This is a genomic window from Gluconobacter sp. Dm-73 (assembly GCF_018256215.1).
GTDB classification, from domain to species: Bacteria; Pseudomonadota; Alphaproteobacteria; order Acetobacterales; family Acetobacteraceae; genus Gluconobacter; species Gluconobacter cadivus.
Genome location: NZ_JAERLW010000010.1, coordinates 57,672 through 114,255, shown reverse-complemented (window position 1 = coordinate 114,255; position 56,584 = coordinate 57,672). Strand labels below are relative to the sequence as shown.

Below are 56,584 nucleotides of genomic sequence, written 5' to 3'. Positions count from 1 at the left end.
AGATCAGGCAGCCTGCGAGAATGGCCGTGATGAAGATCGAGCCGGTTGCAGGTTCCTCAATCAAGAGGATGCCGCCAAGGATGTAGAGGCCGCCGATCAGTCCGGACAGCCACTGGTTCGGGACGGGAAGGCCGCGATGGGCGAAACTCTGCATGACCTGTGCGACGCCGCCCACGATCATCAGGACGCCGAGGACCACCATGCTGGCGAGGGTGGTGGCGATGGTGTCGAGGGCGGCCAGAATCCCGAGGACGATCAGCATAGCGCCGAAGCCGATGAACCAGCCGGGTTTAAGGCCCTGAGGGTTGGGAAAGCGAAGGGTGTTGAAGCTGTCGGACATGGTTTTCTCCGGTTGGGAGCTGGGTTTGTTCTGGCTGGTCTCTATCGGGAGGCCTGCCGGTTTCGTGACACAACGCATGATATCGCGGTTCGTATCAGGCAGGATGACATGTTTTGTAAGGTGGATAGGAGAGATAAGGCAGGGTAGTTGATGGTTGGGCTGGCATAATCAATGTCCTGACGCTAAAACGCGCCCAGAGAATGTGGCCCTTCGCCGGGCTTTACCCCTACTCCGTCCTTTGTTCTGAAGGCGGCCAGAAAGTAATGAGACGACATGAGCTGGATGACCGACTACGTCCGACCCAAGCTGCGTGGCCTGCTTCAGCGGGATGTGCCGGACAATCTGTGGACTAACTGTGAATCCTGCGGGCAGATGATGCTCACCAAGGAACTGGAGCGGTCCGAGAAGGTCTGTCCGCATTGCGGCCATCATATGCGTGCGACGGCGAAGGAGCGTCTGGGCTGGACGTTTGATGGTGGGGAATACACCACTATCGAGTTGCCGAAGATGCCGGTCGATCCGCTGGGGTTCAAGGATTCCAAGCGTTATACGGATCGTCTGAAGGATGCGCGGAACAAGTCCCATCTTGATGAGGCACTTGTGGTTGCGCATGGTCTGATCAAGGGACAGAAGGCTGTGGTTGCGGTCATGGCGCCTGAGTTCCTGCTTGGGACTATGGGAGCTGCGCTGGGTGAGGCATTCGTGGCGGCCTGTCGTCTGGCCGTTCTGCAGAAAGCGCCGCTGGTGGTCTATACGGCTTCGGGTGGGGCGCGGATGCAGGAAGGCGCTGTCAGCCTGATGCAGATGCCACGGACGACGATCGGTGTGCAGATGCTGCAGGAAGCGGGTCTGCCCTATGTTGTTGTCTTTACGAATCCGACGACGGGTGGTGTCTCGGCCTCCTTCGCGATGCTGGGGGATGTGCATATTGCCGAGCCTAATGCGCTGATCGCGTTTGCGGGGCCGCGCGTCATTCAGGATACTGTTCGTGAGAAGCTGCCGGAAGGCTTCCAGCGGTCGGAGTATCTGCGTGAGCATGGGATGGTCGATATCGTAGCCAAACGCTCGGAGCTGCCGGAACTGCTGGGGCGGATTCTGGGCATTATGACGCGTCAGAAAACCGTTTCTGACTCGGCGATCTGATGACTGCGGAGCGTGGGGCGCCTGTTCGGCTGTCCGGCGAATATCAGGGGCGGCCGGGGGCCGTACTTGCGCGGCTTCAGGAGCTTTATCCGGCGCTAATCGATCTTTCGCTGGGGCGACTTGAGGTGCTGCTGGCAAAGCTGGGCCATCCTGAGCGTCATCTGCCGCCTGTGATTCATGTGGCGGGGACGAACGGTAAGGGCAGCACATGCGCCAATCTGCGGGCGATTGCTGAAGCGGCCGGGCTGCGGGTGCATGTCATGAGCAGCCCGCATCTGGTGAGCGTGACCGAGCGGTTCCGGCTGGCGGGGCGGTTGGTGGATGAGGATGTGCTGGTTGCTGCGCTTGAGACGGTCGAACGCGTTAATGCCGGTGCTCCGATCACGGTTTTCGAGGTTCTGACGGCTGCGGGGTTCTTGCTGTTTTCGCAGATTCCAGCAGATTTGGTGGTGCTGGAAGTCGGGCTTGGGGGACGGCTGGATGCGACCAATGTGGTGCCGAAGCCTGCTGTTTGTGTGATTACGCCGGTCAGTCTGGATCACGAAGCGTTTCTGGGGGGCACTGTTGCGGCGATTGCCGGGGAAAAGGCTGGGATCATTAAGGCTGGAGTTCCAGTTGTTTCGGCGGTCCAGGCACCGGACGCTTTGAATGTCATTCGGCGCCGGGCTGCGGAACTGGGTGCGCCACTTCGGGTGGTTGGACAGGATATCTTCGTCACTGAACAGGTGAATGGTCTGAATTACCGGGATGCGGACGGTGTTCTTCCCCTGCCGTTGCCTGCATTGAAAGGCCAGCATCAGGCCGGCAATGCAGTGCTGGCCGTGGCGGCTTTGCGTGTGTCAGGGCTAAAGTTGCCTCTTGCGGCCTATCAGGGGATTGCCCGGACATTCTGGCCTGCACGTTTGCAGAGGCTGAACGGCACGTTGGCTGGGATGCTGCCTGAGGGGTGGGAACTGTATCTTGATGGCGGACACAATCCCGATGCCGGACAGGTTCTTGGGGCGGTGCTGGAAGGCTGGAAAGACCGGCCTGTCCACGTGATTGCGGGTGTGAAGCAGACCAAGGATGCCTCCGGGTTCCTGAAGCCGATTATCGAACGTGCCGCTTCCGTTCAGGCGGTGTCTGAGCCTGGGCAGCATCTGGCGATGCCGGTTGAGGAAATCATTGCCGCTTCTGGTGGGCGGGCGATCGCCGGTCCGACGGTCAGAGCGGCGTTGGAGCGTCTGGTTTCCGAAGGGGGCGCCCCGGCCCGGGTATTAATTTGTGGCAGTCTTTATCTGGCGGGTGTGGTTCTGGCAGAGGATGGCTGGATCGCCAGTTAATCCGTTTCTGGGGACGGAGTGGGATGTTAGAAGGGCGCGTGAACATGATCGAATCGCATTCCTCTCCGTCCGCTTCTGATGCTTCCTCAAACGATGGAGATCTGGGTCTCCTGCTGAGGCGCAGTCCTCCGTCCAGTGTTGCTGCCGAACAGGCACTGCTGGGCGCCATCCTCACGAACAATAAAGCGTATGAGCGGGTTTCGGATTTTCTGGAGCCTGCTCATTTTTCCGATCCGCTGAATGGTCGGATCTATGAAGCGATTGCCCGGCGGATTGAGCGGGGGCAGTTGGCTGATCCTGTGACTATGCGGGCCGAGTTCGAGCATACCGGTGTTCTGGATGCGGCGGGTGGGCCTGCCTATCTGGCCAAGCTGCTGACGGCGATGGTCGGAATCGTCAATGCGGGTGATTACGGGCGGGTGATCCATGATGCCTGGGTGCGGCGCCAGCTGATCGATATTGGTGAGACGGTCGTTAATAACGCTTTTGGAGCGCGGCCTGATCTGGACGGATCGGATCAGATCGCGGCGTCCGAAGAGGCGCTGTTCAAGCTGGCGACGGAGCGAGGTCAGGAAGGCGGTTTCGTTTCTTTCACCAATGCTCTGACGGAAGCAGTTAAGGTTGCGACCAAAGCCTATCAGCGGACAGGCGACGTAGTGGGGCTCACGTCAGGTCTGCGGGACTTCGACAAGCGGACCGGCGGTCTGCATCCTTCCGATCTGATTATCCTTGCCGGTCGCCCTGCAATGGGCAAGACGGCGCTTGCGACCAAAATTGCGTTTTCGGCGGCGCGCTCGATTCTGCGGGATGCTGAGGATAGTGGGGAAAAGCCCAAGGGGTCGGTCGCTATTTTCTCGTTGGAAATGTCATCTGAGCAGTTAGCGACCCGTATTCTGTCGGGTGAAGCTGAGGTTTCGGGCGAAAAGATCCGACGTGGTGATATCGGGCAGAAGGAATTCGACCGGTTTGTCCGTGTGGCACGGGAGCTTCAAAGGCTGCCGCTCTATATTGACGATACGCCAGCGATTTCTCTCTCCGCCATGCGAACGCGCTGCCGGCGGTTGGCTCGGACGCAGGGCTTGAGCCTTGTTGTTGTGGATTATCTCCAGTTGATGCGGCCTGCGATCGGGACCAAGCCTGACAGTCGTGTTCTGGAAATTTCAATGATTACGCAGGGACTTAAGGCGATTGCGAAAGAGCTTTCTGTGCCGGTAATTGCGCTGTCCCAGTTGTCGCGTCAGGTCGAATCGCGCGAAGACAAACGACCCATGTTGTCGGATCTGCGCGAATCGGGCTCGATCGAGCAGGATGCGGATGCGGTCATGTTCGTATATCGCGACGAGTATTATCTGCAGCAGCGTCAGCCTAAAGACAGCGCTTATGACAGCAATGACAAATTCCAGGTTGCGACAGAAGAGTGGCAGCGCAAGATGGCGTTGGTGCACAACAAGGCCGAGCTGATTCTTGAGAAGCAGCGGCATGGCCCTACCGGAATGATCCAGTTGTATTTCGAAGGGGAATATACCCGTTTTGGGGATCTGGATGTTATTCATGAGTAACTCTCCGGAGGAGGGGAGTACTTTGAATGGCGTTGTATCTTGATAAGGGGCACCGTTAAAAGTACGCGATATTTGCTCGAAAAAATCGTTATGCTTTTTTCGGGAATGTCTTGGCTAGAGAGCGGACATAGAACGTCGTAATTGGTTAATTAATACAAAATCAGTACGAATTTCATCAGGATTCTACGCCTGAAAAAAGCTGAAATATGAAACTCTTCCCGGCGGTTTCGCAAAAGGGAGGAGTGCATCTTTTTTCTGGATTATGGCTGCAATGCAGAAAAAGAGCGGCAGCTAAAACCTGTCATAATGGCTCAAAGCCACATTTGTTTCTTGACCCAGTGGCACAGTGCCATTAATTTATCGTTAATCGGTGGTTGCCATGGGGGCGATTGACGGGGAAGGAAAGGAGCCGGTCATGAGTTCAGACTGTCTGATGGCCGGGGATATTTCCGATTTGTTCATTCCATCGATGAAGCGAATTTATCGTGTTGTATCGAATGGGGGGCACCTGAATGCGTATGGAAACCAGTGAAACGGTCACTAATGGATCTCCTCATCTGGTCTCTTGGGCGGATCAGGTGTGTCGGAAGGCGTGTTTCTGTCCGTGTTCTGAGCCATGTCTTGCCGCTGGAGCACCAGTTCTGGGTGCAGAGCAGCCAGTCGCAGGGCCAGTTCTTCGTCGGTACGACCGTTCAGGACGCCTTTTAGAAGAAAATCGGTCGATACGCGCAGCCGGTTCGAGAGCGCCGCGATGAGAAAGACGCTGGGCGCGCGGTCGCCGCGTTCAATCTTGTTCAGCGTGGAAGCGTCCACGCCCAGCAGGCGGGCGCATTCGCTCTGGTTGGGCATGACGAGCTCACGGGCCCAGGAAATGCGAGTTCCTATGGCTCGTTGGAGTGTGGTCAGAGAGTCTGGGCGCTTGTGTTTGGCCATGAGGCCTTTTTAGCAATGGCTTTATGCCAAATCCAGAAGAAGTTTTTTTTATCATACTCTATGGCATTTTGCCAAAAATTAGTGGCAGTTCCATACTGAGGAAGGATGTTGAGATGAGGCAGGTCAAATCAGGTTCCGTACCGCGTCGTGTATCCGCAAGCGCCCTTGCTGCCATGCTTGCGTCTGATGGTTGGCTACCGGAGCGTGGGAGCGTGCGCAAGGGGCGTCGTCGTTCCGCACAGAAAACATCCGGGAAGTCTACGCCGCGGGCTCGCGTGGTAATAGATCGGGAGACGGCCGAGGCTCTTCCTGCCGGGCATCCTGTCAGTTGGAATGCGTTGTGGGGCGCGGATCTGGTCCCGGTTTTTCCGGGATTACAGCCAATGGGCAGTCGTGATGCCGTTATGGAGATCAACTGATGTTTGGAATGGTGCAGGAGGTGTCTTTGTCAGGCGCGCATGCGGGATCTGACGTCATGGTGAAGCCGACTGCGGAGCGGTATCAGCATTCCGAGATCCGTGAAGAGAATAAGGCGTTCCGGGTCGTGAATGCGTTGCAGTCCATGTATGATGCAGGCGATATCGGAGACGACGAACTGGCTGCTGCGGATCGGTGGTATCGCGAATATGTTTTCGCGTCTCTTGGAGTGATGGAAACTCCGCAGTCTGATGGTCGTGTGAGGGAGCGTGGTGACATCCATACATGGATGATTGGACGGGGACAGTGTTCTGCGCGGATGAGCCAGATTCGTGAGATGCTTGGTCTTTGTGCGCATGTGCGTCTTGAGATGCTTCTGGCACGTGAGATGTCGTTTTCGGCGATGGCGCGACATCTCTATCCAGCGCTGTCGGAAGGGCGTGCGCGAATGAAGGTTTCGGCGCAGTGTGCGTTGCTTCTGGAGCAACTGGCGCATGTTTATGAGGTGATTTCTAGAAAGAAACATAAGAAAAAATCTGTTAACGATAAATTATCTATTGATATGTGAGCGCGGTTTTGATATAAGAAATGCATACTGAAGAATTATACATAAATATCCAAAGCCGACCTTCTGAAAAGGAGGTCGGCTTTTATTTTGGAAGTTTCCTGACAAATGGAAAAGTGTGAGATTTCTTCTGGTAGTGTTGTGTTGTCTGGTCGTCAGACTTTTATTGTCCTTCAAAATACATCCGATTCACTTGTGGGATGCCCACTTGTGTATGAAGGGGAGCCAGTTCATCGGGCTGATGTTGCTTTGGAGTGGCACGAACTGGTGGATGCGGGTCTTTCACGCCTGGATGTGAGATGCAGGTCCATTCCCTGTCAGCGTTCGGTTTTGTCGGTTCGAGTGATCGGGCGGGTTGCGCCGGAAACCTTGGCACGTGTGGCTGTGCGGGCTGAGCGGGAGCAGGTGCAGCGTAATGTGGAGGTTCAGGCACGGAAAAGAACGTGTCAGAGCGGCTTGCGTCTGCGGCAGAAGCCGGTTCGGGCTGTCTGGCTGGAGGGGGGCATGATGATGAGCCGCAGGGAGGCTGCGCTGAGAGCGGGCTGATGGTCGGTTCTCAGGTCGATCTGGGGAAGAAGGTTAAAGCAGATGGGTGAAGAAATATCCGGCAAATGTTCCTTGCGGCGGGAACAGTCAGAAGAACGGAAAAAAAGGTTTCTCGAGCATCTGTCTGTGAGTGGAAATATTTCGGAAGCCGGACGTGTTGCAGAGGTTCGGCGGAGTACGCTGTATCTCTGGAAAGAGACGGATAAGGATTTTTCGTCCCGCTGGGAGGATGCTCTGGAGGAAGCCGCGGATGCTCTGGAAGCGGAAGCACGGCGGAGGGCGGTAGAGGGATATGATGAACCCATTACGTATGCGGGACGGGTTGTCTGCGATCCGGATACGGGAAATCCTGTTGTCCGCAAGCGGTACAGTGATGGTTTGATGGCATTTCTGCTTCGGGCGCATCGTCCATCCCGTTTCAGGACTGGTATGGAGGCTGAGGGGCGCTCGGGAGTAATCTCGATCAATATCAGCAGTGATGACAGCGCCCTTTAGACTTAATGACTCGCAGCGTGAGGCGGTGCGGCTGCTCGGTGGGCCGGCAAGGCATATTCTTCTGAGAGGTGGGTCGCGGTCGGGGAAGACCTTTGTTCTGGTTCGGGCCGTTGTGATACGGGCGTTGAAGGCTCCGGAAAGTCGCCATGGTATTTTTCGTCATCGGTTGACGGCGCTGAAGGCGTCCATTCTGCGGGATACGTTTCCGAAGGTTATGCGGATGTGTTTTCCGCAGGTTGGATGGAAGTTGGACCGGCAGGACTGTGTTGTGACGTTTCCGAATGGATCGACGATCTTTTTCGGAGGGCTGGATGACGAGCAGCGGACCGAGAAGATTCTGGGTCTGGAATTTGCGACGGTTTATCTGAACGAGGCCAGTCAGATCAGTTATGGCGCCCGGAACATGCTTCTGACGCGTCTGGCACAGAAAACGGGTCTTGTGGTCAAGGAATATATCGATGCCAACCCGCCGGCGATGGGGCATTGGCTTTATGCGCTTTTCGAAAGCGGGATTGAGCCTAAATCGGGGGAGCCGATGGGGGATCGGTCGCTTTATGCGACGATGATCCTGAATCCGCAGGCGAACCGGGACAATCTGAGCGAGGATTATCTTGCCAGCCTGGAAGCGCTTCCCGAGCGGGAAAAACGGCGGTTTCTGTATGGTGAATATCAATCGGTTGTCGAAGGTGCGTTGTGGCGGCTGGAGATGTTCCGGCGTGAGGCGGCGATTACGGCGCAGAGCCGGGCGGATGTTGCGGCTCGGATGCGGCGTATTCTGGTGTCTGTTGATCCTTCTGGGGCGGCGGGACCGGAAGACTACAGGTCCGACGAGATCGGAATTGTGGTCTGTGGCGTTGATGCGGCTGGTGTGGGGCATGTTCTGGAAGATCTGTCTGCCCGGGATAGTCCGGCGGGCTGGGCTGCCCGGGCCTTGCGGGCATTTGATGACTGGGGTGCTGAACGCATTGTTGCGGAGCGGAACTTCGGGGGGGCTCTGGTAGAGGGCACGATCCGGAGTGTGCGGGCGCATGCTTCCGTCAAGCTGGTGACAGCGGCGCGGGGCAAAGCGGCGCGTGCTGAACCGGTTGCGGCGCTCTACGAGGTTGGCAGGGTTGTGCATCATGGCCGGTTTACGGCTCTGGAGGATCAGCTCTGTCATTTCTCGGTCAGTGGATATCGCGGGCCACGGTCTCCGGACCGGGCGGATGCGATGGTCTGGGGGCTGAGTGAACTGATGCTTGCTGGAAACGGTGGCATGACGGGCTGGAGCTCGTCTGGATTTTCGCTGGCGCGCTGAGCCGACCGTTTCAGGTCGGCGAGTGGCCTGAAACAATGGAGAACACATGGACTGGTTGTCCCTGCAACAGCGTTATGCTGTTCCTGCGGGTGCGTCTGCGCGGACGGCGCGGCTGCTGGCGCTCAAGCGTGTTCTGGATGGGACGCAGTATGATGCGCTGCCGCACCCGTTCTCGATGGAGAAGTCGGGAGCGGGCGAATATATCCCGTTATCCAGCCGCCGTCCTTCGGTCCGGACCAATCTGTGCCGGACGGTTGTGGATGAGGCGGTTTCGCTTCTTTTTGGTGACACGCACTGGCCTGGTCTGGTGACGGACGATGCGCGGGTGGCGCATGCCATGAGCACGTTTGCTTCGCAGACCAGACTGGCGTCGCTTCTGATGGAAGCGGCGCGATTGGGGTCTGTCGGGTCGGTTGCGATCCTGTTTGAAGTGTCCGCAGGGGTTCCGAAGCTGTCTGTTCTGGAAACGGCTTATCTGACGCCGTTCTGGGATGATGCGACGGGCGAACTGTTGCGGGTCGAAGAAAGGTTCCTGGTCCGGGGGCGAGATCTGGCGGCGCAGGGTTATCCGATTGCGGGTGAGCTTCTGGGCGCGCAGTTCTGGTGGCAGCGGGTCTGGACGCCGGTCGACTGTGCGGTGTCCGTGCCGTGGCTGGTGGGAATGGATGGTGGGGTTCGGGACGAGAGCCGTTCCGTTCGTCATGGGCTGGGGTTTGTGCCGATTGTGTGGACGCGCAATCTGGGTGGACCCTGTGGGCGCGATCCGGAAGGCGAGTGCACGTTCGAGCGGGCCATCGATACGGTGATCGAAGCGGATTATCTGCTGTCTCAAGCAGGGCGGGGGCTGAAATATGGCTCCGATCCGACGCTGGTCCTGAAAACGGGTGGCTTTTCCGATGGGGTGGCGCATCAGGGTGGTGCGGCTTCGGCGCTGACGCTTCCGCCTGAGGGAGATGCGAAGCTTCTGGAGATCAACGGCAATGCTGCAGGTGCGGTGCTCGATCATTATCGGGAACTGCGTCTGGTGGTGTTGGAGCAGCTTCATGGGAACCGCGCGCATGGTGACAGGGTTGGCGGCGCGCAGTCCGGTAAGGCCATGGAGATGATGTGTCAGCCGTTGATCTGGTTGGTGGACCGTCTGCGGCATTCCTACGGGGAAGGTGCGCTACTGTCGATTTACCGGATGGCGTGTCGCTTCTCCTGTGTTCTGGAAAACGGGCTGCGGCTTGGGGGCGAGCTGGTTAAGGACCTGCCATATTGCCGCATGAGTTTGCGGTGGCCGGCGTGGTTTCCGTCCACGGACCCGGAATTGCTGTCGCTGGTGCAGGGGCTGGTAGTGGCGGTTTCCAATGGAATTCTGAGCCGCGAGACCGCGGTTCGGATGTTTGCAATGGCATCGGGAAATTCTGATCCGAATACGGAATGGAAAATGCTGGAGCAGTGGTGTGCTTCTGAACAAGCATGAGTGTTGACGGGGGAATGATGTCCGGAACTGATGACACCATTGAGGATGTGGATGCTCTGCGTCAGGCGCTGAATGACGCGCGGAGCGAGGTTGAGGCGGTCCGTCAGGAAATGACGGATGTTGTGACGCGTCAGGAGACGCTTCAGCGCAGTCATGAAGAAGCGCTGGCCCGGATGCGGGAGGACAGTAACCGGGAGGTTATTGTGGCGGCGCTCAGGGCGGAAGCGATCCGCAATGGTGCACATAATCCTGATGATGTTGTGCGGCTGATCGATCTTAACGGGATTGAGCGGGGCGAAGACGGCTCGGTGGTTGGTGTTTCCGAGGCTTTGCAGCAGGCCCGTCAGGAGCGGGCCTATCTGTTTGGTGAGGTGCTGCGGCCTGGATATTCGAGCGGAACGACGGTCGGGCAGGCAGCGCCTCGTCCGGGCGGGGTTGAACCGTTCAATGCGCGGGCCGTCAGCGAGGCGGATTACGAAACGCGCAAATGGCAGTTTCTGGCTCAGAAGTGAGCTTTGGAGCGATATTTGACCGGGTCTGATGGCAGGCCGGGTTCAGACAACACATTTATGGAAAAAATACATGAGCATTGATAATTTTCCTGTTCAGCTTCAGGCCGCCATTCAACAGGGGTTTCTAGCCCGCGAATTCGAGAATGGTCTGAAATCCCGTCTGGGTTTCCGCCAGGTTGCCGATCGCGAAGTGTTTCCGAACGCCATTGGTGAGACGCTGACAAAAACACGCAAGAGCCTCAAGGCGCCTGTGACGACGCCGCTTAATCCGACGGGGAATACCAATTTCGATAATGGTCTGAGCCCTTCTGGTTGGGCCGTTGAGCAGTACACGCTGTCGATCAACCAGTATGGCGATACGATCGATTTGAACATGGTGACCAGTGGTGTAGGGATTGCGTCGCAGTTTTTGGCCAACGCCAACACCAACGGTGTGCAGGCGATGCAGTCTCTCGACCGGCTGGCGCGCAATACGCTGTTCGGTGGTGCGCAGAATGGTGTGGGCGGCTATCTTGGCGGTAATACGCGCGTGACGGCGACACTGGGAAGCGCTGGGAATACCATTTCGGTTGATGACATCCGGGGTTTCCAGTCCGTGATCGTCAATGGTCAGGTCACGTCGCTCAGTGCGACACATGGCATGACTGTGACGGTGGGCAGTGATGTTTATACGCTTGTCAGCGTGGCGGCTGATGGGACGAATGTGTCTACAGCGCCGGGTGGTGTTTCTGGGCAGATGACGTTCTCGGCTTCAGTTTCTGTTGCGGATGGGACGGAAGGTCAGGCCGTTGTAGCCTCCACGGCGCCGATGGTGATCCGTCCGAATGGTCGTCTGACGACGGCGGCGTTACAGACGGCGAGTGCGAGTGGTTTGGCGGATACGCTGGGCATTCAGCAGGTTCTGGCCGGTGTGGCGACACTGCGGCGTAACAACGTGCCGATGATCAATGGTGCGTATCACTGTTATCTGGATGATCTGCAGCTTCTGTCGCTCTTCCGTGATCCGGATTTCAAGCATCTGTATCGTGGCGCTTATGGTTCGGAAGAGTATCGTTCCGGGCAGGTGATTGAGCTTCTGGGTGTGCGGTTTATTCCGACGACGGAAGCGCCGCAGCAGGCGTCGCTTGGGGCGGGTTCCATTCATCGTGCGCTTCTTCTCGGTCAGGGTGCGCTGATCGAAGGTGACTGTGCGCTGACGGGTCATTCCGACATTCCGGATGCCGAGCGGGCGCTGATCGAGATGGTGGACAGCGTGGCGATGGTGACGCGTGAGCCGCTGGATCGACTGCGGCAGATCATTGCGCAGTCCTGGTACTGGATTGGTGGTTTTGCTCTGCCGACCGACGTGACGGCGGACATGACGGTCATTCCGACGGCGACGAACAGCTACCTCAAGCGGGGTGTTGTGATCGAGAGCCTTGGTACGGATGCTCTTGGTCTGACGTTCTGACCTATTTTCGGCCCCCGTCTTTGAGGCGGGGGCCTCTCTTGCAGGGGGAATGATATGTCCGGGACGGTTGGTTTATCGACGGATATTCTCTCGGAAGGAGAGAAAATGGATATCCGGCGGTTCTGTGGGTATCCCGCGATCGGATCGCGGGAAGGAAACCAGGAATCATGGCGTTTCTTCCAGGTGGAAGGTGCGCTGGAATGGCGGATGAATTATCTGTCTGCGGCAGAGTTGCAGCAGATCCGGCTTTATCTGTCGCAGCTTTATCCGCTCGAAACCGCAATCACGGCGTCGTCGGACAATCTGGATACGGCACGGGCGGCCAGTTGGTATCATAATGGTCGCGAAGTGCAGGACCGGATAATGCTGTTTACGCTGTGGCGTCGTCGTTTGTGTGCGTTTCTGGGTGTGACGGGTGGACTGGAACTGCAGGACGGCCGGGCGATCGTGGTTTGAGGAGGGCATTGTGCAGCAGGCAATGATCGCAGCCCGACTTTCCAGAGGATATGCCAAGGCGGCGCAGGTTCTGGGGGCTTCTGGCGAGCAGTATCGTCCTTCAAGCGGTCTGTCGCCGATGAGTGTGCTTTATGCTCAGCCGATGTTGGCTTTCGACGTAGATGCCGGGTTTTCGTTTGAGCGTCCGATCGGATGGGGGATTCCGACGGAATATGTTCTGACAGATCGCCGGGATGATACGCAGGTGGGCGATATTCTTGCTGCGAGTGGCCGGACGTATTTCGTAGCGTCCGTGGAGCCTCTGCGGCCGCCATTATGTGTGGTGTGTAGCCGGACCGTGTCGGTGAGCGGCGTTACGGGAGTGGTGCAGACGCTCGTTTCGGATTGTCCGGCGGCTATTATCATGCGGGCGAAGGGGGAATCTTCGGGAAGTGGGGTTCCGGGGGCGACACGGCCGGGCCAGTCCGTGATGTATCTTCCGCTTCTGCCGGGAGTTGTGTTGACGCCATATATGACGGTTACGACCGATCTTGGGACGACTTATACGGTCAATGCAGTGGAAATATCCGGGTTCGGTATCCGGTGCACCATGTCGTTTCAGCAGGTCTGAGGGGGGAGAAGAATGACGGATGCCTCCAAAGTCGGGCTGGCGCTGGCTTATAACTGTGCGCAGGTGCTTTATCCGGATGGGTTATCGGGCGTTTCGGTGACGGGGCGACAGGTGGTGTTGCGGCGGGGATGGCTTTTGCCGAGCGATCTTTTCGCCGCCCAGAATATTCGCAACAATATCGATTTCGTGACCGTTACGATGGCGCCGCGGAAAATGCCGGAATGGGCGGAACCACTGGGGCGACCCTGGCGGGTCCAGCAGAAGGTTGAGCCTACGGTTGGGGTTGTTGTGACGGATGGGGCGGTTGAGATCGTTTTTTCCGGAATGGCGACGCCGGCAGGAGTTGTGGCGGTCTGGCTGGATGATATGCCGCGAGGAGGGGAACCTTCTGCGGCTTATGCGGTGATGGCGCAGGACACGCCTGAGACGGTTGCTGCAGCTTTGGCGGCGGCGTTGACTGGTGGTGTGGCGAATGGTGCGGTTGTCAGTGTGCCGGGGCGGGTTCTGACTGGTCATGCCGGTGGCTATGGCCAGTCGGTGCGGGTGACGCGTCGGCAGGCGCAGCTCTATCGGGTTTCGATCTGGACGGCGGATGCGACGGCGCGCGAGACGCTCGCATCTGTTCTGGATACCGCGCTGGCGGAGCAGAGTTGGATCAGTACTCTGGACGGGCGGGAGGCTCAGCTTCGGTTTCAGAGCGTGGAAGATGTCGACACAATGCAAAACGAAGCATTGTATCGGCGGGATTATTTCTATGAGCTGGTATTCGATACCCTGCAGGTGCAGTGGGCGTCCGAAATGCTGTGCGGGATCGGCAGCCTGTCCGCGGGGGAGGGGCTTTCGGCATCTTTCGGCGTTTTGGCACCCGGGGCGGCGAATCAGACGGTGACGGCGGCTCTGGAGGCCATGCAGGCTGTGGTTGCGGCGCAGGCGGTGGCTTCGGCTTATCCGGGTTTGAGTGTTGACCGGTTTGGAACGGTGGTTGCGCTCGGCGGCTAACGCAGAAGCTGGGTGATAAAAGCTGAAATTTCATCAGGAAAGCGGGTGGCCTTCATGGAGGCGCCCGCTTTCTGCATTTTGGAGAGCGATCCGGGGATGTCTCTGGTCTATCAGGCGGGAACGCTGAACACCACGGCACTGACCGTGCCAAATCTTTATGTGCAGATTGCCCAGCCGCAGACGCTGGCCCTCTCGGGCGTATCGTCTTCGGTGTTAGGGATTGTGGGAACCGCTGGCTGGGGGCCGGTGGGGATGCCGCTGCCGATCGGGGGCATGAGTGATTATGTCGCGGCGTTTGGCGCCAAGCAGAACAAGACGACGGATGCAGGCCTGGCAGTCAATATCGCTGTGATGCAGGGAGCATCGACATTCGTGGTTGTCCGTGTGACGGACGGGACGGATGTGGCTGCTTCCGGCGCGCTTGACGGGGTGACGGTTCAGGCGGTCTGCACTGGAAGTGCGGGTAATGGCATTGTTGCCGCAGTGACGGCTACGGGGTCCGGCTATGCGCTTGCGGTGACGCATGCCGAGCTGGGTTCAAGGACTTACGCCGGTGCGGACTGGTCCGGGATTGCCGCTGCTGTGGCGCAGGATCTGAGTGCGCTCGTGAAAGTCGTGTTGCCGGAAACGGTTCCGGCTGTGGCGGCTGCGAGTGTGACGCTTTCAGGCGGCACGGATGGTGGCGTTCCCACCACGGCGCAGTTCCTGGGGCAGGACAGCACGGTCCGGACGGGCATGTATGCGCTGCGTGGACAGGGATGTGCCGTCGGGTTGCTGCATGGTGTGTCGGACAGTACGTCCTATACGGCGCAGGCGGCTTTTGGGGCGTCCGAGGGGGTCTATATGATCGCCGTGGGCCCAGCTGCGGATACGGTGATGAATGCGATTGCGGTTAAGGCATCGAGTGGTCTGGATGCGGCGTCGGTCAAGCTCATGTTCGGGGACTGGCTGTGGTGGGATGATGACAGCAACGGTGTGATTCTCGTGAGTCCGCAGGCATTTGCGGGTGGCAGACTGGCCGCGCTTTCACCTGAACAGTCCAGTCTGAACAAGGCGCTGTCAGGGGTTGTGGGAAGCCAGAAGGCTGGTCTGACGGGAAGCAGTGCGACATATTCCACGGCGGAATTGTCCGTGCTGTTTACGGCTGGAATTGACGTGATCTGCAATCCGGCGCCGGGCGGAAGTTACTGGGCGGTGCGGTGTGGGCATAATTCGTCCAGCAAGAGTACCATGAATGGCGACAATTACACGCGTCTGACGAACTATATTGCGTCTTCGCTTGCGGGCGGCATGGGCGGTTATGTCGGCGAGGTCATTAACGACACGCTGTTCAGTGATATTCGCTCGACGCTTCTGGGGTTTCTGTCGTCTCTGCTGTCTCAGGGTATTCTGGGCGTTCAGAATAGTGAACTGCCCTATAGCGTGGTCTGTGATTCGAGCAATAATCCGCAGTCCCGTACGGCACTGGGCTATGTGCAGGCGGATGTGGCTGTTCGATATCAGGGCATCAACGAGAAATTCATTGTCAATCTGCAGGGTGGCGCGTCTGTCACTGTGTCGTCTGCGTCGGGGAGTATCGGCTAAATGGCAAATCCATACAGTATTGGCCGGGATTGCCGGATTACGGTTCTGTGGAATGGCCAGCGGGTTGATCTGAGGGATGTGACTTCTTTCAGTGCGGCTCAGGAAACGCATGCTCTGCGTGCCAACCCGCTGAATGGTGTTCCTCTGGAATTCAATGTTCCGAACGGTTGGCGGGGAGCATTTCAGATCGCCCGGGCTAATGCGGCGCTGGACAATCTGGTGGCGGCTGTAGAAGCTGCCTACTGGAATGCGGGAACGGTCGGAAGCGGGACGATTTACCAGTACGTTACGGAACCGGATGGTTCGACGAGCACATGGGAGTTCAGCAATGTTTCTATGCAGCTGAAAAGTGATCCCTGGCAGGCGGATCATATGATCCATCAGACGGTTCAGTTCTTTGCTTCTACGAGGACGAAGATTTCGTGAGTGATTTTCCGCAGGAAATTGTTCTGTCAGATAAGCGCCGTCTGACGTTGCGCGAGATTGATCCGGCGGACATGCTGGATCTGATTGAAGCGGCGGGAAGTGCGATCAATGGGGCTTCGGCGTCTGCGTGGTTGGGCTATGCGGAAATGATCTGTTCCGTGACGGCGATTGATGGTGTGCCGGTTCAGATGCCGCAGAGCAAGGACGAGATCCGTGATCTTGCGCGGCGTGTCGGAAAATCCGGGATTGCTGCGCTGACACCGTTGTTTGAGCGTGATGCGGATGATGATATCCGGGACATCGCAAAAAACTGAGTCGGCACTCCGGGTTTCAGGAGATGCTTTATCTGCTGGATCACGGGGTGCCGTGGGATGTTTTGCGAGGGTGGTCAGGGGCGCGGCGTTTGGCCGCGTGTGTCATTACCGGTGAGCGGGAAGGACACTGTTTTGACTGGGAAATGATGCGGTATCAGGGAGAGATATGATGCGGGAGAACATCTGGCGGAATATTCTCTCGGTCAGGACATTTTTCGGTCAGTCTGCCAGAGGGATGCTGCGAAGGGAGACGCCGGTTTCGGCCGTGCCTCGTTTGCGGAAATCGGGCTGGGCGAAGACGGTTCATGCCAGAAATCATCCGGGGATTGCGGTCAGGATGGCGTATTCCGGAACGCGGGAAACATCCAGTACTCGGAGCGTGCCCGGCGCAGGGAAGCCGACTGGGTTGCGAAATGAGGCGCACTTTTCAAGGCGAAAAGGGGATGAGGTATCGATGCTGCCCTCTTTTTCTGTCAGATCGGTTGTTGCTCTTGCCGGGAACAAGGGGCGGATTAAAAGGGTATCTACCTTTCCGAATTCTCCGCGGCAGATGTCTCAGCTGCGTGTCAAACAAGATAAAATAGTTTCTAATAAAAAACGTATTAACTTTGTTTTCCGAAGAACTGTCTCTCCGGAAAGACAATTGGGGTTGCTCGAAAGAATATTCCCTTCAAAGTCTGCGAGGCGTGTTGGGAGTGCTGCATCGTCCGTTGTTCTTGAGACGATGCGGCGGTCTGGAAACTCCTTGTTTGTGCCGCAAGCTCGGCCTCTCCTTGCGGGGGAGGGGATGTACGGAACGACCGGGCGGGAACAAAAGTCGCAGCATGTTTTTTCAGAGGCTCGACCATATTACGATACTGAAATTGTGAATGATCGTCTGGAGCATGAGGTGAGGAGCGGGGATTTTCTGCTGGGTCATCGTGATGCCCGTCTGGCGGCGCGTCGTTCTGGCGGCGGTGTGGATGAGATCATGCAGCCTCAGTATCCCGGTCGCAGTATCGGATTTTTCTGACAGAGGAGATGTTCTCTGATGGGTATTGGCCTTTCTGACATAGAAAATGCCATTGGCGCTGTGGGGCGTTTGGGGGCGTCGTCGCCTGTCATACTGGGAAGTCTGGTTCTGACGGGAATTGAGGTTCCGGACACGCTGCAGGTTGGCGGTCGTCAGATGCTGGTTGTGCATCGTTTGCCAGGTGGTGGGCGGGTTGTGGACGCGCTGGGCAATGATCCGGGGCGGCTGGAACTGCGGGGGCGTTTTCTCGGTCCTGACGCGCAGATGCGCGCGCAGGCAGTCGAGCGCATGCGCATGGCGGGACAGCAGGTTGCGTTCTCGGCGGCGGGTCTATCCGTACAGGTATGGATTGCGCAGTTTACTTACGTCTATCAGGCGAAGGGGGCTGTCTGTTCCTATAAGCTGGTGCTTGAGAGACCTCAGGAAACGACGTCCGTTCAGAGTCTGTCGACCCTGTCCGGTTTGTTGGGAGATGACGTCGGGAGTGCTCTCGACAGTTTTTCCGGGGTTGTTTCGGATGTCGCCGAAGGCGTCTTTACGGCAGCGGGGCAGGTGTCTTCGGTTGTCGGACAGGTGATGCCGCTGGCCAGTCTGGTTGGTGCAGGTGGTTTTGCTTCGAAAGTTACGGATGCACTGGGGACGGTCAATGGCATGGCGCAGAGTGGGATGAATCTCGCAACCGTTCCCTCCGCGCTGGCGTCTGTTGCGGGAGGGTTGCAAAATGCGGGAAGTGGTTTGCAGTCCATTATCGTCGGGACGGGACAGAATGTTGAGGCCATCCAGCCGGTCAACAGTGTTTCGCTGAATACTCTGGGTCAGAATGCAGCGCTTCTGAGTGCGGCGGCTGATGCGGGAGGGTTGGTCAACCGGTCTGCGGCGAATATTGCGGTGGCTCAGGGGCAGGAGACGGCTTTGCCGTCCGTTTTCGCATGAGGGAATGATGCAGGATATTATTGTCAGTGCTGCGGATATTTCCTTGTTTCATGTGGCGGCGCGTGAACTCGGAGATGCGTCCCAATGGTGGAGAATTGCGCAGGTTAATGGAATGGTTGACCCGGATCTGGGCAGGATTTCTGAGACGGTTGTTCTGAAGGTTCCGTCGGTTGAGCCTGATCTGGTGTCAGGTCTGCCTGATGGAGCATTGGAATGAGTGTCAGAAACCTGGAGGTTCAGGTTCTTTTTGACGGGCAGGTCGATCCTGTTCTGGCGCTTGTGCAGTTTGAAATCGACGCCAGCCGGTATGAGGCGTGCGATATTGCTACGCTTCGTCTGGCTGTCAGAAAGCAGGGAGCGGCGACGCCATGGTTTGAGGCGGAGCAGCCTGCGCGGAAGTGGGTGACACTTCAGATGCGGGATACCCAGAATATTGCGGCGGCCTGGACGACGCTGTTTCAGGGGCGTCTTGATCACATCGATTATGTGGCTGAGCATGCCATTCTGGAAATGGAATGTCGTGATGCGCTGGCAGCGTTGATGGATCTGCGTGTTCAGGATGCGTGGCTCAACCATACCCAGCAGGAACTTCTGGAAATTATGGCGCAGGCGGCGGGGCTTGAGGCACGGATTACGTTGCCTTCGGATCAGGCGGCGCTGATGGCGGGTCAGTTTTGGCAGATCGAGCATAAACGGGGTGCTCTTATGGGACAGCACCGTTTTCAGACTGCGGCGGATCTGGCGTTTACGGTCGCAAGGGATGCGTTCTGTGATCTTTATGCCGACGGAACCTCTTTGGTCTGTCAACCACTGGGGTCTGCTTCGGAGGCTGGTGCGCAGGTGACGGATATGCGTCAGGCGGTTCTTGAGACTGGAATTGCGCGCGATTTGCAGTTGCTGGCGGGTGTGGTCGTTCATATGGCGTCGTGGGATTCTCGGCAGAGAAGTACGACTCACGTCTATTACGATGGTGTTTCTTTTTCTCAGGACGCGCCTTCGGGAAATTCTACCATCCATACATTCCGTGTTCCCGGGCGTCGGCTGGAAGACTTGCAGAGGCTGGCGCGAGGAAAACACGCTCGCATTGCTGCTCATGCATTATCTGTCCGAATTAAAATTCCTGGAATTATCGGAGTTTCGCCACGGAATTTCATGACCGTGGCGGTGGGAAATGGTGAGAAAACCTTGGGGATCGATCAGGTTCTCTCACGCTTTTCCGTGGAGCAGGGATTTGTGCAGCATGTCGTTCTAAGAGCTCGGGGGGGTGAGGCATGAATGATGCCCGTTTTGATGCGGCCGCTTTGCAAGGTCGGACGGCGCATACGATGTTTGGGATCGTGTCTGCCGTTGATCCGGTCAATCATGCCGTCAAAGTTCGCATTCAGCCTGAAAACATAGAAACAGGCTGGATCCCGGATGCGTGCGGTGTGCATGCGGGGGATCTTCGGATTGCACGTCCGTCTTCTCCGGGAACGCATGTTGTGTTGCAACCGGTCGAGGGAGATGGAGAGCATCTGGTCGTGACGGGTAGTGTGTATGACACGGTGGTCATGGCGCCTGTGTCTCCGCTGACCGGTAAGGTTGCACAACCTGGCGAATTTCTTGTCAAAGGCGGGTGCGGTCTTCCGCCGTTGTCTGCTTCCGGAAGTGTTGGGACATCGTCTTCCGGTGCGGGGTGGTTACATATTGGTCCGGATGGTGTGGCGGCGGGTGCGGGAAATGCGTCTCTCCTTATCAAGAACGGGGCGATAAGTCTTTCTGTTGGTGGAACGGATATGACGCTGACATCTGCCGGACTGACTCTTTCCGGAGGGGATATTCGCACCGACCAGCATTCTCTGAATGAGCATATTCATCTGGCAGGAAGCCAGAAAACGGGAGGGCCGCTTGGATGATCGCTCTTTCGCATATTTTCGGGAATGATCTGGTTCTGTCCGCCGGAGGGCTTCAAACAGTTTCGGGATCGGAGCTTACGAGGCAGGGATTGCTGAGGCGTCTGCTGACGGTTGCGGGAAATTATGTCTGGCAGTCCGATTATGGGGTGGGGCTTCCGCTTATGGTGGGGCAGGTTATTGCTCCGGAAGCCATGGAATCCGTCATTCGGGCGCAGGTTCAGGAAGATGCCAATGTGGACTCTTCAGAGGCCGTGACTGTCACCGTGACGGATGAGGGGTTGGGCATTTGCAGATGTGATGTCTCCTATGTGGATGCCGGGTCCGGCCAGCAGCAGAGCCTGTCTTTTTCCTACTGAAATAATGAGAGCGGCACAGTATTGAACCGCTCCAAGAGGATGCGATGTCTCTCTCTTTACGTTCCTTTTCCACGACCGTTTCCACTGCGGTGACAACGGCGCAGGCATCCTGTTCGCAGTTGCTGGACGTTTCTATCGGTTCTCCCGTTCGGGCTCTGATGGAAAGTGTTGGCGGTGTTGGTTTGTGGTTGCAGTATCTGGTGTTGCAATCACTGTTACGCACCCGCCTGTCAACGTCAACGGGATCAGACTGTGACAGTTTCGTCTATGATTTTGGCATGAGTCGATTGCCCGGCACGGCAGCGACAGGTGTTGTGACGTTTACTTCTTTTCTGGCCAGCGAGCAGTCAGCAGTTGTTCCCCCAGGAGTGATCGTGCGGACAGTCGGGGGGATCTCCTTTGCGGTGACGCAGGATCAGACTTTGCCGACATGGTCTGCCTCTGCGGGAGGATATGTGCGGGCAGCGGGCGTTGCGACGTTGTCGGTTCCTGTCGCGTGTCAGGCGGTGGGAGCGACCGGAAATGTTTCGGTTGGTGCGATCTGTCTGATGGGAACGGCCGTAGCGGGGCTGGATACGGTGACGAATGGTGCACCCTTCCTTAATGGTTCCGATCAAGAAACGGATAGCCAGTTAAGGGCACGCTTTCCGCTCTGGCTGGCCGCAAAAGCCTCGGCCAGCAGGGCTGCGGTGGGTAATGCCATTGCCAATGTCCAGACGGATTTGAGTTATTCGCTGCGGGATGGTCTGGATACGGCAGGGAATGCGCGAAGCGGCTATTTTACGGCTGTAGTGAATGATGGAAGCGGTGTTCCGTCGGACCAGCTTTTATCGAATGTCTATGGCGCCATTGATTCTGTGCGGGCTCTTGGGGTCGGTTTTGCTGTGCAAGCGCCTCAGGATCTGACGGTGAATGTATCCATGGATGTCATTGTGCCTTCGTCTGTTCCGATTCAGCAGGCCGTGAGCGCCATCCAGTCGGCCGTGTCCAAGGATATTGCGTCCACGACAGTGGGTGATGGTTATCCGTACAGCCGCCTGTCCTATCTGGCTTATGCTGGTGCGGGCGTTACCGTGACGTCAGTTCTGAATGTCCGACTGAATGGCGGGCAGATCGATATTCCTGCAAATGGCAACCAGGCACTCATGGTTGGGAATATTCAGATCAATGTCACTCAGGGTTGAGGGGGTGAATTCTGAATTCTTGGGACGGATGAGGACTTTTTATGGCTGTATTTAATACATATCCCAAACTCGACTCCCTGACGGGAGAAGAGGTTGTCGTACTGGCAGATTCCAGCGGTACACGAACCGTTACGGCGACGGTCTCCCAGATTATCGAGGCACCCGTCAGTGTTGCGGCAAGTGGTCAGTTCTACTCGGATAAGGGCGCTCAGATAAAACGGTTTGCGGACCGGCTTCTGGTGGGTGTTGCAGCCGACAATCCTACACTGAGTGACAGGGCAAGTTCATCGCAGGATGACTGGCTTTCGGAAACCATGGGGGCAACATCCATCGGGCCCTGGGCGTTGCAGGATGCTCAGTGTGCGTCGCTTGCACAGTTTGGCAACAGTGCGTTTGTTGCGGGGTCGCGCACATCCGATGCCGTGACCGGTAAGGCGTTGCTGGGTTTTCAGCCGAGTTCCATCGGGGTGGCGTCCTGGGGAATTTCCGATGATACGTCCAGTCCGACAACCACAACCGCTTATGCCTATTATGGCGAAGCGTGGCGTCTGGCCGGAGTGAATTATCAGCCAACTTTCGGAATGGAGCTTGAGGCTGTCAATTTTGGGGGCCTTGCAGTGGGACAGTCGACGCCTTATGCGCCAAATGTTGGCGGGGGCGTCTATGGGATCCAGCTTGGCGCAGGTGGCGGCCAGACATCGGGGACTTCCGATGCGGCGGCGGGTATGGTGTTCGTTTCCAATCCGAATTCATGGCAAACGGGCATTGTGTTTGGGGCCCAGTCCCTGACTGGGACGGATGGCAAGGATTCCGGATATGCCTCCGCTGTTTCCCTTGCGCGCAACCAGGCTGTGGAGTGGCACACTCCTGAGACCGTTTCGGGTGTAGCCGGGTCCAATGTTGGTGCATTTGTCCGTTCTACCGTGACGGAACGCACCAACGGCATGCGGCAGGAATTTACGGATAACGGGATCCTCTTTGGTAATATCGAAGGTGAGACGCTGTTTTCTGTTGCGAGCATGCCAAGCCCGACCAACGCGCTTCAGGTTCAGGCCGGCGCCGGGACACAGGCAGCCGGTCTGTATGTGCAGGAAGGAACGGGAGGGTCCGGAAATCTGGGGCTTTTTCCGGCAAGTGGCGGGGAGTTACAGATTACGTCTCCGGTGACGGGAACGGGGGGGACAATGCCCACTGTTGCCAATGGGGGTTTTCTGCATATCAACGTCAACGGTGCAGATTATCGTATTCCGCTGATGGCTCCAGACCAGGTCGGAGGGTGAGGGGATGGCGGTTCTTTACGATGAAGGCAAAGATATCCTCCGGGCTTCTGATGGCAGCGTTCTGCTGGATACGGGGCCTGCGCCTGGCTCGATAGAGGATTTTGCAGGGCGGTTCCGGCGTCTTTTACCAACGGGGTGGTTTCCGCCTGCTCCTCAAGGGCTAGAAGCAGAATCCGCACCGGTACTTGCCGCAATTCTACGTGGTTTTGGTGCGGTTCTGGCTGGAATCTGGCAATTAATTCAGGAATGTTCCCTGCAGATGCGTCTTGCCACAATGAGTGGCGCTTTTCTGGATATGGCTGCCGAAGATTATTTCGGGGATGGGGGACTGGTTCGTCAGGCATCCGAGCCGGATGTCGTGTATCGCAAACGCATCCGTGCGGCACTGTTTGCCGAACGCAACACCCGTCAAGCTGTAACGAATGCGCTTGTTGCGGTGACGGGTGTGCAGCCGGTGATTATCGAAACCCTCAATGCGTCCGACTGTCATGCGCTTGCCTGTGAATCGGTTCCTGCCATGGGCGGGGGGTACGGTTATGGTGCGCAGGCCCTGCGTTACGGCAGCCTTCAAGGTGGTCAGTTTTTTGTGGAAACACAGTTGGGAAAAGCCGCAGATCTGGCGACAGTCTGCCGTGTTGTCGATCAGACAGCAGCCATGGGCGTTACCGGCTGGATCAAGGTGAAAAATTAATGGATCGGGCCATCGTTTATGCGGGATCAATCCCGCTCGATACGGATCTGCTGCGGGCAGGGCGCTATACCAAGTCGGCATTCGGTAATTTGGCGTCCATGCTTTACGGACCGAATGTCATGGCGGCCTCGGGACTGGGATGTTCGACGGCTTATAACAGCCTGAACCTGACGATTGAGGCAGGGTCGATTGTTGCTCCCGGCGTTATGGATGCTTCCGCCATTGGTGGCAATGGTGGTGGTCTGGCAGCGGACACGACCGCTCTCACATGCCAGTATATTAGCTCGGCCTCGCAGACCATTACTCTGCCAGGCTCCGGCAATACCTATACGATTTATGCTCTCTGCTCCGAACAGGATGCTGATCCGACGGTGCTTCCGTTCTTCAATGCCAGCAATCCGTCCCAGACACAGGCTGGTATTCAGAACAATGGCAGCGCGCTTCCTGTGCGTCGGACGGGCACTATGACCTTTGTCGCCGCGACCAACCCTCCCGTTTCTCCGGCAGGCGGGTGTGTCGTGGCGCTTTATACGATTACGGTGCCACAGGGGGCGTCTACTTTAGCGGGAGTAACGGCTCAACCAGGACAGGTGTTCTGGCCGACCATTCCTGAGCTGGCGACGCAGGCTCTGCTGAAAGCGTCGACCGAACCCATGACACTCGTGACCGGAAATGGTTCGGTTTCCATCCCGGCCTGGGCCTCCAGAGTGGAGTTGCGTGTTATCGGTGCCGGTGGAGGCGGCGCGGCCTCGCAGGCCACGACGACTGCCAGTTCGTTTTCTGGTGCCGGCGGCGGCGGCGGCGGGGATGCCTGGGGCATTTATACCGTCAGTCCGACGCAGGGCAGCGGACTGGCAATTACGGTCGGGAATGGTGGCGGGTCCGAACAGACGGGTGGTACGTCTCTTGTCAGCTATCTCGGGCAGACACTCCTGCAGGCCGAAGGCGGACAGGGCGGCACGTTCTATTCCACGACGGGGTCTGCAGGCGGTGTCGGTGGAAATGCCTCTGGCGGTACCGTCTGGAACCAGAGCGGAACGTCCGGTGGTGACGGGCAGTGTAACGCCTACACGTTCTCAGGCTATGGAGGCGATGGCCCGTGGGGTGGTGCAGGGCGTTGCGGCAATCAGGGCGGCCGGAACGCCACGCGATATGGCGCGGGCGGTGGTGGCTCCTATTCAGCGACGACCGACGGCGCATCGTCCAGTGGGGGCACAGGATATCAGGGCTGTGTCCTGTACCGTTTCCTGCCCTGACAGGTTCAGTTCAGCGCAGGTGTGTCATCCGCCATATCGGAGGGCGGCATGCTTTTGCTGAACTGTTTCACGTCTTCTGCCGAAACAGGGGAGGCGTTGTTGCCCCACGCATGGCGGATGAACGTCACGACATCGGCAATCTGCTGATCGGTCAGTTTATGGTTGAACGCAGGCATCGTGAAGGAGGATGGCGCGGCGGTCATGGCAGGAAGGGTCGCGCCGACCTGAACGATATGAACGAGCGACACCGGGTCGGTCTGCATCACGATGGGATTGGCCGCCAGCGGCGGAAAGACGGCAGGATATCCCTTGCCGTCCGTACGATGGCAGGCGGCGCAACGATCAATATAGACGCGCGCGCCCCGCGATGAGAGATCCGCTTTGTGAAGCTGGTCCGTAATGGTAGGGTCGTATGTCCAGGGTTCCTGGGACTGGTCGGCAGCCTGAAGGCTTTTGAGGTAATGCGCAATCGCCCGCAAATCCTCATCCGTCAGTTTCTGTGTGCCATGCAGAACGGCAGACGTCATGGAACCGAAGACGCTTCCGGTCTCGGCGCGGCCAGTCTTGAGGAACGCTACGATATCCTCTTCGCGCCAGCGGCCCAAACCGGTCCGGTTTTCCTGACGCAGGGACGGAGGCGTCCAGCCATCCACCACGGCTCCACCAGACAGATAAAGACGGCCGCCATCGGCCGTCAGGGATTTTTCCTGCATGGTGATGGCGCGTGGAGAATGACAGGCTCCGCAATGGGCAGGCCCTTCCACGAGATAGGCGCCCCGTGCCAGTTGGGGATCGGTAAATTCTCCGGCGGTGCGGGTGATGGCTTTATGAGGCGTGGGCGCAAAAATCCAGCGCCAGAACGTGAGTGGCCAACGCATGGACAGTGGCCACTTAATCTCGTTGTCCGGCGTTGCAACGGAAGCCGCTGGAACGCCTTTCCTGAAATAGACAAATAATGCGTGAATATCGCTGTCTGTCATCCGGGCATATGAGGGAAATGGCATGGCGGGATAAAGGGTTGAGCCATCCTGGCGAATGCCTTCCCGTACGGCACGGCTGAACTGTGCTTCCGTATAGCGTCCGATCCCGTGTTCGGGGTCGGGGGTGATATTGGTGGAGTAGATTTTCCCCATAGGGAGAGAAAATGATACTCCTCCGGAATATTCCGGTTTTCCGTGAACGGAATGACATGCCGCGCAGTCGGAGGCAGCTGCCAGATAGCGTCCTTTTTCCAGAGTAGCTGTGTCAGCATCCTGCGCGACCGCAGATCCCGTAAGTCCGGCTCCGAGAATGAGGGCTACAAAGAGGGTTCCCTTCATGCTTTCACCAGCGGGCCAGGGGATTTGAGATAGGTTGCACGGATATGATGCGCGGCCCAGTATGCGAGCGCAGCCACCATTCCCGTCGGATTATATCCCATACCCTGCGGAAACGCATTCGCTCCGATGACGAAAACGTTGGACACATCCCAGCTCTGAAGATAGCGGTTGATCGCGCTGGTCTGGGGATTTTCTCCCATAATAGCGCCCCCTCCCAGATGGGTGGTCTGGTAAGTGCGCGTGTCGAAGGGTTGACCCGCATTGAGATGAACCAGATTCATTTTCGTCGCGCCCATGGCGCGGGCGATGGGTTCGATTTTGCTCACGACATACTGGTTCATACGGATGTCGTTATCCTTCCATGTGAAGGTCATGCGGAGCAGCGGCTGCCCGTAAGCATCCTTCCACGTTGGGTCGAGATCCAGATAAACATCCCGATACGCCATGTTGCTGCCATGGGCGTCGATACCGAGCGAATGCTTGTAAGTATTGACGAGGGAGTCCTTGTAGGCGGAGCCCCATCGCGGCGTTCCTCCCCCTCCGGCGCCGAGTGCGGCGGCAATCGGCTTTACACCCGCCTGATTGACCCAGACAGGCGATCCCCCCACAAAGCCGAGCGGTCCGTGATCGAAATTCATGCTGTTGAAATCGTCAATGGCTACCCCGGCTCCGCCCGCTCCGACAAACTGGTTCGTATAGGTCGAAGGGGGCAGCCAGACGCGTGAGGACGTGATCGTCTGGTAGACGAAATTGCGTCCGACTGTTCCGGTGTTGCTGACGGGATCGTAGGGTTTTCCGATCCCGGACATGAGCATCAGATGAACGTTGTGGAACTGGAACGCCCCCAGAATAATCAGATCCGCCGAGAGCGAGGTTTCTTTCCGGGTTTTCGTGTCCAGATATGTGACGCCGGTCGCTTTTGTTTTCGTGCTGTCGAGATCGACGCGTAGAACATGGGCATTTGGAATCAGGGAAAATCTCGGATCCTGCCGCAGGACAGGCAGGATGTTTACGTTGGGTGAGGCTTTTGAATACAGGTAGCAGTCATACCCGCTGCAATAACCGCAGAAATTACATGGCCCCATCTGGCAGCCGTAAGTGTTGGTATATTGCCGCGAAGCGTTGGCCGCGGGAAGCGAATAGGGGTGGTACCCGGCATTTTTCGCGGCATCCCGGAAAACTGATGCTGAAAAAGTATCTTTCATGGCTGGAAGTGGAAAATTATCGGAACGATCCGGGGAAAAAACATTCCCGTCTCCAACGATTTTTCCCTGAACTTTGTAAGCTTCGCCTGATGTCCCGAAAACCTTTTCTGCTTTGTCGAAAAAAGGTTCGAGCTCGTCGTGGCTGACGCCATAATCCTGAAGGTTCATACCTTCGGGAATGAATTTCTCGCCATATCGTTCGATTACGGCACTGCGGAGCCTCAGGTCTTCTGGGGCAACGCGGAAATGGACGCCAGACCAGTGCAGACCCGCACCGCCGACGCCTTCGCCGGGCAGGAAGGCTGCGAGCTGCCGGTACGGCAGGGCCGTCTGGTCCATGGTATTGCGGATCGTCAGGGTCGACTGGGAGAGGTTTTGGAAAAGCCGTTTGCGGATGGCTCCGCGCAGTTCATCAATTGATTCCGGATAGGCTCCTTCAACGGGCGTCGTTCTTTCCGCCCCCCGCTCAAGCATGACGACCGACAGACCGGCTTCGGTCAGTTCCTTGGCCATAATTGATCCGGCCCAGCCGGCGCCTACAATGATCGCATCGATATGTTTGACCATCAGGCAGTCTCCCCGGAAATGGAAACCGGACCGATGGGGTAGTACGCACCTTCCTGATTCACCCAGTCCATGAAGTCTGCTCGGGCTCCGGGAAAGCCCAGCATGACCCATCCCCCAAGGCCCCGGTTGCCACCGTAAAGCGGATCGGCAAAAGCTCCTTCTAGTGTGTTGGTCCGAAGCTGTTCAAAAAAGACTCGTCCCGGAATGTCGCCAAGCTGTACAGAGCCGCCTTCCAGGGCTGTCAGGATTTCGTCCTGCTGCATGGCGGACAGAGCCGCAAATCCTTTCCCGTATTGCTGACGGGCGTAGTGCTCCACGCCTGCAATCCCTTTGCGGTATAGGTCTTGGGGGACGAACGGTAGCTGGTAGCCCAGATTGGCTGGTCCCTGCTCGAACGGGCCGGACATGTACCAGTTTTCACCCCTTGCGTATGGGGTCTGCATCTGCCGGTCCAGAAATTCCGCAACACCGAGTGCCTTTGCGCCCGGGCCATTATGGTCAGCGGGAAACAGGCGTTCGCAGGCGGATTCGAGAAACTGGTATTCCGCAGTATTGAAAAAAGCCGGTTGATAGGGCTGGGCCGTTTCAGCAGCCAGAGCTTCGGCCCAGTGGGCATTTCCTGACGCCACCCAGAATGACGTGGTTCCCAGAAGGCCTTTCATGACACTGCGGCGCAGTGGATTGTTTAATGTCGGTTCCATGGGCGCACAGCTTTCTTCGGGGATAGAACCAAAGGGTATAGAAAATATGGAAATGGGTAATTTACAAAGCCTGTTTTCTAACGAAGACAGATGAAGCCCGCCAGACGACCGCTCATCACAACCTGCCGAGAGGCCTTAACCCGAACTGAAATTCAGTGGGTTGCGGAACTGCCCGTTGAAGGAAGTTGCAGGGTTCCGGGCTGGGGTGAGCGCTGGACGGTGGCGGGCGTGGTTGTGGTGTCGGTCTCTGCACCCGTCGGGAAAATAGCATCCGGAGCACTGGGGGCCGCAACAACGGGCGTTACGGTTTTTGCAGACGTAGGAGGTGCCGTATCCGGTGTGCTCAGTGTGGGCGTTGTGGGTGTTGTGACCGGTTCAGCTCCCGGAACGCCCAGTGTCTGCTGCTCTACGCCGCCATTGACGATTGGCGTTCCCGCAGCATCCGTCATCCAGGACAGGAGCTTCTTGCGGATCTGAAATTCCAGCTCCACATTCATATCCTGCATCATCTGGTTGGTAAGGGTATAGAGTTCCTTGCGGGATGTCGGATCGCGGTCTCCGGCGTCCAGCTTGCGCGTGATGCGGGCATGAACGAAGCCGGTATGCTGGTTGTTGGCATCCGCGACATTCAACTGCACATCCATGGCGCCTTCCACCGCATTGTCGCCCGCACGGTTCAGATAGGCCTGCTTGATGATGAAGTCTGCCTTGCCCGAAGTCCCGCTGGCGACCAGACGTTGCGCGGCCATGTTTTTAAGCGCCTGATCCGGTGCAATGGGTGCTTTGGCGGACAAGGAATCCGGTGCGGCAGGCGCTTCGTCCTGAACGTCGATCGAAGCCACATTCAGATGGATCTGGGGAAGATAGCTGTAATCGGTCGGGGGGAATGTCTCGTCCGCAGTTCCGTCCGAGCAGGCCGTCAGACCCAGAGACAGCATCAGGGCTCCCAGACCGGTCCAGTAACGTATGCGCATATCCTGTCTCCTGAAGGCTTTACCGACGACTGAAAAGGGACTTGATCCGGCTTTTCAGCCTCTGTCCAGAGGCTGGAAGGTGGGAAGTGGGCGCTGGCGGCTGGGACAGCGTATAAGACGGTGCCTCTTCGGGAGGCGAAGAAAACGACGTTTCTTCCGGGGGCGTTGAACGAAAACCGGAAGCCTGCCCGACCCCAAAATCTTCCGCTCTGAACGGGCGTGCGTCCCGGATCAGGGACACATGTTCGGGATGACGGGCATACCAGCCCAGAATCAGCCCCGGAATCATTGCGGCTGCTGGATCATCACTGATCAGCATCGGAGCATCGGGATAGTAAAAAGACGGACGCAGCGCCGGAAATTCCTCATTCCAGATCAGGTAAAATACTGTATCGGCGTCCTGAAAGCGGCTCACACTGAGCGACTGCACCTGAAAGGTGATCTGGGCCAGCAGCGGCAGCGCCGTGAAGGGCGACGAGACGATCAGCGGACCCTGCCCGCGCTGGGCTGCCAGCAGGGCCGTGAGCCGGTTTTCAGCAATCTGCCGCCCGTTCGGACAGGACAGGGCTTCGCCGCTATCGGCATGACCAGACGGCAGCAGCAGCGTATGGGGCGCAAACCCTCCAATCCATGAGCCGGAAAGTTCATTGACGGCGATTTCAGGCCAAGTTTCGCAGGACGGACTGGCCTGCGGGGGGAGGGGAGCACCTAAAACTCCAGTCGCCAGCGGCCAGAACACTCTGTCCATCGCCACCAGAAGACGCTTCCGGGCGGCCTCATCGAGCGTCAGAACATGACTTGCGCAGTAGTCATCCCCTTCAAGCCACCAGCAGGCCTGCTTGCCGGTCGCGTCTTCCTTAAAAACCACAACGCTGAAATCATCCGCCACAACATCCCGACTGCTCGGACTCCAGCCGGGGTAAAGCTGCTCGACCGGAAAGCCATCGAGCTTCACGCCATCAAGCAGGGGCAGAGTCATGCAGTCCGTTCTCCCAGTTCCCTGCGCGTAAAGCGGAAACCGACATTGCAGAATTCACAGTTCATCGTGATGGCGCCATTTTCGACCATATGGTCGAGGTCGTCCTCGGGGAATGTCTCCAGAACGGAGGCCAGCCTCGCCCGGTTGCATCGGCAGCCATAAGCCAGCGCGCGTGGCGTCCCAGCACGGACGTCCAGCGTGCCGAAAAGCCTCTGGATTAGGCGCTCGTTGGACAGGTCCGGGTCAAGGATTTCCTGCTCCGTCACTGTTGTAGCCAGCGTACAGGCGGTTTCCCAGGCGTCCTCATCCTGTTCGGACGCCTCGATCCCGCCTTCTGCCGCGATCCGCTCCAGAACAAGTGCCCCGGCCTTCCATCCATCCGCCGATTTCGCACAGAACAGCCGGATCCAGCAGTCATGCTGCTCGCTGGTCTGGAAATAGTTCACCGCCATGTCTGCCAGCGTCGTACCGGTCAGATCCACGATGCCCTGATGCCGGTCCATGTCCGGCCCCTGATCAATGGTGAACGCCATGTAGCCGTCCCCTAGAAGGCCCTTGGCCGTCTCAGGGAGGGCATCCCGATCCGCATCCTCGCGCAGACGCGCGAAGAACCGCAGATCCCCGCTGTCTGTGGCATCCGTCACGAGCATCGAAACCGGACCGTCGCCCTTGATCTGGAGGGAAAAGGCCCCCTTGAACTTCAGAGCCGACACCATGGCCGCCACGAGGGCCAACGCCTCTCCCCCAAGCTGCGAAACCGCATCGGGATTGTCATGTCGCGACAGGATGGCATCTGCCAGAGGCCCAAGTCGCACCAGACGTCCCCGTACCGGGGAGCGTTCCAGATAAAAGGGCGTAACGCCGCCCGAGACGACCATGTTCGGAACGTCAGGCCGGTTCGTGTCGAGGAAGGGGGGTGTGTCCATCAACCGTTTTCTTTCCCGAGAGCCCAGAGTAACAGGCCCTTCTGCGTGTGCAGGCGGTTTTCCGCCTCATCGAAGACAACGGACGCTGGGCCCTCAAAGACCTCTGGCGTCACTTCTTCCCCAATATGGGCAGGCAGGCAGTGCAGGAACAGGGCATCGGGTGCAGCTTTTGCCATCAGCGCCGTATCGACTTGATAGGGCTGGAACACCTTGAGGCGGGTTTCACGGTCCTTGTCGCCCATGCTGACCCAGGTATCCGTCAGCACGGCATCCGCGCCAGCAACGGCTTCCGCAGGGTCGCGGAAGACCTCGATCGTCGCACCATGGGCGCGGGCCCACGTTACGGCGTCAGGGTTGGGCGCGAACCCATCCGGCGTTGCCAGACGGACATTGAAGCCCAGCAGGGCCGCGCCTTCCATCAGGGATGTCGCGACATTGTTGCCGTCCCCGATCCAGGCCAGCGTTTTGCCGCGGATCGGCCCGCGATGTTCCTCGAACGTCAGAACATCCGCCAGAATCTGGATCGGATGGGAGACGGGCGTCAGGCCGTTGATGACCGGAACCGAACTCCATTTCGCCAGTTCTCGCAGATTGGCGTCATTCCCGGTCCGCAGAACGATCACGTCCAGAAAACGCGACAGGACGCGGGCGGTGTCGGCCACAGTCTCGCCCCGGCCAAGTTGCATATCACCCGGCGAAAGCACCGAAACGGACCCGCCAAGCTGTCCCATCCCGACCTCGAACGAGACACGGGTGCGGGTTGAAGGCTGGGCGAGGATCAGGCCGAGGGTACGGCCTTCCAGCGGGCGATCCGGATGCAGGGGCTGACGGCGCCCGTTCTGCATGGCTTTGACCTTCGCGGAAAGGTCGATGATCTGCCGGATGGTTTCGGAATTGAAATCGCGCAGATCCAGAAAGTGCCGGGGGGCTGTTGTCGCGCTCACGATGCTTTCTCCTGCGTGGCAGAGACTTTCAGGGACAGGGCGGCTTTCACCAGTCGCTCGCAGGCCTCACGACATTCAGCTTCCGTGACGATCAGCGGCGGGACGAGACGCAGCACATTGTCTCCAGCGCCTACGGTCAAAAGGCCCTGATCCAGAACGGCCTGCATGACGTCGCCCACAGGCGGCACACAGTGCAGGCCGCGCATCAGTCCAAGACCGCGGACATTGTCGAAAACGCCTTCCGAGCGGCTGATAACGTCTTCCAGCATCTTGCCGAACGCGTCTCCGACGTTCCGGACATGCTCCAGAAAGCCGGGGCTCAGGATTTCTTCCAGAACGGCTGTGCCAGCCGCACAGGCGAGCGGATTGCCGCCAAAGGTCGTCCCGTGAGAGCCCGGCGTCAGGTGTCGCGCCAGTTCTTCCGTCGCAAGAACGGCACCGAGCGGGAAACCGCCGCCAATGCCCTTGGCTACGGAAATCACGTCCGGGCGGATGCCATACCATTCATGTGCGAACAGCTTGCCCGTCCGGCCCACACCGGTCTGAACTTCATCAAAGCCCAGATACAGCCCGTATTCGTCACAGACGGCGCGCAGCCCTTCCATGAACTCGCGGGTCGCAGGCTTGATGCCGCTCTCGCCCTGAACGGGCTCGACGATAATGCCCGCCGTGTGCGGCGTAATGGCCTCACGCAGCGTGTTGGTGTTGTTGAACGGCGCATGGTCGAACCCCTCCACCACAGGGCCGAAGCCTTTCTGATAAGCGGGATTGCCTGTCGCGGAGATCATGGCGAGCGTCCGGCCGTGGAAGGCTCCATCAAAGCACAAGATGCTGGTCCGCTCCGGGTGGCCGTTCTCGAACTGGGCGCGGCGGATCATCTTGACCATGCCTTCATTGGCTTCGGCGCCCGAATTGCAGAACAGCACGGAATCCGCGAACGTGTTCTGCACCAGCAGTTCTGCCAGTTTTTCGGCCTGCGGAACCCGGTATAGGTTCGAGACATGCATGACCTTTGCGGCCTGTTCCGCAATGGTTTTAACCAGTTTCGGATAGGCATGTCCCAGCGAGGTCACGGCAATTCCGGCCCCGAAATCCAGATATCGTCGCCCGTTCGTCGCCGTCAGCCAGACGCCTTCGCCCTGCTCGAAAGCGAGGTCGGCACGTTTGTAGTTCGGCATCAGCGCGGGGATCATGATGGATCTCTGAATATCTGGTTGAAAACGAAACGGTTTATGCGGAATCGTAAAACCCTGCTCCGGTTGCCCGGAGCAGGGCTTCAAATTCCGCCAGCGCATAGTGAAGGGCAGAACGGGGTTCCGTCAAACCCCGGCGTGCCGGAATGTGGCGGTCAACCCGGCAAATCAGACCCGTTGATACAGCAGATCCCGCGCCAGCCAGCACCCGACCCGTACCGCCGTCACGCTCCCGCTCTGTCGCTCGAAGGCCAGTGTCCAGTCTCCGGGAGCCGTATGATCGAGTGCGCGCGGGCAGGGCAGAACCCACACATCCTTTGCCAGACGCTGGAGCATTTCCATCCGTCCATCGCCCAGAATTCCCGAAAAACCGCCATAAACCACGCCGCCCGCCAGTGTGATGGTCACTTCGGCCTCGTCCAGCTCCTCGCAGCGATACACCCCGGCAAGCTCGGCAATATCCTCGCCGGGCGTTTCGTCGCAGCGAGTGAGGATGCTCGTCCGGTTTTCGCCCGGACGCTCCACCACGACCTCCGGACCCTCCGTAGTCTCCTGTGCCTTCACCACAACCGATCCAGCTTCGGCCCGCGCTGCCGAAACCCCTTCCAGAAGCTCCGGCACCATCAGATAGCGCAGTGTTGCTCCACCGGGAGCGGGTTCGATTCGGGCCGACAGACCCGTCTCCCGCTCCAGATAGGTCCCATACAGCGCGGTCGGAGGCTGTGTGCTGCGGTCCGGCTCATAGGGAACGCCCAGAGCCGCTGCCAGAATCTGCGCCGCCGCAACCTGTGCCGCGCTCATGTGGTTGAACATCACCACGACTGACAGACGCTCGGACGCGACATGCAGCCGATGGGACCGCCAGCCCCGCAGAGCGCCACCATGCATCGTGACGTCCCGCCCGAACATCGTGCTGCGTTGCAAGCCGAATCCATAAGGCGCGGCCTGACCGTCACTGAACGTCACCGGTGCGGTCAGACGCCGGTACAGACTGTCCGGCGCGTCGCGTGTGGCATCAATGAACCGCTCCCAGGCGATCATGTCGTCCAGAGATGCCCCAAGCCCGGCATCCCCCGTCCAGATGACATTGTTGACCGCCGGGCGGAAGCCGCTCTCCACGGTTCCTTCATAGCCGACTGTCCCATCCGGCATGGCACGCGTATCGGCGGCCAGAATGGCGCGTTCCATGCCCACCGGATTGAAAATGGATGTCTGGAGCAACTCGGCGAAGCTGCATTCCGTCCGGTCCTGAAGAATGTCGGAAATCAGCCGGAAATTCTGGTTCACATAGGAGTATGATGTGCCCGGCTGGAACTGAAGCGTCCGCGTTCCCTGAATAACACGCCGGGCCTCGCGGTCTCCGAAGTCGCCTTCGATGGGCGCGCCATGCAGCATCGCCACGGCCCAGTAATCCCTAAGCCCCGACTGGTTATGCGCCAGATGCAGCATTCCCGGCGAAGGCTCGTCGAGTTGTGGCAGGCGCGCATCCACATCCGCGTCCAGCTCGGACGGATCGTCATACAGATCCAGCAGCGTCCCACAGGTGAACTGCTTGGTGATGGAGCACATGCGAAACAGCGTGGACGGCGTGAACGGAATGCGGCGCTCCACATTCGCATAGCCCCAGCCATGCCGGATCAGAACCTCGCCGTCCTTCAGAACGGCTACAGCCCCGCCGGGGCCGGGAAAGCGGGCAGGGAGGGCGGAGACGGCCGCTTCAAGACGGGCAAAAAGTGAATCGCTCATGGAGGGAATGATGGCTCCAGACCGTCTTGCCGTAAATGCCTTTCACCCGGCATAATTGTCCCATCATGGAGGACAATCCCGCCCCGCCCCCCGTTCCGGATGCCGCGTCCCTGCGTGAGGCCGCGCTGACACATCTCGCCCGCTTCGCCACGACCGAACAGGGGCTGCGTCAGATGCTGGACCGTCGTCTGCGCCGTTGGGGCGTGCGTGCGTCGCATGCCGGTCTGCCGAACGAAGATATCGAATCCGCCATCGCCGCCCTGCGCCCTGCCATCGACGAAATCGTCGCGTCCATGACCGATCTGGGCGCCGTGGATGACGCAGGGTTTGCCCGCAGCCGCGCCACCAGTCTGACCCGCACCGGCCGCTCCCGGCGCGCGGTGGAAGCGCATCTCGCCAACAAGGGCGTCGATCAGGAGACGGTCCGCGACGCCCTCAACGACTCGCTGGGCGAACGCTCGGACAGCAGCGCACGAGAGGCGGAACTCGCCGCCGCCCTCGTTCTGGCCCGCAAACGCCGGCTCGGCCCGTTCCTGCGGCCTGATCGCGAAGACGACGATCCTCTCAAGACCCTTGGAATCTTTGCCCGGAACGGCTTCTCCCGCGATGTCGCGCAGAGCGTGCTCGACATGGACCCCGAAGAGGCGGAAGACCGCATCATCGCCTTTCGGAGTCTGTGAGCATGACATCTCGCTTTCTGCCGCTCGGTCTTCTCGTGATGCTCGCGGCCTGTGGCAACCGCTACGAATACAGCCGTGCCAGCTTCAACGGCCCGCTGCAATGCGCGCCCTATGCCCGTGAACGCACCGGCCTGAAACTGAGCGGAAGTGCGGCTTCATGGTGGGGGCAGTCCAGTGGACGCTATGCCCACACCCATACGCCCCGTCCCGGAGAAGTGCTGGTTTTCCGCGCCACGTCCCGGGTTCCCAGCGGCCATGTCTCCATCGTGCGCCGACAGGTTTCAGACCGCACGATCCTCGTCGATCATGCCAACTGGGAGCCCGGCCGCATCGACCACGCCGTACCCGTGACGGATGTGTCGGCCCGCAATGACTGGACGCTGGTGCGGGTCTGGTGGGCGCCGGTTCACGGTCTGGGAAGGCGCGCTTATCCGACCTACGGCTTCATTTCATCGCATGACAGTGACGATGCTTCCTGAGAGGAATGCTTGCACAATCGTCCAAGCCTTGCCACATGATGAGGCCTCGGGTGGATCCCCTCGCTTTTCGGAGTAACACACTATGGGTAGCATGAGCCCCGTTCACTGGCTGATTCTGGCGGTTGTCCTGCTCGTCGTGTTTGGCGGCGGCGGCAAGATCAGCGGCCTGATGGGAGACTTTGCGAAGGGCATCAAGTCTTTCAAGAAGAACATGGCCGACGATGAATCCATGACCGCGACGGACGCCCCGCAGGCTCCGGGTCATATTTCGCCGCCGAACCAGAACCCCGGCTATAGCCAGACGACCAACAGCGAAACGCACCGCAATCAGGTCTGATGCAGAACCTCAAGGTTGATGAAAGCTGGGGCAATGCCAGCCGCCAGATCGTGCAGGCCGGCCAGCGGATGGACCAGCGCGGCTGGGTTCCGGCAACGGCGGGCAACCTGTCATGTCGCCTGCCGGATGGCCGGATCGCCATTACCCGCTCCGGCGGCCACAAAGGCTTTCTGACGGACAGCGACGTCATCGAGATCACGCCGGACGGCGTGCCGGTCGATCCCGCCAATCGCGCGAGTGCGGAAACGCTGCTGCACACGCAGCTTTACGCCCATGATCCCGCGATCGGCGCCGTTCTGCATGGCCATTCCGTCGCCGCGACCATCCTCTCCATGGATGAACCGTCCGACGCGATCACACTGGCAGGCTATGAAGTCCTCAAGGTCTTCGAGGGCCAGACGACCCACGACACAAGTCTTGAGCTGCCCCTGTTCCACAACGATCAGGATATCGCGCGTCTGGCCACAGTCGTCGCACCCAAGCTGGCGGACATGCGCCTTGGCTATCTGATCCGCGGCCACGGCGTTTATGTCTGGGGCAAGGACATGTTCACGGCTCTTGCGCGCCTTGAGGGGCTTGAGTTCCTGCTGGCCTGCGAACTCGCCTGTCTGCAGAGAAAGGCCTGACCATGAGCCGCCTGACCGTCTATCGCGACGATGCCCCCGATACGATCCTGCTGGACGTCACCACGTCCGGCGAGATCGCGGAGACCCTGCGACCGCACAACATCCGCTTCGACCGCTGGTCGGCGCCCGTCACACCGGCTCCCGACGCTCCGGCGGAAGAGGTTCTGGAGGCTTATCGCCCCTATCTCGACACGCTGATGGGTGAGACGGGCGCAGGCAGTGCGGACGTGGTGCGGATCAACGCCTCCACGCCAAACCTTCCGGAACTCCGGAAAAAATTTCTGTCCGAACACACCCACAGCGAAGACGAAGTCCGCTTCTTCGTGCATGGGCAAGGCGCTTTCGTCCTACATATCCGTGGGCGCGTCTATTCCGTTTTATGCACCCAAGGGGACCTGATCTCCGTTCCCGCAGGCATCCCGCACTGGTTCGACGCCGGGCCGAATCCGGATGTGGTGGCCCTGCGGGTCTTCACCGACACGACCGGCTGGATCGCGCAATATACCGGCGATGACATCGCCAACCGCTTCCCTGCTGAAGTTCCCTGAAAGTCTCCCATGATCCGTCTCGTCCTGCTTGATATCGAGGGCACAACCCTGCCGATCTCTTTCGTGCGGGACGTCATGTTCCCCTATGCCGCGAAAGCCCTTCCGGCCCTGATGCAGGACCACACGAACCCGACGGTCGTGGCGGCGCGGGCGGATATCGTTGTGGAATATCCGGGACAGGACCCGCTGAAAGTCTGTCAGGACTGGATGAAAGCGGATGTGAAGGCAGCCCCCCTCAAGACACTTCAGGGCCTGACCTGGCGTCAGGGGTTCGAGGACGGCACTCTTCAGGCCGATCTGTACCCGGACGTCCCGCCTGCCCTGAAAGCATGGTCGAAAGGCGGCCTGCGTCTGGCTGTCTACTCATCCGGCTCCATCCCGTCGCAGAAACTGCTCTACGGCCATACAGCACAAGGCGATCTGACGCCTCTGTTCGAAGACTTCTTCGATCTTTCAACCGGCGGAAAAAAAGACGCGGCCTCCTACGAAAAGATCACGACCGCCGTCGGCCTACCTGCAGACGAAATTCTGTTCCTTTCCGATATCGGTGCAGAGCTGGACGCGGCCCGGACGGCAGGCATGAGCGTCTGTCAGCTTGTTCGTGAACAGGACTGCACTGTCCCGCATCCGGGTGTCGCGCAGGCCCCGGATCTGACTTCGGTCGCCAGTCAGTTCGGCTTGCCCGTCGCATGATCCTGCATACGGACTGGCGCAATATCCCTGCCTCCGCCCGTAATACAGTGGCAGCGCTTGGCAATTTCGACGGCGTGCATCGCGGCCATGTCCACCTTCTCGACACATTGCGGATGGCTCGTCCCGATCATCCGCTCTCCGTCGTCACGTTCGACCCGCACCCCCGTACCCTGTTCCGCCCGCAGGACCCGCCGTTCCGCCTGATGCTGCCGGATGTCCGCGCCGCAGCCCTCGGCGTGCAGGGCGTGGAACATGTCTTTCAGATCCCGTTCGATGCGGAATTCTCCCGTCTGAGTGCCGACCGGTTCGTGAACGATGTCCTCGTGAACGGCCTCGGCGTGGCGCATGTGGCCTGTGGCGCGGATTTCGCCTTCGGCCATCGCCGACACGGCAATATCGACCGTCTTGAGGCGCTTCTCGCGCCACACGGAATCGGCCTGACCATCGTGCCGCAGCTTGTCGATGAGGGCGGCCCGATCTCCTCCAGCCGCATCCGTCGCCTGTTGCAGGAAGGCTATCCCGAGCGCGCCGCCGAGGAACTCGGTCGTCCGTGGAGCATCACCGGTCCCGTCATGCACGGAGACCAGCGCGGGCGTCTTCTCGGCTTCCCAACCGCCAATATTCCCCTGACCCAGCATCTCGAACCCGCGCGCGGCGTTTATGCTGCCCGCGTTACGCTGCCGGATGGCCGGGTGATCCCCGGCGTTGCCAATATCGGCCGTCGTCCCACGATCAATGATGGTCGGGAAAGCCGTCTTGAAGTCCATCTCTTCGACTTCAACGAAGATTTGTATGGCCAGATCCTCAGCGTCGCCCTGATTGCGCTACTGCGTGAGGAAAAGCGTTTCTCCGGTCTGGACGAACTCAAAGCCCAGATTGCCGCCGACGCCGCGCAGGCCCGCGCCATTCTGGCCAACTGAGTCTTCTTCTCAATCACCTGAACCTCGATGGACCGCGGCTCTTCTCCGTTTTCGGGGAAGGGCTTTTTCTGTATGACATTGTGTGTCATTTCGGTCACTTCTCTAAAGAGAGAATGAGAATCCTTCGCATTTTTTCGGAATCTGTATTGAGAATAATTCTCAATAAATCTTTAAGGACAGCATCAGTTTTCGTTTGCAGGATCGTGATCCGATGTCGTCCAGAATACCTCGCCCTCCTCTGGGCCCGCTCTCTCTGGCCGCTGGTCTGACGCTTGTCTGTACCGCAGCCCATGCCCAGCAGACTGATGCCCGGCATCATCACAAGGGTCGCCGTCAGCCCGTTCCCAAAAATACCGTACTCCCGCCGCAGGCCGCCAAATCCGCAGCCCCGAAGAGTGCAACACCCACTCCGAAAACGGCGGATAACAGCGTCAGCGCCGCCCCCGGTGAGGACGAGCATCTTCAGGTTCTGGGCTCGCCCATGAACATCCTGCACGAGACCATGGGTCTGAGCCGGATGCCGGAAGATGCCCTGCACACCCCGCAGACGATCAACATCGTCCCTCAGTTGCTGATGCAGCAGCAGAACGTCAAATCCCTCGACGAAGCCCTGCGCAACGTGCCGGGCATCACAGCCTCCGTCGGTGAGGGCGAGGGCGGCATGGCGGGCGACCAGTTCCTCATCCGAGGCTTTCAGGCCCAGAACGACATCTACGAGAACGGCCTGCGCGATTTCGGCGTCTATACCCGCGACAGCTTCGATTATGACCATGTCTCGGTCATCAAGGGGCCGTCTTCCGAAGTCTTCGGTAACGGGACCACGGGCGGCGCCATCAACATCACTACCAAGGTCGCCCATCTCGGCGACAGCTATGGCGGCAGCTTCTCGGGAGGCTCCGCTGATTATTATCGCGGCACGCTCGATTTCAACAAACAGATCGGGGACTCCACGGCCATCCGCATCACCGGCATGGGTAACGAGAACAACACGGTCGGCCGCGACAACGTCTATTCGCATCGCTGGGGTCTCGCACCGTCGATCGCGTTCGGTCTGGGCAAGCGCACGACGTTTACGCTCGAATATTTCCATCAGACAGACAACCGCGTGCCGGACTATGGCGTGCCGGTCGGGACCAAGCCGGGTACCCGCATTGCAAAGCCCCTGACGGAATACGGCCTGAACCGCAACAACTGGTACGGCACGACCTACGATCAGGATGCCTCGAACGTGGATATGCTGACAGGCCGTCTGAAATTCGACCTGAACAAGCATATCACGCTGTATGACGACCTGCGCGGCGGCATGTACAGCCGGTATTTCTCTGCTTCACAGCCTGGCTGCGATACAACCTGCGTGGCCAATTACTTCAATAATCCCGAGGCGGCGACCATCAACCGGCGCGGCCATCTGGGCGGCCCGGAGCCCTATCAGCAGGACGACTGGTCCGTGCAGAACGTCTTTTCGGGCGTTGCAAAGTTCTCCACAGGCAGCATCCGCCATCAGATCATCGCAGGCGTCGACGTCGCGCATATTTATGACCGGCGCACCAACTACGCCTATAATTTCAATGGCCAGAACGGCACGCGGACCGATACGACAAGCCTGACCAATCCTTCCGCCACGCAGCCCGGCCTGCTGCTCGGAACGCTTGGTCAGTATAGCGGGAACCTCGTGAACATTTCCGGTGTTGGTCATGCCTTGTACAAGACAGGCGATGCCACGGATGTCGGTGCGTTCTTCTCCGAACAGATGTGGCTTCTGCCAGAATTTTCGATCCGTGGTGGCTTCCGCTGGGACCACTGGGACAGCCATTACTCTGCCAACGGTGGAACCACAGGCGCCGGGGTATCGTACGGACAGCAGCAGGACACGTTCAACCCGACCGTCAGCCTGATGTACACGCCGACCAGCGATCTCATGGTCTATTTCAACTGGGCGCAGTCCACCACGCCGCTAGGCCTGTATGTGACGAACAGCTCCGAACCCCTGAAGTCCTCGACGCAGGGGTTCAGTCCCGAACGCAGCAGCCTGTACGAACTGGGCGCGAAGTATAACGCCTTCCACGGCCGCATGGGCTTTACGGCCTCCGTGTTCCGTCTGGAGAAGGGCAACGCCCTCATGACCGATCCTTCGACCGGGGATGTGTCGTCTTCCAGCGACCGCCAGCGGAACCAGGGGGTCGAACTCAGCGTCTCGGGTGAGATCCTGAAGAACTGGACCATGATCGGAACCTACGCCTATTACGACGCTACAACCGTCTGGTCCCAGACGGCGGCCGATCTCGGCAAGCGTATCCAGTACGCCCCGAAAAACTCGGCCACGATCTGGTCCACCTATACGATCGCGCCCAACCGCCCTTGGAACGTCACGTTCGGCGGTGGCCTGACATGGCGTGATGGCGTGTATCTGAACGCCGCCAATACGGGCTGGGTGCCTGCGACCATGGAGTGGGATGCCGTCGTCTCGCATAATTTCGGCAAACACTGGCGCGTGGCCATGAACGGTTACAACCTCGACAACCGCCTGAACTACAGCAACCTGTTCAGCGACCGCGCCACCCCTTCCGTCGGCCGCTCTTTCCTCTTCAATCTTTCGGCGAATTACTGAGCCGAAATAGCCTCGCCTGAGGGAGAAATTCCCATCTCCTTCAGGCGACCACGGACCCGCTCCAGCAGGTCCGCATCGCCCTGCGGCCCCAGCGCCGTGAGCTTCTGGTCCATCGCCAGCAGAATGTCGGACGTCGCATCCACAACCGCCTGACGCCACCAGCCCAGCGCCTCCTCAATTTTCACGGCATCCACGAGCGCCGTCGCGTAATTATGCTGCCCCCGGTAATCGCCGCCCTCGGCTGATTTCCGGTACCAGTCCAGCGCCGCTGCCCGGTCCTGCGGCACGACCCAGCCTTCCTCCAGAAACCGCGCATAGAGGTTCATGGATTTCGCATGACCGTGACCAGCGGCCGTGCGGAACAGATCCAGCGCCCGCGGCAGATCCGCGTCCATGCCAATCCCGCGCATGGTGAGGATGCCCAGATTGTACCGGCCCCATTCGTCGCCCGCTACGGCGGCCGCTGCGTAACATTGCGCCGCCTGTTGCAGATCCTTCTCACAGCCCCAGCCGAACTGGAAACACCGACCGCGCATGTTGTGCCCCGGCCCGAACCCGGCACTGGCCGCGATTGTAAACCACTCCAGCGCACCAGCCGGATCGCGCGGAACATGCACGCTGTCCAGCAGCACCTGCCCCCACTGCACGATCTGAAGATGCTGACCTTTCAGCGCCCCCTGCCGGATCTCCTCGATCTGCGGCGGCAGGGCGGGGGCCTCAGGACGACGGGGGCGGGATTTGCGGCCCAGAAATTTCCGAACGATCCGCTTCATCAGAGTGCCGGCACGATCTGCTGGACCGTGAACCCGTCCTTCCGCAGAAGAGCGGGCAGTCCTTTCGGCCCTGCCATATGAAGAGAGCCCACCGCCACGAACAGCGAGGTTCCGCTGTCATGGATCTTTGCAATTTTTGCGGCCATGCCGACATTCCGATCGTCCAGAAGCCGCGACATGAAGCGCCGTTCCTGCGCAGTGTTCAGACAGTCACACCATTCGTGGTACGCATCCAGCCGCTTCACGTCACTGGACGCCCACATTTCAGCAAGTCGCCGGTTTTCGGCCTGTGTCTTACCCGATGATACGCCTTTGACGATGTCGTCGATAAACGCATCTTCATCCGCCTGATCCGGCCCGATCAGCAGGTCACGCTGCATCTGCACCGTCTCCAGCCCGATCAGCGGTTTTTTCAGACTGCCCGCCATACCCTGAAGCACGGCATCCACAGCATAATCCGGATAATATCCATCCCCACGCGCCGAAAGTGCTTCGACGCCCGCTGCTTCCACGCCCACAGCCACATGCGCGAACGCCGCGCTGGGCACACATTGCTGATCCATGAGCGCATCCACCTTCGCCTTGCGTCCGGACTGCACGAGATGCGCCCAGCGCGCTGCATCTTCGGGCTGACGCAGGCTGGTCGTAGTCTCGGGGGCGTTCAGATCAAGCTCCAGTGCGACCTCGCTGCTGTGCAAGATCGCAGCACGCGTCAGCGGACCGGGCATCAGCCAGTCCTGCTTTGCGACATGCAGCGTCCCGTACAGCCAGGACGAATGACCATCCTTCGTTACTTTCCACAAAAAGCCCCGGTCCGGAGCCGTCCTGAACATCTGCCCCATCCGGACCTTGTCCGGCACGCTTGCCGCCGCCGGACAGCGGGGCGCCTGCGCGAAGGCTCCCGTGCAGAAAACCAGCACAAGCCCTGCAATAGACTGGAAAAGACGATGTGACCGCACGGACCTGCCTTCTGAAAAAAGCGCCATATCTCGCATCATCCGCCAGTCCCGCTGTCCCGGCAACCCGCTTTGAGGCGGCCCCGCATTGCTGCCGCCCTCAACCCCGGACTTGACCGGATTGGCTCCCGATCTCCATATGGTCCCCCTTAGTGTGAATGACCGAAACTGGCCCGTCCCCCATGTCCGATAAGACTCCCGATCCTTCCGTCGCCGCATTCAAGGAACAGCAGGATCGCTACCGCGATACCGTGTTCCTTCCCCGCACCGGCTTTCCGATGCGCGGCGGCCTGCCCAAGCGCGAGCCCGAGACGCTTGCCCGCTGGGCCGCGATGGGGCTGGATGACAGGATCCGCGAAGCCGGGAAGGGACGTCCCGTCTTCACGCTTCACGACGGCCCGCCCTACGCCAACGGTCACATTCATATCGGACACGCCCTGAACAAGGTGATGAAGGACGTGGTTAACCGCGCCCATCGCATGTCGGGCTACGAGGTCCGCTATCTTCCGGGCTGGGACTGTCACGGCCTGCCGATCGAATGGCGGATTGAGGAACAGTACCGCAAGGCAGGGAAGGACAAGGATCAGGTGCCGCTGCTCCAGTTCCGTGCCGAGTGCCGCCAGTACGCTGCCGAATGGGTCCGGAAACAGGCTGAAGACTTCAAACGCATCGGCGTACAGGCCGAATGGGCCAACCGCTACGTGACGATGGACTTCAGCTCCGAAGCCAAGATCGTCGATGAAATCGGCAAGTTCCTGCTCAACGGCAGCCTCTATCGCGGCCTGCGCCCCGTCATGTGGAGCCCGGTCGAGAAGACCGCCCTGGCCGAAGCCGAAATCGAATATCACGACATCGACTCCACCACGATTTTCGTGGCTTTCCCGGTCATCAAGGACCCGACACCCGCCCATGCCCTGAGCGGCGTCTCCGCAGTCATCTGGACGACCACGCCCTGGACCATCCCGGCCAACCGTGCGCTCGCTTACGGCCCGGATATCACCTATGTCGTTCTGCGGATCGACGAGACGAACGAAAACAGCATCGTCCCGCAGGGCTCAAAACTGCTGGTGGCCGAAGACCGTGTGGAAGCCTTCTGCACGGAAGCGGGCATCACCGCCCATCACACGCTCTACACCCTTCCCGGCACGGCCCTCGAAGGCGCGGTCTGCGCCCATCCGCTGCGTGGCCGTGGGTATGAATATGACGTGCCGATGCTGCCGGGCGAGTTCGTCACGACCGATGCTGGTACGGGCCTCGTCCACATGGCGCCGTCGCATGGTCAGGACGACTTTGCACTCTGCCGCCAATACGGCATCGAAGTCCCCGAGCTGGTGGAAGACGATGGCCGTTACGCGCCGTGGGTTCCGCATCTGGCTGGCATCCATGTTTTCAAGGCTGCCGATCCGGTTTGCGACCTGCTGACGGAAGCCCGCCAGTCCGCCGAACATGACGATGCGGCCGCCACCGGCCTCATGGCCCGCGGCTCGGTCCGCCATTCCTATCCGCATTCCTGGCGCTCCAGAGCCCCGATCATTTTCCGCGCCACGCCGCAATGGTTCATCGCGATGGACGGCGAGACGAAGCTGCGTGAAAAATCCCTGAGCGCGCTGGATAACGTCACCTTCGTCCCCGAAGCAGCCCGCCGCCGCCTCACGTCCATGATCGAACAGCGTCCGGACTGGTGCATCTCCCGTCAGCGCGCCTGGGGCGTGCCGATTGCGGTGTTCGTCGAGAAGCGCACCGGCGAGGTCCTGCGCGATGCCGCCGTCATGCAGCGCATTGTCGACGCCTTCCGTGAGAAGGGTGCCGATGTCTGGTATGAGGCTGATCCGGCCGTGTTCCTCGGCGCTGACCGCAATCCCGCCGATTACGAACAGGTCTTCGACATCGTGGATGTTTGGTTCGAAAGCGGCTCGTCCCATCGCTTCGATCTGGGGCAGGAGGGGCTGAACTTCCCCGCCGATGTCTATCTTGAAGGCTCCGACCAGCATCGCGGCTGGTTCCAGTCCTCCCTGCTGGAAAGCGTCGGCACGATGGGTGTTGCGCCCTACAAGGCGCTCGTGACCAACGGTTTCGTCATGGACGAGCAGGGCCGCAAGATGTCCAAGTCTCTGGGCAATGTCGTGGCCCCGTCTGACGTGACCGACAGCCTCGGCGCGGACATCCTGCGTCTGTGGGTCCTGAACTCCGACACGAACGAAGATCTTCGCATCGGGCAGGAAATCCTCAAGCAGCAGGGCGAGCTCTACCGCCGCCTGCGCAACACGCTGCGCTGGCTCCTCGGCGCGCTTGATGGCTTCAAGCCTGAAGAAGCCGTGCCCTATGCCGATCTGCCGCCGCTGGAGCAGTATATCCTGCACCGCCTGTCGGAACTGCGCGGCCTGATCTCCAGCGCGGTCGAAACGCATCAGTGGGTCGGTGTCTATCCGGCACTGCACGGGTTCTGCACTACCGATCTTTCGGCGTTCTATTTCGACATCCGCAAGGACGCGATCTACTGCGACGCTAAATCCGATCCGACGCGCCGCGCGGCCCGCACGGTTCTGGACGTCCTGCACCGCGCGCTCTGCACTTGGCTGGCCCCTGTTCTCGTCTTCACGGCGGAAGAAGCCTGGCAGGCCCGTTTCGGCGAGAACGACAGCGTGCATCTTGCGCAGTTCTTCGAACCGGACGTCGAATGGAACGACCCCGAACTCGGCAACCGCTGGGAAGACATCCGCGCCTATCGCCGACTCGTCACGACCGAGCTGGAAACGGCCCGCCGTGACGGCACGATCGGCTCCTCGCTCGAAGCCAGCGTCACGCTGCCGCTGTCGCAGGAAGAAGCCGGAATTCTGGGGGGTCTCGACTGGGCCGAACTTCTCATCACGTCCCATGCCGAAACCGAACTGCTGCCGGGCGATACGGCCCATGGTGGCCCGCAGGTCGAGCGTGCGCCGGGCCATAAATGCGCCCGCTGCTGGAAAGTCCTGCCCGAAGTCGGGGAGGACGCCGAACATCCAGCCCTGTGCCGCCGCTGCATCGATGTGGTGAGCGCCTGATGTCCCTGTGGCATGACGGTATGAGCCGCACGGGGCGCATGGTTCTGGGCTTCGCCCTGCTGGTTCTGGTTCTCGTTCTGGATCAGGCCAGCAAGGACTGGATCCTGTACGTCTATCACCTGCCGGATCGTGGCTCGGTCGAGATCCTGCCGTTCCTGAACTTCACGATGGTCTGGAACCACGCCGTGACCTTCGGCATGTTCGGCGGCCTCGGCAGCCGGGGGCCGTGGATTTTCTGCGCGGTCTCGCTGATTGCGGTGGGGCTTTTGGTCTGGACCCTGACGCGGACGAAGCGCACCTTGGTTGCGGCATCGTGTGGCGCGATCGCCGGTGGGGCCATCGGCAATGTCATCGACCGCCTGCGCTATGGCGCGGTCGTGGATTTCCTGCACGCACACGCGTTCGGCTGGTCATGGTATGTCTTCAACGTTGCGGATTCCGGGATCGTCTGTGGCGTCATTGTCTGGCTGATCGACTCCCTTCTTGCCGAACGTCAGGCCGCCAGAGCGTCGAACGCGAAGTGATACGCTGGCGGAACTTGTTTCCACGCTCTGCTCTGGCCTTGCTCCCGCGCCGCGCGGACTGTAGGAGTGTTCCAATCATGATCGCGTCCCAGGGGCCCTCCATGCGTCGTAACCGTCTTTTCGTTGCCCGTCTCAGTGTCCAGATGGGTGCCATGGCTTCCGTCGGCCTGCTGCTTTCGGGCTGCTCGGGCGCCGATGTCTCCCGCGCGATCGGCCTCGAACGGGCTATGCCCGACGAGTACACCGTCACAACCCGCGCCCCGCTCTCCATGCCGCCTTCCGAGCAGATGCAGCTCCCCGGCGCGGCAGATGCCCATCGCCCGGACGAAAGCCCGCGCATGCAGGCGCTCGAAACGCTCTCGCCGGACACGGCCCTGCACCCGGATTCAGGCAAGGGCAGCACCGGGCAGACCGCACTGGTCGGACAGGTGGAGAAGTCCGCCAATGCGCCGAACAACGCCGAACTCGGTACGGCCGATGCGGGCTTTGTGGACAATCTGATGTTCTGGAAGGGCGGCAATGCCGGGTCCGTCGTTGATGGTGACGGCGAAAACCGTCGCATCCGCGAGAACTCGGCTCTGGGCCGCAACCCCGCAACGGGCGCCACCCCGACGGTCCGCAAGAAGAAAGCCTTTCTCGGCGTTCTCTGAGTACGATCGTTCCTTCCGCTCCCTGACGGGGCGCAAGGAACGGCCCTGTCTGCCGTCCGGCTCCAGTCCGGACGATGAGGAGGCATCGTGACCGAGGCCCCGTCCATGTCCCGCCCCACAATCCGTCGCCTGTCCGGCCATGTCATCGACCTGATCGCAGCGGGCGAGGTCATCGAACGTCCCGCCGCCGCGCTGAAGGAACTGGTCGAAAACGCCATTGATTCTGGCGCAACCCGCATTGTGGTCGCGCTGCGTGCAGGCGGGACGGACCGGATCGACGTTACGGACAATGGCTGCGGCATGAGCCCGGTCGAACTGGAGCTAGCTGTCGAGCGGCATTGCACGTCCAAACTTCAGGACGACCATCTCGTCCAGATTCGGACGCTCGGGTTCCGGGGGGAGGCGCTACCCTCCATCGGCGCCAGCGCGCGGCTTTCCATCACGTCCCGGACGCCGGAGTCCGATACCGCCTGGTGCATCCGTGTGGACGGCGGTGTCATCACCCCGCCACAGCCCGCCTCTGGCCCGGTCGGCACGCGCATCGTTGTGACGGACCTGTTCTTCGCCACCCCGGCGCGACGCAAATTCCTCAAAAGCGCGCGCGTTGAGAGCGGGCATGCCGAATCCGTCATGCGGCGGCTGGCCCTGTCCGCGCCCCATTGCGCCATGCGTGTCCTGCTGGACGACAAGGTCCTGTTCGACCTGCCCGAACAGAGCCCGATCAGTCGTGCGGCCTCCATTCTCGACACTACGCCTGATACTCTGATTCCGCTTGACGAACAGCGCGGTGCGGTGCGCCTGTCGGGTTTTGCCTGTGGTCCGGCCCGCACTCGCGCCACCGGATCGGGTCAGTTCATTCTGGTCAACAACCGCCCGGTGACAGACCCGATGCTCCGGACCGCCATTCGCGTAGCCTATCGTCCCGTCATCGAGCGCGGCCGCTTCCCGGTCATGGCGCTGCATCTGAAAGTCCCGCTGGAACGGCTGGATGTGAACGTCCATCCCGCCAAGACGGAACTACGTTTCGCCGACGAAGCCGAAATCCGCTCTCTCGTGATCGGCGGTCTGGGCCGGGCGCTCGGGCATGGCTCGAAGGGCGGAGGCGGCATCCATGCCAGTTTCGCTCCGCGGTCTTCCATCGTCTATCCGCCCCGCCCGCTGGAACCCGGGGAGACGATGACGTCGCTCCCGTTACAGACCACTCTGCCCACGGCCTCAGCGCCCCAAACCCCGCAAACCGTCCCTCGTCAGGGCTTCGCAGAAACGGACCCGGCTTTCGCTCCCGCCGCCCGCGCCCCTCAGCAGCCCGAGGCGCTCGATCCGGCATTTCCACTCGGCGCGTCCATCGCGCAGGTTTTCGACACCTACATTCTCGCGCTCGCACCCGATGGCGACCTGATCCTCGTGGACCAGCATGCGGCCCATGAACGCCTGACCCATGAGCGCCTGCGCGAACAATATGCGAGCGGGGGCACTTTGCGCGCGCAGGCCCTGCTCCTGCCCGAAGTGGTGGACCTGCCTCGCCGTGAGGCCGAGGCCCTCATGGCGCGGGCGGAGGATCTGGCCAAACTCGGGATCGACCTTGAATCCTTCGGTCCCGGCAGTGTTCTGCTGCGCTCGGTCCCTGCGCTTCTGGGCGCGAAGGACATTCAGGGCCTCCTGAAGGACGTCGCTGACGAACTGGCCAGCGATCCGGATCTGGACGCCGCTAATACGGGAAGTTTCGCGCATCATCTGGACGCCATTCTCGCTCGTATGGCCTGTCATGGCAGTATTCGTGCTGGTCGTCGTCTCAAGCCTGAAGAAATGGATGCCCTGCTGCGGGAGATGGAACGCACCCCGCGCGCCAATACCTGTTCGCATGGACGGCCGACATGGCTTCGATTGACACGACGGGAACTTGAACGTCTCTTTGGGCGCGTAAAATAACACGCAGGGTTGAAGAGTGGTTTCTTGCAGCCCCATGTTAGGACCAGCGGCGATCACGTTGCCGGCAGGAAAGACAAGAGAATGTCAGCGTCACTACAAGGCAGTTCCGAGGCCAGCTCAGAAGTCAGCGATGCCTCGCTTATCCACTCTCTCCGCGCCATTCTCGGTGCGCGACATGTCCTGACGACCCCTTCGGCGACCTATCGCTTCCGCAAGGGGTTCCGTTTCGGCATGGGAGACGTGGTGGCGGTGCTTCAGCCGGGCAGCCTTGTCGAATTATGGCGTGTCGCAAAGCTCTGTGCCGAGTCCGGCCGGATCATCATCATGCAGGCCGCCAATACGGGCCTGACCGGTGGCTCCACTCCTGACGGCAACGACTATGACCGTGGTGTTGTCATCATCAGCACAAACCGTCTGGACGGCATCCACCTGATCGGCGAGGGGCGGCAGGTCGTGTGTCTGCCCGGCTCCACCCTGCATGATCTGGAAGACAAACTTGCTGCCATTGGCCGCGAACCGCATTCCGTGATCGGCTCGTCCTGTATCGGTGCCTCGGTTTTAGGCGGTGTCAGCAACAATTCCGGCGGCGCGCTGGTCCAGCGCGGCCCCGCCTTCACGGAAATGGCGCTATTCGGGCAGATGGGCGCGGACGGCAAACTGCATCTCGTCAACCATCTGGGCATCCGTCTGGAGGGTAATCCCGAGGAAATCCTCGCTGCCGTGCAGGCCGGACAGCTTCCCGAAGCCGCCATCGACTGGAACGCCGGACGCGGTCACGACGAAAACTACGCTACCCATGTCCGGGACGTGGACGCCGACACGCCCGCCCGCTTCAATGCCGATCCCAACCGCTGGTATGAAGCTGCGGGATGTGCGGGCAAGTTGGTCGTGTTCGCGGTCCGTCTGGATACGTTCGAGGCGAACAAAAACCCGGCCGTGTTCTATATCGGGACGAACAGCACGTCCGATCTTGAAGACCTCCGCCGTTACGCCCTGACCCATTTTGACGAACTGCCGATCGCCGGTGAGTATCTGCATCGCGATGCGTTCGATATTGCCGAGAAATACGGCAAGGACACGTTTGCGGTCATCCGTTATTTCGGCACGAAATACCTGCCGAAATTCTTCTCCATGAAGTCCCGCTTCGACGTTTTCGCGCAGAAACTACCGTTCCTGTCCGATCATTTCAGCGATCTGGCGATGCAGGTCCTCAGCCGCTTCCTGCCGAAGCAGCTTCCCAAGCGCATGTGCGAGTACCGCGACCGTTTCGAGCACCACCTTATGCTCAAGGTCTCGGCTCCCATGACCGCACCGGTTCGGGCCTATCTGGAACAGTGGGCCTCAAGCACGGGCGGGGCTTTCTTCGAATGTACGCCCGAAGAAGGCAAGCTTGCCTTCCTGCACCGTTTCGCCGCGGCCGGTGCTGCCGTGCGGTACCGCGCAATCCACACGAAAACGGCCGAAGACATCGTGGCGCTCGACGTCGCCCTGCGCCGTAATGATCGTGAGTGGTTTGAGGTTCTGCCGAAGGAGATCGAAGACAAGATTATCGTCAAACTCTATTACGGCCACTTCTTCTGCCATGTGATGCATCAGGATTACGTCATCAAAAAGGGCTACAACGCCATGCAGGTGGAGCACGACATGCTCCCCGGACTGGACGCCCGTGGCGCGCGCTATCCGGCGGAACACAATGTCGGGCATCTCTATAAGGCGCCGGACGAGATGGTTGCCCATTATCGCAGCCTCGATCCGTGCAACTGCTTCAATCCGGGCATTGGCCTTGCGACAAAGACCCGGAACTGGGTTGCCGAGAGCGTCTGACGCTCTCGGTTCTGTTGCGGCCCGACTCTTCTTAGAATGCGGCGGTCAGGTTCATGTTGAAAGACCGCCCCACTCCCGGCAACGGCCCCAGAACACCCGTAGCGTCGTAATCCCCCAGCGAGAGGCCGCCCAGCGGCAGATAATATCGCTGATTCAGCACGTTCGCGAGTTCGGCATTGAGCGTGAAATACCGCCAGCGATAGCTCCCCCCAAGCCCCAGAAGCGCATAGCCGGGCGTGCGCGGCTCATTGCGCAGCCAGTCCACGGTGTCCTTGGATTTCACGAGCGTCACCTCGACGCGACCCGTCCAGTTCTCATAGGTTTCGTGCAGCCCGATCAGGCCGTTCGCCGGCATCTGGTGATACAGCCCCGAATGCGTGACCAGATCCACACCGCGCACCCAGTTGATGTTCCCGACCAGCTCGCCTCGTCCATAAGCCGTCCTGTCCCACAGACGCACTGAGCCTGAGGCGTTGATGCCATAGCTCTGGGCGTTGTGATTGACGAACCCCAGCATCGACAGCCCGTTGGAGAAGCTGCTCAGACGCCGGACGTTAATGTAGTTGTGCGTGTAGGTATAAAACGGCTGGATTTTCAGGTCCCAGCGCTGGGTCGGGTTCGGGTCATGCCAGTCCACCGTCACACTGGCCGTATTGGCGACCTCGGGAGACAGGTTTAGGTTTCCCACATAACCGTTGCCATCGCCAAACCAGCCGATCATCCGCGTCGCCATGCTCCCCATGCCCCAGGCATAACGCTCATAGAGGTTTGGCGAGCGCGTCTTGCGGGCATAGCCCCCTTCGATGGACAGGCTGTCCAGTGGCTTCCAGCGGCCCGTCGCGGTCACGTCGAAATTGACGTCCGTGCGCCCGCGTGACGCCTGATTGAACCGCTCCGCCGCCATCGCATCGGCCATGGACATCATCCCGGTCCAGGAATAGGGCGCGACCTTGCCCGTATTCATCATCACCAGATCGTTGCGAAATCCGAGCTGCGTGGAAAAACGGGGCAGCCACTGTGCGTCCCATTCCGCGAAATGCCCCAGACGGTCCCGATGGCCGTTATTGATGTTGTGATAGGTGCCCGGCCCCATCATCATGCTGCCCTGAAGCGGCGGCCACCAGTCGTTCAGTCCGTTATGGTCGAAGGAGCTGCCCAGCTTGAGCGTGTGCTTCAGCCCGAGCGGAATGGTCGCCTTGATCGCATAGGTCGCCGTCCGTGCATCCGTGTTCATTGGCATGCCCGTGGTCGCGCTGTGGCCGCCCTTGTCCGAAAGCATGTCCATGACATGCGTCACCCGCTGCCAGGAGCCGCGCACATCGAGTGTGCCCCAGTTGAAGTCGCCCTTGTACTTGCCGTTCACGAAGGTGGAGCGGTTATTGGTCATGTCCATGTACTGGTTGGGAAATCCCTCATAGGGAATGTCCTGCTGACCGAAGGTCAGGGCCAGAAGATGATTGGCCTTCTTCACGCCCAGCGTCACGGCATGGTTGAAGCTCAGATACTCGGTGGACCGCACGCGCTGCCCGTTCCCACCAGCCTGATAGTCGCTGGCATGGGAATAGGAGGCCGTATAGCGCAGGCTGAACATGTCATTGGCGACCGTCAAAGACCCCGAGGCTCCCGAACCGCCGCCATTGCTGCGATAATCCCCCCGCACATGTCCGGTCACGAGGATATCGCCCGTTTTGGCGAACAGCGGGTCTTTGCGTTCGATCTCGACGGTGCCGCCGATGCTGTCTCCGCCCAGACTCACGGGCGTGATCCCCGCAATGGCCACCGCACGCGAAACGCTGTCGGGATCGACATAGGACATGGCGGGATTCATATGGTTCGGACAGGCAGCATCAATCCGCATCCCATCCACGAGCGTCGCCACCCGGTCGTCTGCCATACCGTTCAGGACGGGCAGGGCGGAGACGCCGCCCGCGGAATAGGTGCTGTAACCGAGCGCATTGTCCAGAAGATGCGCTGTATCCGCGCTGGTCGTTTGGGGCTGGCGTATGCCGATGACGTTCAACTGCTCGGCCTTGGCAGACTCGACGGAGTCCGGCTGAACATCTTGTGCGGATGCTCCTGAAAAAGCGGTCAGGGTAAAGAAAAGCGCCGTCAGGCACGGGCGCGCATAACATGCGTCCGTGCGGGTCCTGTAATGGGGGAGCATGGTCCACATCCTCGACTGATCTGAAATCCAGTCACGGCGGATCACGCCCCACAGACTGTTCCGAAAAAGACAGACCGCAGGCAGTTCCTTCCTCCGCCATGACCACAATGGGGGTCAGACGAGGCGAGGTGGTCCTCGGGAAGGGGGAAGCAGTCGCCAGATCGCGGGCGGCGCACGCGGCGCACCGGGCGTTTGGCGGATCTGGCGTCCCAGGGTCCCACAGGTCGGCAGCACAGGCAGACTGGCCAGAATGACCGCCAGAAGTTGTAACAGCGGACAGAGCGGGCAGGTGCCGTCATGCGAATGGTGATGATGTTGATGTCCGGCGGTCATGCCGGGCATCGGCCCGGACATGTGTTCCGCCATCACCATGGGGGACGGTGCAATGTCGATGCCCGTCAGGCGCTCGATCGTCGCCCGGGGACTTTCTTCGGGATAGGAACATCCCTGAAGAACGAGCTGCCCCAGAAATCCCAGAAGAACCACGGCGATGACTGCGAGCGCAGGCAAACCGGACCGTCGGTTCGAAGGGGAAAAGAGGCAGGACATGACGCCCGCATCTGGCGCCGACATCCCCTGCCGGTCAAGAGAGCGGAATACGTCCCGACCCTATATTTCTGTCTGTTTTCAGCCGATTATAGGGCCAGCGTTGCGTCAGTGCAGGGACTTCTGCCGTCCGGTGAGCACATTTCCCGCCGAGGCGGCGGCAATACACAGCACGCCCATCCAGCGCATCGCGGACAGGGCCTCATGCAGGAACACAAACCCTGACAGAGCGCCCAGCATCGGCTCCATGCTCAGCAGGATCCCCAGATCGCGCGGACTGAGGGTCCGCATGGCCATCATGTCCAGAATATACGGCACTGCCGAAGACAGGACCGCCACGCTCAGCGCCGCACCGCCCTGCCAGGGATGGGTCAGGACCGTCGGGATTGTCGGGATCAGACAGGGCAGGAGCAGAATTCCCGCCGTGCTCATGCCCAGTGTCGTGGCGACGGGGGCCGGAAAGATCTTTCCCATACGCGTGCCGGTCAGGATATAGACCACCCATCCGCAGCCGCTCAGAAGGGCCGCTGCCACGCCGAACAGATTGAGTGACGCCAGACCCACTGTCGGTCCTTCGGGCCGCAGCAGCAGGAACAGTCCCGCAACCACAAGCCCCGCCCAGCACAGATCCAGCCAGCGGCGGGAGCCGACCAGCGCCAGTGTCAAGGGGCCAGTGAACTCAAGAGCGACGACCACACCCAGCGGCAGCCGGACCAGCGCCACGTAAAAACAGAAATTCATGATCGCGACAGACGCGCCATAGGGCAGCAGCAGCTTCAGCCGCTCGACCGTCAGCGTGCCCGGCGTCGGCCGCCAGATGCACAACAGAATGACCGCAGCCAGACAGACGCGCAGCCCCACCATGCCGGTCGGGCCAAACAGTGGGAACAGTCCTTTCGCCAGCGTCGCGCCGATCTGGAAGGAGGAAATTCCCCCGATCAGACATCCGACCGCCTTGAGCTGGCTATTCGTTTCCGTGGAGCTGACCTGTGACGACACGCTCAGACGTCGAGTTCGTCAACGGAACGGGCATGTTCCTGAATGAAACGGAACCGCAGTTCCGGCTTGCGGCCCATCAGGCTTTCCACACGCTCGCTGGTTACCAGACGGTCCTCGGGCGGGGTGATGACGCGCAGAAGCGTCCGTCGGGCCGGGTCCATGGTCGTTTCCTTGAGATCCTTCACCGGCATTTCGCCCAAGCCCTTGAACCGGGAGACCTCGACCTTCGCATTGGCCTTGAAATCGGTTTTGATCCGTCGGACGCGGTCCTGATCGTTCATGGCATAGACCGTCTTGGGTCCATGCGTGATGCGATAGAGCGGCGGTTGCGCCAGATGCAGATGGCCCTGACGGATCAGTTCCGGCATTTCGCGATAGAAGAACGTCATCAGAAGCGAGGCGATATGCGCCCCGTCCACGTCGGCATCCGTCATGATGATGACGCGCCCATAGCGCAGACGGCTGATATCGAACGACGCCCCGATGCCGCAGCCCAGAGCCTCGGTCAGATCCCGAAGTTCCTGATTGGCCCGTAGTTTGTCGGTCGTGGCGGAGGCCACGTTAAGGATCTTGCCCCGCAACGGCAGCACGGCCTGCGTCTCGCGGTCGCGCGCCTGACGGGCGGAGCCGCCAGCCGATTCGCCCTCCACGAGGAACAGTTCTGTCTCGGCAGCATTTTCGCGTGTGCAGTCC

The 56,584-nt window shown here is 59.8% G+C and carries 57 protein-coding genes (2 of these 57 only partly in view); 40 read left to right on the top strand and 17 right to left on the bottom strand.

The features are described 5' to 3' along the window. A protein-coding gene (locus JK176_RS11590) for an HdeD family acid-resistance protein (protein ID WP_194262742.1) crosses the window boundary here: on the bottom strand, window positions 1-340 show its 5' portion. Its footprint begins 224 nt before the window's first position; the window shows 340 of its 564 coding nt (coding positions 1-340); the start codon lies at window positions 338-340; its stop codon lies beyond the left edge, outside the window. Between the two features lie 273 nt (window positions 341-613). On the opposite strand from JK176_RS11590, the gene accD reads away from it, so the two are divergent. Genes accD through JK176_RS11575 form a run of 3 tightly spaced genes read left to right on the top strand, consistent with a single transcriptional unit; the run spans window position 614 to window position 4,364 of the window. Next, window positions 614-1,483: an acetyl-CoA carboxylase, carboxyltransferase subunit beta gene (accD, locus tag JK176_RS11585; RefSeq protein WP_194262743.1), complete on the top strand. Its 870-nt coding sequence runs from the start codon at window positions 614-616 to the stop codon at window positions 1,481-1,483. Beyond that, window positions 1,483-2,805: a folylpolyglutamate synthase/dihydrofolate synthase family protein gene (locus JK176_RS11580; RefSeq protein WP_211587983.1), complete on the top strand. Its 1,323-nt coding sequence runs from the start codon at window positions 1,483-1,485 to the stop codon at window positions 2,803-2,805. The genes accD and JK176_RS11580 overlap by 1 nt, the downstream gene beginning before the upstream one ends. Before the next feature lie 44 nt (window positions 2,806-2,849). Then, window positions 2,850-4,364 carry a replicative DNA helicase gene (locus JK176_RS11575; protein ID WP_099286014.1) on the top strand — a complete coding sequence of 505 codons (1,515 nt, stop codon included), beginning with the start codon at window positions 2,850-2,852 and terminating at the stop codon, window positions 4,362-4,364. 540 nt (window positions 4,365-4,904) lie between these two features. On the opposite strand, the gene JK176_RS11570 is transcribed toward JK176_RS11575, so the two are convergent. Beyond that, the gene (locus tag JK176_RS11570; RefSeq protein ID WP_235993467.1) at window positions 4,905-5,213 is read right to left on the bottom strand and encodes a helix-turn-helix domain-containing protein; all 309 of its coding nucleotides are present in this window, start codon (window positions 5,211-5,213) and stop codon (window positions 4,905-4,907) included. 197 nt (window positions 5,214-5,410) lie between these two features. Here JK176_RS11570 and JK176_RS11565 point away from each other — a divergent pair, with 197 nt between their 5' ends. The 24 genes from JK176_RS11565 (at window position 5,411) to JK176_RS11450 (ending at window position 25,040) form a co-directional block, all read left to right on the top strand. Further along, on the top strand, window positions 5,411-5,716 hold the full coding sequence (locus JK176_RS11565; protein ID WP_211587982.1) for a transcriptional regulator: 306 nt from the start codon (window positions 5,411-5,413) through the stop codon (window positions 5,714-5,716). Beyond that, window positions 5,716-6,282 (top strand): hypothetical protein, encoded by a 567-nt coding sequence (locus tag JK176_RS11560; protein ID WP_211587981.1) that lies wholly within the window; start codon window positions 5,716-5,718, stop codon window positions 6,280-6,282. Before JK176_RS11565 ends, JK176_RS11560 begins: the two co-directional genes overlap by 1 nt. A gap of 440 nt (window positions 6,283-6,722) precedes the next feature. Then, a complete protein-coding gene (locus tag JK176_RS11555) occupies window positions 6,723-6,875 on the top strand; it encodes a hypothetical protein (RefSeq protein WP_211587980.1) in 153 nt (50 codons plus the stop codon). A 76-nt stretch (window positions 6,876-6,951) separates the two neighbouring features. After that, window positions 6,952-7,320 carry a hypothetical protein gene (locus JK176_RS11550; protein ID WP_349291928.1) on the top strand — a complete coding sequence of 123 codons (369 nt, stop codon included), beginning with the start codon at window positions 6,952-6,954 and terminating at the stop codon, window positions 7,318-7,320. After that, window positions 7,304-8,617, top strand: coding sequence for a phage terminase large subunit (locus JK176_RS11545; protein WP_211587978.1), 1,314 nt, complete (start codon window positions 7,304-7,306; stop codon window positions 8,615-8,617). Before JK176_RS11550 ends, JK176_RS11545 begins: the two co-directional genes overlap by 17 nt. Before the next feature lie 46 nt (window positions 8,618-8,663). Next, on the top strand, window positions 8,664-10,082 hold the full coding sequence (locus JK176_RS11540; RefSeq protein ID WP_194268672.1) for a phage portal protein: 1,419 nt from the start codon (window positions 8,664-8,666) through the stop codon (window positions 10,080-10,082). Further along, window positions 10,079-10,594 (top strand): phage scaffolding protein, encoded by a 516-nt coding sequence (locus JK176_RS11535; protein ID WP_249194465.1) that lies wholly within the window; start codon window positions 10,079-10,081, stop codon window positions 10,592-10,594. Before JK176_RS11540 ends, JK176_RS11535 begins: the two co-directional genes overlap by 4 nt. Before the next feature lie 70 nt (window positions 10,595-10,664). Further along, entirely contained in the window at window positions 10,665-12,044 is a 1,380-nt protein-coding gene (locus tag JK176_RS11530) for a DUF4043 domain-containing protein (protein WP_211587977.1), read from the top strand. Window positions 12,045-12,098: 54 nt separating this feature from the next. Then, window positions 12,099-12,500, top strand: a complete 402-nt coding sequence (locus tag JK176_RS11525; protein ID WP_211587976.1) for a hypothetical protein — start codon at window positions 12,099-12,101, stop codon at window positions 12,498-12,500. Between the two features lie 10 nt (window positions 12,501-12,510). Then, window positions 12,511-13,110: a hypothetical protein gene (locus JK176_RS11520; RefSeq protein ID WP_211587975.1), complete on the top strand. Its 600-nt coding sequence runs from the start codon at window positions 12,511-12,513 to the stop codon at window positions 13,108-13,110. Window positions 13,111-13,122: 12 nt separating this feature from the next. Then, a complete protein-coding gene (locus tag JK176_RS11515) occupies window positions 13,123-14,109 on the top strand; it encodes a hypothetical protein (protein WP_211587974.1) in 987 nt (328 codons plus the stop codon). Window positions 14,110-14,205: 96 nt separating this feature from the next. After that, window positions 14,206-15,693 carry a phage tail protein gene (locus JK176_RS11510; protein ID WP_211588013.1) on the top strand — a complete coding sequence of 496 codons (1,488 nt, stop codon included), beginning with the start codon at window positions 14,206-14,208 and terminating at the stop codon, window positions 15,691-15,693. After that, window positions 15,694-16,119, top strand: a complete 426-nt coding sequence (locus JK176_RS11505; protein ID WP_062108428.1) for a hypothetical protein — start codon at window positions 15,694-15,696, stop codon at window positions 16,117-16,119. Beyond that, window positions 16,116-16,433, top strand: coding sequence for a hypothetical protein (locus tag JK176_RS11500; protein ID WP_099286025.1), 318 nt, complete (start codon window positions 16,116-16,118; stop codon window positions 16,431-16,433). The genes JK176_RS11505 and JK176_RS11500 overlap by 4 nt, the downstream gene beginning before the upstream one ends. Window positions 16,434-16,887: 454 nt before the next feature. Then, complete coding sequence (locus JK176_RS11495) at window positions 16,888-17,445, top strand: hypothetical protein (protein WP_211587973.1); 558 nt, start codon at window positions 16,888-16,890, stop codon at window positions 17,443-17,445. Window positions 17,446-17,463: 18 nt separating this feature from the next. Further along, entirely contained in the window at window positions 17,464-18,378 is a 915-nt protein-coding gene (locus JK176_RS11490) for a hypothetical protein (RefSeq protein WP_211587972.1), read from the top strand. Window positions 18,379-18,382: 4 nt separating this feature from the next. Further along, a complete protein-coding gene (locus JK176_RS11485; protein ID WP_235993468.1) occupies window positions 18,383-18,595 on the top strand; it encodes a hypothetical protein in 213 nt (70 codons plus the stop codon). Further along, window positions 18,592-19,653: a hypothetical protein gene (locus tag JK176_RS11480; protein ID WP_211587971.1), complete on the top strand. Its 1,062-nt coding sequence runs from the start codon at window positions 18,592-18,594 to the stop codon at window positions 19,651-19,653. The genes JK176_RS11485 and JK176_RS11480 overlap by 4 nt, the downstream gene beginning before the upstream one ends. After that, entirely contained in the window at window positions 19,650-20,273 is a 624-nt protein-coding gene (locus JK176_RS11475) for a phage baseplate assembly protein V (RefSeq protein ID WP_211587970.1), read from the top strand. The genes JK176_RS11480 and JK176_RS11475 overlap by 4 nt, the downstream gene beginning before the upstream one ends. Next, window positions 20,270-20,629: a phage tail protein gene (locus JK176_RS11470; RefSeq protein ID WP_194262762.1), complete on the top strand. Its 360-nt coding sequence runs from the start codon at window positions 20,270-20,272 to the stop codon at window positions 20,627-20,629. Before JK176_RS11475 ends, JK176_RS11470 begins: the two co-directional genes overlap by 4 nt. 44 nt (window positions 20,630-20,673) lie before the next feature. Then, window positions 20,674-21,813 (top strand): baseplate J/gp47 family protein, encoded by a 1,140-nt coding sequence (locus JK176_RS11465; RefSeq protein WP_211587969.1) that lies wholly within the window; start codon window positions 20,674-20,676, stop codon window positions 21,811-21,813. A 41-nt stretch (window positions 21,814-21,854) separates the two neighbouring features. After that, window positions 21,855-23,093 carry a hypothetical protein gene (locus JK176_RS11460; RefSeq protein ID WP_211587968.1) on the top strand — a complete coding sequence of 413 codons (1,239 nt, stop codon included), beginning with the start codon at window positions 21,855-21,857 and terminating at the stop codon, window positions 23,091-23,093. Window positions 23,094-23,097: 4 nt separating this feature from the next. Further along, on the top strand, window positions 23,098-23,784 hold the full coding sequence (locus JK176_RS11455; protein ID WP_211587967.1) for a hypothetical protein: 687 nt from the start codon (window positions 23,098-23,100) through the stop codon (window positions 23,782-23,784). After that, complete coding sequence (locus JK176_RS11450) at window positions 23,784-25,040, top strand: hypothetical protein (RefSeq protein WP_211587966.1); 1,257 nt, start codon at window positions 23,784-23,786, stop codon at window positions 25,038-25,040. Before JK176_RS11455 ends, JK176_RS11450 begins: the two co-directional genes overlap by 1 nt. A gap of 5 nt (window positions 25,041-25,045) precedes the next feature. Here the strand turns inward: JK176_RS11450 and JK176_RS11445 are convergent, their stop codons facing one another. From JK176_RS11445 to JK176_RS11405, 9 genes are all read right to left on the bottom strand, one after another. Then, on the bottom strand, window positions 25,046-26,359 hold the full coding sequence (locus JK176_RS11445; RefSeq protein ID WP_211587965.1) for a cytochrome c: 1,314 nt from the start codon (window positions 26,357-26,359) through the stop codon (window positions 25,046-25,048). Next, on the bottom strand, window positions 26,356-28,131 hold the full coding sequence (locus JK176_RS11440; RefSeq protein WP_408874191.1) for a GMC family oxidoreductase: 1,776 nt from the start codon (window positions 28,129-28,131) through the stop codon (window positions 26,356-26,358). The genes JK176_RS11445 and JK176_RS11440 overlap by 4 nt, the downstream gene beginning before the upstream one ends. Next, window positions 28,131-28,832 carry a gluconate 2-dehydrogenase subunit 3 family protein gene (locus tag JK176_RS11435; protein WP_211587964.1) on the bottom strand — a complete coding sequence of 234 codons (702 nt, stop codon included), beginning with the start codon at window positions 28,830-28,832 and terminating at the stop codon, window positions 28,131-28,133. Before JK176_RS11435 ends, JK176_RS11440 begins: the two co-directional genes overlap by 1 nt. A gap of 152 nt (window positions 28,833-28,984) precedes the next feature. Then, on the bottom strand, window positions 28,985-29,806 hold the full coding sequence (locus JK176_RS11430; RefSeq protein WP_211587963.1) for a hypothetical protein: 822 nt from the start codon (window positions 29,804-29,806) through the stop codon (window positions 28,985-28,987). 19 nt (window positions 29,807-29,825) lie between these two features. Continuing rightward, on the bottom strand, window positions 29,826-30,785 hold the full coding sequence (locus JK176_RS11425; protein ID WP_211587962.1) for a hypothetical protein: 960 nt from the start codon (window positions 30,783-30,785) through the stop codon (window positions 29,826-29,828). Then, window positions 30,782-31,711, bottom strand: a complete 930-nt coding sequence (locus tag JK176_RS11420) for an Hsp33 family molecular chaperone HslO (RefSeq protein ID WP_211587961.1) — start codon at window positions 31,709-31,711, stop codon at window positions 30,782-30,784. The genes JK176_RS11425 and JK176_RS11420 overlap by 4 nt, the downstream gene beginning before the upstream one ends. Further along, on the bottom strand, window positions 31,711-32,655 hold the full coding sequence (argF, locus tag JK176_RS11415; protein ID WP_349291927.1) for an ornithine carbamoyltransferase: 945 nt from the start codon (window positions 32,653-32,655) through the stop codon (window positions 31,711-31,713). The genes JK176_RS11420 and argF overlap by 1 nt, the downstream gene beginning before the upstream one ends. Beyond that, window positions 32,652-33,848, bottom strand: coding sequence for an aspartate aminotransferase family protein (locus JK176_RS11410; protein WP_211587960.1), 1,197 nt, complete (start codon window positions 33,846-33,848; stop codon window positions 32,652-32,654). The genes argF and JK176_RS11410 overlap by 4 nt, the downstream gene beginning before the upstream one ends. A gap of 168 nt (window positions 33,849-34,016) precedes the next feature. Continuing rightward, window positions 34,017-35,594 carry a D-aminopeptidase gene (locus JK176_RS11405; protein ID WP_211587959.1) on the bottom strand — a complete coding sequence of 526 codons (1,578 nt, stop codon included), beginning with the start codon at window positions 35,592-35,594 and terminating at the stop codon, window positions 34,017-34,019. A gap of 65 nt (window positions 35,595-35,659) precedes the next feature. On the opposite strand from JK176_RS11405, the gene JK176_RS11400 reads away from it, so the two are divergent. The 8 genes from JK176_RS11400 to JK176_RS11365 all read left to right on the top strand — a co-directional run bounded on the left by JK176_RS11400 (window position 35,660) and on the right by JK176_RS11365 (window position 42,485). Continuing rightward, window positions 35,660-36,274 (top strand): regulatory protein RecX, encoded by a 615-nt coding sequence (locus JK176_RS11400; protein WP_211587958.1) that lies wholly within the window; start codon window positions 35,660-35,662, stop codon window positions 36,272-36,274. 2 nt (window positions 36,275-36,276) lie between these two features. After that, window positions 36,277-36,753 (top strand): CHAP domain-containing protein, encoded by a 477-nt coding sequence (locus JK176_RS11395; protein WP_211587957.1) that lies wholly within the window; start codon window positions 36,277-36,279, stop codon window positions 36,751-36,753. A gap of 82 nt (window positions 36,754-36,835) precedes the next feature. Next, window positions 36,836-37,090 carry a twin-arginine translocase TatA/TatE family subunit gene (locus JK176_RS11390; RefSeq protein ID WP_062108393.1) on the top strand — a complete coding sequence of 85 codons (255 nt, stop codon included), beginning with the start codon at window positions 36,836-36,838 and terminating at the stop codon, window positions 37,088-37,090. Beyond that, entirely contained in the window at window positions 37,090-37,716 is a 627-nt protein-coding gene (locus JK176_RS11385; protein ID WP_211587956.1) for a methylthioribulose 1-phosphate dehydratase, read from the top strand. Before JK176_RS11390 ends, JK176_RS11385 begins: the two co-directional genes overlap by 1 nt. A gap of 2 nt (window positions 37,717-37,718) precedes the next feature. Then, window positions 37,719-38,264, top strand: a complete 546-nt coding sequence (locus JK176_RS11380; protein ID WP_211587955.1) for an acireductone dioxygenase — start codon at window positions 37,719-37,721, stop codon at window positions 38,262-38,264. 9 nt (window positions 38,265-38,273) lie between these two features. Beyond that, the gene (mtnC, locus tag JK176_RS11375; protein WP_211587954.1) at window positions 38,274-38,957 is read left to right on the top strand and encodes an acireductone synthase; all 684 of its coding nucleotides are present in this window, start codon (window positions 38,274-38,276) and stop codon (window positions 38,955-38,957) included. Further along, window positions 38,954-39,877, top strand: a complete 924-nt coding sequence (locus JK176_RS11370; protein WP_211587953.1) for a bifunctional riboflavin kinase/FAD synthetase — start codon at window positions 38,954-38,956, stop codon at window positions 39,875-39,877. The genes mtnC and JK176_RS11370 overlap by 4 nt, the downstream gene beginning before the upstream one ends. 211 nt (window positions 39,878-40,088) lie before the next feature. Further along, a complete protein-coding gene (locus tag JK176_RS11365) occupies window positions 40,089-42,485 on the top strand; it encodes a TonB-dependent siderophore receptor (protein WP_211587952.1) in 2,397 nt (798 codons plus the stop codon). Here the strand turns inward: JK176_RS11365 and JK176_RS11360 are convergent. Next, the gene (locus JK176_RS11360) at window positions 42,479-43,258 is read right to left on the bottom strand and encodes a tetratricopeptide repeat protein (RefSeq protein ID WP_211587951.1); all 780 of its coding nucleotides are present in this window, start codon (window positions 43,256-43,258) and stop codon (window positions 42,479-42,481) included. The two genes, JK176_RS11365 and JK176_RS11360, sit on opposite strands and share 7 nt — an antisense overlap. Further along, the gene (locus tag JK176_RS11355) at window positions 43,258-44,217 is read right to left on the bottom strand and encodes a TraB/GumN family protein (protein WP_349291926.1); all 960 of its coding nucleotides are present in this window, start codon (window positions 44,215-44,217) and stop codon (window positions 43,258-43,260) included. The genes JK176_RS11360 and JK176_RS11355 overlap by 1 nt, the downstream gene beginning before the upstream one ends. 179 nt (window positions 44,218-44,396) lie before the next feature. On the opposite strand from JK176_RS11355, the gene ileS reads away from it, so the two are divergent. The 5 genes from ileS (at window position 44,397) to dld (ending at window position 52,182) form a co-directional block, all read left to right on the top strand. Continuing rightward, entirely contained in the window at window positions 44,397-47,255 is a 2,859-nt protein-coding gene (ileS, locus tag JK176_RS11350) for an isoleucine--tRNA ligase (protein WP_211587949.1), read from the top strand. Continuing rightward, window positions 47,255-47,779, top strand: a complete 525-nt coding sequence (gene lspA, locus JK176_RS11345; protein ID WP_211566397.1) for a signal peptidase II — start codon at window positions 47,255-47,257, stop codon at window positions 47,777-47,779. The genes ileS and lspA overlap by 1 nt, the downstream gene beginning before the upstream one ends. A gap of 77 nt (window positions 47,780-47,856) precedes the next feature. Next, window positions 47,857-48,429 (top strand): DUF3035 domain-containing protein, encoded by a 573-nt coding sequence (locus JK176_RS11340; protein ID WP_211587948.1) that lies wholly within the window; start codon window positions 47,857-47,859, stop codon window positions 48,427-48,429. 105 nt (window positions 48,430-48,534) lie between these two features. Further along, window positions 48,535-50,358, top strand: coding sequence for a DNA mismatch repair endonuclease MutL (gene mutL, locus JK176_RS11335; RefSeq protein WP_211588010.1), 1,824 nt, complete (start codon window positions 48,535-48,537; stop codon window positions 50,356-50,358). An 81-nt stretch (window positions 50,359-50,439) separates the two neighbouring features. Continuing rightward, entirely contained in the window at window positions 50,440-52,182 is a 1,743-nt protein-coding gene (gene dld, locus JK176_RS11330) for a D-lactate dehydrogenase (protein ID WP_211587947.1), read from the top strand. Window positions 52,183-52,213: 31 nt separating this feature from the next. Here the strand turns inward: dld and JK176_RS11325 are convergent, their stop codons facing one another. The 4 genes from JK176_RS11325 to parE all read right to left on the bottom strand — a co-directional run. Further along, window positions 52,214-54,346 carry a TonB-dependent receptor gene (locus JK176_RS11325; RefSeq protein ID WP_211587946.1) on the bottom strand — a complete coding sequence of 711 codons (2,133 nt, stop codon included), beginning with the start codon at window positions 54,344-54,346 and terminating at the stop codon, window positions 52,214-52,216. Window positions 54,347-54,460: 114 nt separating this feature from the next. Continuing rightward, window positions 54,461-54,919 carry a DUF2946 family protein gene (locus JK176_RS11320; RefSeq protein WP_249194463.1) on the bottom strand — a complete coding sequence of 153 codons (459 nt, stop codon included), beginning with the start codon at window positions 54,917-54,919 and terminating at the stop codon, window positions 54,461-54,463. Window positions 54,920-55,000: 81 nt separating this feature from the next. Beyond that, entirely contained in the window at window positions 55,001-55,891 is an 891-nt protein-coding gene (locus JK176_RS11315) for an EamA family transporter (protein ID WP_211587945.1), read from the bottom strand. Between the two features lie 2 nt (window positions 55,892-55,893). Beyond that, window positions 55,894-56,584: the final stretch of a DNA topoisomerase IV subunit B gene (parE, locus tag JK176_RS11310; protein ID WP_211587944.1), read on the bottom strand. 1,325 nt of this gene lie beyond the right edge of the window; only the last 691 of its 2,016 coding nucleotides appear in the window; the start codon falls outside the window, past its right edge; its stop codon occupies window positions 55,894-55,896.

Coding starts and splice junctions, on each gene's coding strand:
- accD (WP_194262743.1), top strand. CDS start 614: ATGAGCTGGATGACCGACTACGTCCGACCCAAGCTGCGTGGCCTGCTT.
- JK176_RS11580 (WP_211587983.1), top strand. CDS start 1,483: ATGACTGCGGAGCGTGGGGCGCCTGTTCGGCTGTCCGGCGAATATCAG.
- JK176_RS11575 (WP_099286014.1), top strand. CDS start 2,850: ATGATCGAATCGCATTCCTCTCCGTCCGCTTCTGATGCTTCCTCAAAC.
- JK176_RS11570 (WP_235993467.1), bottom strand. CDS start 5,213: ATGCCCAACCAGAGCGAATGCGCCCGCCTGCTGGGCGTGGACGCTTCC.
- JK176_RS11565 (WP_211587982.1), top strand. CDS start 5,411: ATGAGGCAGGTCAAATCAGGTTCCGTACCGCGTCGTGTATCCGCAAGC.
- JK176_RS11560 (WP_211587981.1), top strand. CDS start 5,716: ATGTTTGGAATGGTGCAGGAGGTGTCTTTGTCAGGCGCGCATGCGGGA.
- JK176_RS11545 (WP_211587978.1), top strand. CDS start 7,304: ATGACAGCGCCCTTTAGACTTAATGACTCGCAGCGTGAGGCGGTGCGG.
- JK176_RS11540 (WP_194268672.1), top strand. CDS start 8,664: ATGGACTGGTTGTCCCTGCAACAGCGTTATGCTGTTCCTGCGGGTGCG.
- JK176_RS11535 (WP_249194465.1), top strand. CDS start 10,079: ATGAGTGTTGACGGGGGAATGATGTCCGGAACTGATGACACCATTGAG.
- JK176_RS11530 (WP_211587977.1), top strand. CDS start 10,665: ATGAGCATTGATAATTTTCCTGTTCAGCTTCAGGCCGCCATTCAACAG.
- JK176_RS11525 (WP_211587976.1), top strand. CDS start 12,099: ATGTCCGGGACGGTTGGTTTATCGACGGATATTCTCTCGGAAGGAGAG.
- JK176_RS11515 (WP_211587974.1), top strand. CDS start 13,123: ATGACGGATGCCTCCAAAGTCGGGCTGGCGCTGGCTTATAACTGTGCG.
- JK176_RS11510 (WP_211588013.1), top strand. CDS start 14,206: ATGTCTCTGGTCTATCAGGCGGGAACGCTGAACACCACGGCACTGACC.
- JK176_RS11505 (WP_062108428.1), top strand. CDS start 15,694: ATGGCAAATCCATACAGTATTGGCCGGGATTGCCGGATTACGGTTCTG.
- JK176_RS11495 (WP_211587973.1), top strand. CDS start 16,888: ATGCTGCCCTCTTTTTCTGTCAGATCGGTTGTTGCTCTTGCCGGGAAC.
- JK176_RS11490 (WP_211587972.1), top strand. CDS start 17,464: ATGGGTATTGGCCTTTCTGACATAGAAAATGCCATTGGCGCTGTGGGG.
- JK176_RS11485 (WP_235993468.1), top strand. CDS start 18,383: ATGATGCAGGATATTATTGTCAGTGCTGCGGATATTTCCTTGTTTCAT.
- JK176_RS11480 (WP_211587971.1), top strand. CDS start 18,592: ATGAGTGTCAGAAACCTGGAGGTTCAGGTTCTTTTTGACGGGCAGGTC.
- JK176_RS11475 (WP_211587970.1), top strand. CDS start 19,650: ATGAATGATGCCCGTTTTGATGCGGCCGCTTTGCAAGGTCGGACGGCG.
- JK176_RS11470 (WP_194262762.1), top strand. CDS start 20,270: ATGATCGCTCTTTCGCATATTTTCGGGAATGATCTGGTTCTGTCCGCC.
- JK176_RS11465 (WP_211587969.1), top strand. CDS start 20,674: ATGTCTCTCTCTTTACGTTCCTTTTCCACGACCGTTTCCACTGCGGTG.
- JK176_RS11460 (WP_211587968.1), top strand. CDS start 21,855: ATGGCTGTATTTAATACATATCCCAAACTCGACTCCCTGACGGGAGAA.
- JK176_RS11455 (WP_211587967.1), top strand. CDS start 23,098: ATGGCGGTTCTTTACGATGAAGGCAAAGATATCCTCCGGGCTTCTGAT.
- JK176_RS11450 (WP_211587966.1), top strand. CDS start 23,784: ATGGATCGGGCCATCGTTTATGCGGGATCAATCCCGCTCGATACGGAT.
- JK176_RS11445 (WP_211587965.1), bottom strand. CDS start 26,359: ATGAAGGGAACCCTCTTTGTAGCCCTCATTCTCGGAGCCGGACTTACG.
- JK176_RS11440 (WP_408874191.1), bottom strand. CDS start 28,131: ATGGTCAAACATATCGATGCGATCATTGTAGGCGCCGGCTGGGCCGGA.
- JK176_RS11435 (WP_211587964.1), bottom strand. CDS start 28,832: ATGGAACCGACATTAAACAATCCACTGCGCCGCAGTGTCATGAAAGGC.
- JK176_RS11430 (WP_211587963.1), bottom strand. CDS start 29,806: ATGCGCATACGTTACTGGACCGGTCTGGGAGCCCTGATGCTGTCTCTG.
- JK176_RS11425 (WP_211587962.1), bottom strand. CDS start 30,785: ATGACTCTGCCCCTGCTTGATGGCGTGAAGCTCGATGGCTTTCCGGTC.
- JK176_RS11420 (WP_211587961.1), bottom strand. CDS start 31,711: ATGGACACACCCCCCTTCCTCGACACGAACCGGCCTGACGTTCCGAAC.
- JK176_RS11410 (WP_211587960.1), bottom strand. CDS start 33,848: ATGATCCCCGCGCTGATGCCGAACTACAAACGTGCCGACCTCGCTTTC.
- JK176_RS11405 (WP_211587959.1), bottom strand. CDS start 35,594: ATGAGCGATTCACTTTTTGCCCGTCTTGAAGCGGCCGTCTCCGCCCTC.
- JK176_RS11400 (WP_211587958.1), top strand. CDS start 35,660: ATGGAGGACAATCCCGCCCCGCCCCCCGTTCCGGATGCCGCGTCCCTG.
- JK176_RS11395 (WP_211587957.1), top strand. CDS start 36,277: ATGACATCTCGCTTTCTGCCGCTCGGTCTTCTCGTGATGCTCGCGGCC.
- JK176_RS11390 (WP_062108393.1), top strand. CDS start 36,836: ATGGGTAGCATGAGCCCCGTTCACTGGCTGATTCTGGCGGTTGTCCTG.
- JK176_RS11385 (WP_211587956.1), top strand. CDS start 37,090: ATGCAGAACCTCAAGGTTGATGAAAGCTGGGGCAATGCCAGCCGCCAG.
- JK176_RS11380 (WP_211587955.1), top strand. CDS start 37,719: ATGAGCCGCCTGACCGTCTATCGCGACGATGCCCCCGATACGATCCTG.
- mtnC (WP_211587954.1), top strand. CDS start 38,274: ATGATCCGTCTCGTCCTGCTTGATATCGAGGGCACAACCCTGCCGATC.
- JK176_RS11370 (WP_211587953.1), top strand. CDS start 38,954: ATGATCCTGCATACGGACTGGCGCAATATCCCTGCCTCCGCCCGTAAT.
- JK176_RS11365 (WP_211587952.1), top strand. CDS start 40,089: ATGTCGTCCAGAATACCTCGCCCTCCTCTGGGCCCGCTCTCTCTGGCC.
- JK176_RS11360 (WP_211587951.1), bottom strand. CDS start 43,258: ATGAAGCGGATCGTTCGGAAATTTCTGGGCCGCAAATCCCGCCCCCGT.
- ileS (WP_211587949.1), top strand. CDS start 44,397: ATGTCCGATAAGACTCCCGATCCTTCCGTCGCCGCATTCAAGGAACAG.
- lspA (WP_211566397.1), top strand. CDS start 47,255: ATGTCCCTGTGGCATGACGGTATGAGCCGCACGGGGCGCATGGTTCTG.
- JK176_RS11340 (WP_211587948.1), top strand. CDS start 47,857: ATGATCGCGTCCCAGGGGCCCTCCATGCGTCGTAACCGTCTTTTCGTT.
- mutL (WP_211588010.1), top strand. CDS start 48,535: ATGTCCCGCCCCACAATCCGTCGCCTGTCCGGCCATGTCATCGACCTG.
- dld (WP_211587947.1), top strand. CDS start 50,440: ATGTCAGCGTCACTACAAGGCAGTTCCGAGGCCAGCTCAGAAGTCAGC.
- JK176_RS11325 (WP_211587946.1), bottom strand. CDS start 54,346: ATGCTCCCCCATTACAGGACCCGCACGGACGCATGTTATGCGCGCCCG.
- JK176_RS11320 (WP_249194463.1), bottom strand. CDS start 54,919: ATGTCGGCGCCAGATGCGGGCGTCATGTCCTGCCTCTTTTCCCCTTCG.